The sequence below is a fragment of the Loktanella agnita genome (genome assembly GCF_046640325.1).
In the GTDB taxonomy this organism is placed as follows: domain Bacteria; phylum Pseudomonadota; class Alphaproteobacteria; order Rhodobacterales; family Rhodobacteraceae; genus Yoonia; species Yoonia agnita.
In genome coordinates, this window is sequence record NZ_JBJMBF010000014.1 from 1 (window position 1) to 57,671 (window position 57,671).

Annotated in this window: 48 protein-coding genes (1 of these 48 running past the window's edge); 19 read left to right on the top strand and 29 right to left on the bottom strand. The window is 58.4% G+C overall.

Translation table 11 applies throughout. The annotated features are described in order from the left end of the window. Positions 1-428: 428 nt before the first annotated feature. From ACJ5NV_RS15205 to ACJ5NV_RS15250, 10 genes are all read right to left on the bottom strand, one after another. Positions 429-1,778, bottom strand: a complete 1,350-nt coding sequence (locus ACJ5NV_RS15205; protein WP_411645052.1) for a cytochrome P450 — start codon at positions 1,776-1,778, stop codon at positions 429-431. Between the two features lies 1 nt (position 1,779). Continuing rightward, positions 1,780-3,471 carry a Dyp-type peroxidase gene (locus tag ACJ5NV_RS15210; protein WP_411645054.1) on the bottom strand — a complete coding sequence of 564 codons (1,692 nt, stop codon included), beginning with the start codon at positions 3,469-3,471 and terminating at the stop codon, positions 1,780-1,782. Next, positions 3,468-4,493 carry a hypothetical protein gene (locus ACJ5NV_RS15215; protein WP_411645055.1) on the bottom strand — a complete coding sequence of 342 codons (1,026 nt, stop codon included), beginning with the start codon at positions 4,491-4,493 and terminating at the stop codon, positions 3,468-3,470. Before ACJ5NV_RS15215 ends, ACJ5NV_RS15210 begins: the two co-directional genes overlap by 4 nt. Beyond that, on the bottom strand, positions 4,486-5,172 hold the full coding sequence (locus ACJ5NV_RS15220; protein WP_411645057.1) for a hypothetical protein: 687 nt from the start codon (positions 5,170-5,172) through the stop codon (positions 4,486-4,488). The genes ACJ5NV_RS15215 and ACJ5NV_RS15220 overlap by 8 nt, the downstream gene beginning before the upstream one ends. 163 nt (positions 5,173-5,335) lie before the next feature. Beyond that, positions 5,336-9,130, bottom strand: a complete 3,795-nt coding sequence (locus ACJ5NV_RS15225; protein WP_411645059.1) for an nSTAND1 domain-containing NTPase — start codon at positions 9,128-9,130, stop codon at positions 5,336-5,338. A 31-nt stretch (positions 9,131-9,161) separates the two neighbouring features. Continuing rightward, positions 9,162-10,205, bottom strand: a complete 1,044-nt coding sequence (locus ACJ5NV_RS15230) for an ABC transporter substrate-binding protein (RefSeq protein ID WP_411645061.1) — start codon at positions 10,203-10,205, stop codon at positions 9,162-9,164. Next, complete coding sequence (locus ACJ5NV_RS15235) at positions 10,205-12,124, bottom strand: SLC13 family permease (RefSeq protein ID WP_411645062.1); 1,920 nt, start codon at positions 12,122-12,124, stop codon at positions 10,205-10,207. The genes ACJ5NV_RS15230 and ACJ5NV_RS15235 overlap by 1 nt, the downstream gene beginning before the upstream one ends. Further along, positions 12,117-12,803, bottom strand: a complete 687-nt coding sequence (locus ACJ5NV_RS15240; RefSeq protein ID WP_411645064.1) for a class I SAM-dependent methyltransferase — start codon at positions 12,801-12,803, stop codon at positions 12,117-12,119. Before ACJ5NV_RS15240 ends, ACJ5NV_RS15235 begins: the two co-directional genes overlap by 8 nt. Further along, on the bottom strand, positions 12,800-13,717 hold the full coding sequence (locus ACJ5NV_RS15245; protein ID WP_411645066.1) for a hypothetical protein: 918 nt from the start codon (positions 13,715-13,717) through the stop codon (positions 12,800-12,802). Before ACJ5NV_RS15245 ends, ACJ5NV_RS15240 begins: the two co-directional genes overlap by 4 nt. Continuing rightward, the gene (locus ACJ5NV_RS15250) at positions 13,714-14,910 is read right to left on the bottom strand and encodes a type 2 periplasmic-binding domain-containing protein (RefSeq protein ID WP_411645067.1); all 1,197 of its coding nucleotides are present in this window, start codon (positions 14,908-14,910) and stop codon (positions 13,714-13,716) included. The genes ACJ5NV_RS15245 and ACJ5NV_RS15250 overlap by 4 nt, the downstream gene beginning before the upstream one ends. A 348-nt stretch (positions 14,911-15,258) precedes the next feature. Here ACJ5NV_RS15250 and ACJ5NV_RS15255 point away from each other — a divergent pair, with 348 nt between their 5' ends. Beyond that, complete coding sequence (locus tag ACJ5NV_RS15255) at positions 15,259-16,557, top strand: OmpP1/FadL family transporter (RefSeq protein ID WP_411645069.1); 1,299 nt, start codon at positions 15,259-15,261, stop codon at positions 16,555-16,557. 33 nt (positions 16,558-16,590) lie between these two features. Further along, on the top strand, positions 16,591-17,055 hold the full coding sequence (locus ACJ5NV_RS15260; RefSeq protein WP_411645071.1) for a DUF4231 domain-containing protein: 465 nt from the start codon (positions 16,591-16,593) through the stop codon (positions 17,053-17,055). Between the two features lie 9 nt (positions 17,056-17,064). Here ACJ5NV_RS15260 and ACJ5NV_RS15265 read toward each other — a convergent pair whose 3' ends face one another. Beyond that, on the bottom strand, positions 17,065-17,628 hold the full coding sequence (locus ACJ5NV_RS15265; RefSeq protein ID WP_411645073.1) for a hypothetical protein: 564 nt from the start codon (positions 17,626-17,628) through the stop codon (positions 17,065-17,067). Positions 17,629-17,808: 180 nt separating this feature from the next. On the opposite strand from ACJ5NV_RS15265, the gene ACJ5NV_RS15270 reads away from it, so the two are divergent. Continuing rightward, complete coding sequence (locus tag ACJ5NV_RS15270; protein ID WP_411645074.1) at positions 17,809-18,963, top strand: patatin-like phospholipase family protein; 1,155 nt, start codon at positions 17,809-17,811, stop codon at positions 18,961-18,963. Further along, a complete protein-coding gene (locus ACJ5NV_RS15275; RefSeq protein ID WP_411645076.1) occupies positions 18,960-20,483 on the top strand; it encodes a tetratricopeptide repeat-containing protein in 1,524 nt (507 codons plus the stop codon). Before ACJ5NV_RS15270 ends, ACJ5NV_RS15275 begins: the two co-directional genes overlap by 4 nt. A 182-nt stretch (positions 20,484-20,665) precedes the next feature. Here ACJ5NV_RS15275 and galE read toward each other — a convergent pair whose 3' ends face one another. The 4 genes from galE to gmd form a co-directional block, all read right to left on the bottom strand. Then, the gene (galE, locus tag ACJ5NV_RS15280) at positions 20,666-21,679 is read right to left on the bottom strand and encodes a UDP-glucose 4-epimerase GalE (RefSeq protein ID WP_411645077.1); all 1,014 of its coding nucleotides are present in this window, start codon (positions 21,677-21,679) and stop codon (positions 20,666-20,668) included. Further along, the gene (locus ACJ5NV_RS15285; protein ID WP_411645078.1) at positions 21,679-23,265 is read right to left on the bottom strand and encodes a M10 family metallopeptidase C-terminal domain-containing protein; all 1,587 of its coding nucleotides are present in this window, start codon (positions 23,263-23,265) and stop codon (positions 21,679-21,681) included. Before ACJ5NV_RS15285 ends, galE begins: the two co-directional genes overlap by 1 nt. 430 nt (positions 23,266-23,695) lie before the next feature. Next, the gene (locus ACJ5NV_RS15290) at positions 23,696-24,664 is read right to left on the bottom strand and encodes a GDP-L-fucose synthase family protein (protein ID WP_411645080.1); all 969 of its coding nucleotides are present in this window, start codon (positions 24,662-24,664) and stop codon (positions 23,696-23,698) included. A gap of 3 nt (positions 24,665-24,667) precedes the next feature. Continuing rightward, positions 24,668-25,789 carry a GDP-mannose 4,6-dehydratase gene (gene gmd, locus ACJ5NV_RS15295; protein ID WP_411645082.1) on the bottom strand — a complete coding sequence of 374 codons (1,122 nt, stop codon included), beginning with the start codon at positions 25,787-25,789 and terminating at the stop codon, positions 24,668-24,670. A 144-nt stretch (positions 25,790-25,933) separates the two neighbouring features. Here gmd and ACJ5NV_RS15300 point away from each other — a divergent pair, with 144 nt between their 5' ends. Next, positions 25,934-26,695: a DUF2793 domain-containing protein gene (locus ACJ5NV_RS15300; RefSeq protein WP_411645084.1), complete on the top strand. Its 762-nt coding sequence runs from the start codon at positions 25,934-25,936 to the stop codon at positions 26,693-26,695. Positions 26,696-27,008: 313 nt separating this feature from the next. Here ACJ5NV_RS15300 and tssH read toward each other — a convergent pair whose 3' ends face one another. The 11 genes from tssH to ACJ5NV_RS15355 form a co-directional block, all read right to left on the bottom strand. Further along, on the bottom strand, positions 27,009-29,747 hold the full coding sequence (gene tssH, locus ACJ5NV_RS15305) for a type VI secretion system ATPase TssH (RefSeq protein WP_411645085.1): 2,739 nt from the start codon (positions 29,745-29,747) through the stop codon (positions 27,009-27,011). Positions 29,748-29,788: 41 nt separating this feature from the next. Further along, positions 29,789-30,763: a type VI secretion system baseplate subunit TssG gene (gene tssG / locus ACJ5NV_RS15310; RefSeq protein ID WP_411645087.1), complete on the bottom strand. Its 975-nt coding sequence runs from the start codon at positions 30,761-30,763 to the stop codon at positions 29,789-29,791. Further along, positions 30,760-32,700: a type VI secretion system baseplate subunit TssF gene (gene tssF, locus ACJ5NV_RS15315; RefSeq protein ID WP_411645089.1), complete on the bottom strand. Its 1,941-nt coding sequence runs from the start codon at positions 32,698-32,700 to the stop codon at positions 30,760-30,762. Before tssF ends, tssG begins: the two co-directional genes overlap by 4 nt. After that, the gene (locus ACJ5NV_RS15320) at positions 32,697-33,287 is read right to left on the bottom strand and encodes a GPW/gp25 family protein (RefSeq protein ID WP_411645091.1); all 591 of its coding nucleotides are present in this window, start codon (positions 33,285-33,287) and stop codon (positions 32,697-32,699) included. The genes tssF and ACJ5NV_RS15320 overlap by 4 nt, the downstream gene beginning before the upstream one ends. A gap of 96 nt (positions 33,288-33,383) precedes the next feature. Next, positions 33,384-33,881, bottom strand: a complete 498-nt coding sequence (locus ACJ5NV_RS15325) for an Hcp family type VI secretion system effector (protein WP_411645092.1) — start codon at positions 33,879-33,881, stop codon at positions 33,384-33,386. A gap of 70 nt (positions 33,882-33,951) precedes the next feature. Then, complete coding sequence (gene tssC / locus ACJ5NV_RS15330) at positions 33,952-35,445, bottom strand: type VI secretion system contractile sheath large subunit (protein ID WP_411645094.1); 1,494 nt, start codon at positions 35,443-35,445, stop codon at positions 33,952-33,954. A 47-nt stretch (positions 35,446-35,492) separates the two neighbouring features. Further along, positions 35,493-36,017, bottom strand: a complete 525-nt coding sequence (gene tssB, locus ACJ5NV_RS15335) for a type VI secretion system contractile sheath small subunit (RefSeq protein ID WP_411645095.1) — start codon at positions 36,015-36,017, stop codon at positions 35,493-35,495. A 110-nt stretch (positions 36,018-36,127) separates the two neighbouring features. Then, positions 36,128-37,486, bottom strand: coding sequence for a type VI secretion system protein TssA (locus ACJ5NV_RS15340; RefSeq protein ID WP_411645097.1), 1,359 nt, complete (start codon positions 37,484-37,486; stop codon positions 36,128-36,130). A gap of 118 nt (positions 37,487-37,604) precedes the next feature. Then, positions 37,605-38,879, bottom strand: coding sequence for a type VI secretion system-associated FHA domain protein TagH (gene tagH, locus ACJ5NV_RS15345; protein ID WP_411645098.1), 1,275 nt, complete (start codon positions 38,877-38,879; stop codon positions 37,605-37,607). A 38-nt stretch (positions 38,880-38,917) separates the two neighbouring features. Then, positions 38,918-39,514, bottom strand: a complete 597-nt coding sequence (locus tag ACJ5NV_RS15350; protein WP_411645100.1) for a DUF6931 family protein — start codon at positions 39,512-39,514, stop codon at positions 38,918-38,920. Between the two features lie 144 nt (positions 39,515-39,658). Then, the gene (locus tag ACJ5NV_RS15355) at positions 39,659-40,519 is read right to left on the bottom strand and encodes an SDR family oxidoreductase (RefSeq protein WP_411645102.1); all 861 of its coding nucleotides are present in this window, start codon (positions 40,517-40,519) and stop codon (positions 39,659-39,661) included. Positions 40,520-41,090: 571 nt separating this feature from the next. Between ACJ5NV_RS15355 and otnK the strand changes: the two genes are divergently transcribed. From otnK to ACJ5NV_RS15390, 7 genes are all read left to right on the top strand, one after another. Beyond that, the gene (gene otnK, locus ACJ5NV_RS15360; protein ID WP_411645104.1) at positions 41,091-42,335 is read left to right on the top strand and encodes a 3-oxo-tetronate kinase; all 1,245 of its coding nucleotides are present in this window, start codon (positions 41,091-41,093) and stop codon (positions 42,333-42,335) included. Further along, entirely contained in the window at positions 42,332-42,976 is a 645-nt protein-coding gene (gene otnC, locus ACJ5NV_RS15365) for a 3-oxo-tetronate 4-phosphate decarboxylase (RefSeq protein WP_411645105.1), read from the top strand. Before otnK ends, otnC begins: the two co-directional genes overlap by 4 nt. After that, positions 42,976-43,731 (top strand): hydroxypyruvate isomerase family protein, encoded by a 756-nt coding sequence (locus ACJ5NV_RS15370; RefSeq protein ID WP_411645207.1) that lies wholly within the window; start codon positions 42,976-42,978, stop codon positions 43,729-43,731. The genes otnC and ACJ5NV_RS15370 overlap by 1 nt, the downstream gene beginning before the upstream one ends. 239 nt (positions 43,732-43,970) lie before the next feature. Further along, positions 43,971-44,873: an L-threonate dehydrogenase gene (gene ltnD / locus ACJ5NV_RS15375; protein WP_411645107.1), complete on the top strand. Its 903-nt coding sequence runs from the start codon at positions 43,971-43,973 to the stop codon at positions 44,871-44,873. A gap of 1 nt (position 44,874) precedes the next feature. Next, positions 44,875-45,726: a transketolase gene (locus ACJ5NV_RS15380; RefSeq protein ID WP_411645109.1), complete on the top strand. Its 852-nt coding sequence runs from the start codon at positions 44,875-44,877 to the stop codon at positions 45,724-45,726. After that, positions 45,723-46,763, top strand: a complete 1,041-nt coding sequence (locus ACJ5NV_RS15385; RefSeq protein WP_411645110.1) for a transketolase family protein — start codon at positions 45,723-45,725, stop codon at positions 46,761-46,763. Before ACJ5NV_RS15380 ends, ACJ5NV_RS15385 begins: the two co-directional genes overlap by 4 nt. Next, positions 46,760-47,515, top strand: a complete 756-nt coding sequence (locus tag ACJ5NV_RS15390; RefSeq protein ID WP_411645112.1) for an SDR family NAD(P)-dependent oxidoreductase — start codon at positions 46,760-46,762, stop codon at positions 47,513-47,515. The genes ACJ5NV_RS15385 and ACJ5NV_RS15390 overlap by 4 nt, the downstream gene beginning before the upstream one ends. Here ACJ5NV_RS15390 and ACJ5NV_RS15395 read toward each other — a convergent pair. Then, the gene (locus ACJ5NV_RS15395; RefSeq protein WP_411645114.1) at positions 47,505-48,176 is read right to left on the bottom strand and encodes a GntR family transcriptional regulator; all 672 of its coding nucleotides are present in this window, start codon (positions 48,174-48,176) and stop codon (positions 47,505-47,507) included. The two genes, ACJ5NV_RS15390 and ACJ5NV_RS15395, sit on opposite strands and share 11 nt — an antisense overlap. A gap of 221 nt (positions 48,177-48,397) precedes the next feature. Here ACJ5NV_RS15395 and ACJ5NV_RS15400 point away from each other — a divergent pair, with 221 nt between their 5' ends. The 4 genes from ACJ5NV_RS15400 to ACJ5NV_RS15415 all read left to right on the top strand — a co-directional run bounded on the left by ACJ5NV_RS15400 (position 48,398) and on the right by ACJ5NV_RS15415 (position 52,862). After that, a complete protein-coding gene (locus ACJ5NV_RS15400) occupies positions 48,398-49,411 on the top strand; it encodes a TRAP transporter substrate-binding protein (RefSeq protein ID WP_411645116.1) in 1,014 nt (337 codons plus the stop codon). Positions 49,412-49,509: 98 nt separating this feature from the next. Beyond that, complete coding sequence (locus ACJ5NV_RS15405) at positions 49,510-50,325, top strand: TRAP transporter small permease subunit (RefSeq protein WP_411645117.1); 816 nt, start codon at positions 49,510-49,512, stop codon at positions 50,323-50,325. After that, positions 50,325-51,920 carry a TRAP transporter large permease gene (locus ACJ5NV_RS15410; RefSeq protein ID WP_411645119.1) on the top strand — a complete coding sequence of 532 codons (1,596 nt, stop codon included), beginning with the start codon at positions 50,325-50,327 and terminating at the stop codon, positions 51,918-51,920. Before ACJ5NV_RS15405 ends, ACJ5NV_RS15410 begins: the two co-directional genes overlap by 1 nt. A gap of 24 nt (positions 51,921-51,944) precedes the next feature. After that, positions 51,945-52,862 carry a DMT family transporter gene (locus ACJ5NV_RS15415; RefSeq protein WP_411645120.1) on the top strand — a complete coding sequence of 306 codons (918 nt, stop codon included), beginning with the start codon at positions 51,945-51,947 and terminating at the stop codon, positions 52,860-52,862. A 12-nt stretch (positions 52,863-52,874) separates the two neighbouring features. Here ACJ5NV_RS15415 and denD read toward each other — a convergent pair whose 3' ends face one another. After that, on the bottom strand, positions 52,875-53,840 hold the full coding sequence (gene denD / locus ACJ5NV_RS15420; protein WP_411645122.1) for a D-erythronate dehydrogenase: 966 nt from the start codon (positions 53,838-53,840) through the stop codon (positions 52,875-52,877). Between the two features lie 18 nt (positions 53,841-53,858). Further along, a complete protein-coding gene (locus tag ACJ5NV_RS15425; RefSeq protein WP_411645124.1) occupies positions 53,859-54,902 on the bottom strand; it encodes an L-idonate 5-dehydrogenase in 1,044 nt (347 codons plus the stop codon). Between the two features lie 94 nt (positions 54,903-54,996). On the opposite strand from ACJ5NV_RS15425, the gene ACJ5NV_RS15430 reads away from it, so the two are divergent. The 3 genes in view from ACJ5NV_RS15430 to ACJ5NV_RS15440 are tightly spaced (at most 12 nt apart) and all read left to right on the top strand, a layout consistent with a single transcriptional unit that may run on beyond the window. Further along, on the top strand, positions 54,997-55,755 hold the full coding sequence (locus ACJ5NV_RS15430) for an SDR family oxidoreductase (protein ID WP_411645209.1): 759 nt from the start codon (positions 54,997-54,999) through the stop codon (positions 55,753-55,755). Between the two features lie 12 nt (positions 55,756-55,767). Next, positions 55,768-56,688 carry an NAD(P)-dependent oxidoreductase gene (locus ACJ5NV_RS15435; protein WP_411645125.1) on the top strand — a complete coding sequence of 307 codons (921 nt, stop codon included), beginning with the start codon at positions 55,768-55,770 and terminating at the stop codon, positions 56,686-56,688. Beyond that, positions 56,685-57,671, top strand: the 5' portion of a protein-coding gene (locus ACJ5NV_RS15440) for a mandelate racemase/muconate lactonizing enzyme family protein (protein ID WP_411645127.1). It continues 105 nt past the right edge of the window; the window shows 987 of its 1,092 coding nt (coding positions 1-987); the start codon lies at positions 56,685-56,687; its stop codon lies off the right edge, out of view. The genes ACJ5NV_RS15435 and ACJ5NV_RS15440 overlap by 4 nt, the downstream gene beginning before the upstream one ends.

A 57,671-nucleotide genomic window follows, 5' to 3' on the forward strand; every position in this document is an offset into this window, starting at 1 on the left:
ATATCTGCGCCAAGCATAGGGAATCACATCATACGTGATCTGGGAATCCTGAATCTGAAAACACGCGACACGCTCTAAGGCACACCAATCTCAACCGGCCTGCTCCGTAATGGTCCCGCTCAGCAGGCCCCAACCGCACCCAAATCAATAGAAAGAAACACAAATGGCTTCTATATCTGATCGCCTCAGATTAGTGGACAACGTCATTTGGCGGCCTCAAAGCGAAATGCCCACCTGAGGCGCATTGGGGTGTGATCATTCACGGGCTGAGCCAAACCTTCTGCGAAATCTGTGATCTCAGAATGCGGCAACTACTTTCGCGAGGCAGGGTAGGATCCTACACGAAATGAAATCGCTCTAACCCACGTTGCAAGCAATTGTCCCGCCACAACTGACGGAACACGTGAGAAATAATAAAGTTGCATGAACTACGTGTCGAAGACGCAATGAAAGTGCTGCGGAAATGGCGTGCCGCCGGTGTCGATTTGCCCCTTGTCACCCTCGGCCCGCCGCAGCCCCTTTTTCTGCAGTAAGGGCTTTAGGACTGCAGGGATCACGGCTTCGTTGATCGCTGCCCCATAACAGGTGTGCAGACCATAACCCCAGATGATGTAGTCCGAGAACAACCGGTCGGTGCGGAACGATTTAGGATTTGGGATCTCATAGCGGTCAAACATTGCCGACAGCGTGGCGGCGAAAACCATCTGGCCCTTGTCAATGCGGGTCTGGCGCAGTGTGCCTTTGCCAACCACCGTATTGCGCCGTGCGCGGCGATAGACGACCGGATTATGGGGGTTGAATCGCAAAGCCTCCCAGATGCAGTTGGCCATCGTGGCATCGTCCCCCTCGATTGCTGCGCGTTGCGTGCGGCGCAACATTTCGGGGCGGCGGAGCAATTCGTCCAAAGCCAAACAGCTGGCTTTTGATATGGTCGGGATCGCGCCGATCAAAATACCAAGCAAATTATTACGGATGCCCAGATCGCTCATGCCCGGTGTACCAGCGGCCTGCAATGCAAGACACCGGCTGAGGATCGTGGTTGCCCCATCAGGCGACGCTTTTTGTTTGGCCACAGCCCCATCGAGATACGCGCGCATCGCTGCCGCGTTGCGCATCGCTTTGGCGTCTAGGTCGGGGTCGGCTCCCAAATCACCAAAGAGGTACCAAAACAGCGTAGTGGTCCAGTCTTGCATCTCGGCCTCGGTGCCGCCCACACCAAAATATGTGGCGGTCATGTCCCACGGCACATGTAACGTCAGGTCCTGCGGCAGGTCGATCACCCCGCCCGAGGCTGCAACCCGCTCGGCGGCGACCTTTTGCGCGCGCGGTAGCACGATCTCAGGCACATCCGTCATACGCCCGGCCAACCGCATCGATGACGTGTCACGGGTGTAATCCCATCCCGGCTGCATGCCCAAAAAAAAGTTATCCCCGTCTGTAAGTTTGCGCATCCGCGGCTCATAGACGACTTCGAAATCTTCGTTACGGTTCAGCACGTCCAGCACATCGGCCCTCCGGGTCACCACCGCTGTGCCAGTATTGTCATAGGATTTTATCAGCTTGCGACCTAGCGATAGGTTGGGCCAGAAGCCGCGCATAAACTGAAAGATCATCACTTGCGTCGATGGTGCCGTCAAAAAACCGCGCAATCCTGCCTTGCCCTCACGTGACAAAACGCCCGTGCCTTTGATGAGCAGCCAGAACAGTGCCTGGAACCCTTCAACGAGCGTTATCAAAAAGTGCCAGATGGTGGAAAAGAAATCCTTTATTCGAGACATCTCAGGTCGGGTCCACAAGGCCCATGGCGAGCATCCGCAGCGCTACCATGGAGGGGATGAAAAAATACTCGCCGCCGCGGCACTCCACAAAGGTTTTCAGCTTGGACATGATATACGGCGGCTTGCCAGAACTGGGGTGAGAGGCAATCGTAAAGCGTTTGTGATGCGCGTGATCGCCCAGCAACGGGCATGTGTTGTTACCCTGATTGAAGTCCAGTCCGTATTGGATCCACTGCTGTTGGACGAACTCGAATTGGCGCTCGATGCTGGTGCCCATGATCAGCATGATAACGCCCTGCTCGGTTTCGTCGTCCTTGTGGTCGAAGTTCGGCGGCCCATAGGGCAGCCCGCGCCGTAGAATTCGCCGCCGTTTGTTCAGTGCCGAACTAGCATCGGCGTTGGTGGGCTGTTCACCCGTCTTGGCGTTGAAGCCCAAAGTGTTCAGCGGATCTAAATAGTCACGGGTATTCACCCGCCGCAGATGCGAGCCCACGGGGCACTTGAACCCGGCCATATCATCGCCATACCGAAAATCCGATGCCTCGGGCGAGCGTATGTACTCAAGCTGCGCCTTCCACGCGGGGATCGTTTTTAGCATGGCGCCGGTCTTTGGGTCACGCCAGCCCTTATCTTGCCCGAATTTAATCCAATCGGCGTGGTCGGGCACCAGCGTCAAAGGCACACCGTCCGACCATCGGCCGCACATCTTGGCCAGAAGCGTGTCGCGGGCTTCTTCGACTGGGATGTCCATCGCTTTGGCAAATTGCGCCGTCTCTTCGTTGATGACCTCATGAAAGGTGCCCACGTTCTCGTGCAGCTTGCGATAGGCCATGAAAGTGCCGTCATAAGTGAACTCTGGCGGTCTTGCGGCGGGCGGCAGCTCTTGGCTTTCGTCTGGGTGACCCAAGATGAATTCGCCCGTTTCAAGCGGCTGCCATTCGCGATTTACACGCTTGCCCCGGCCCAGAACGGCAGTCTTTTCCTTTTCTGGAGGAAGTTGACCCTCAAAGACAGGATCGCCGATACCATCCGAAAAGCCCAGATGCTCTTTGGGCGTGGGCAGTAGGGCGCCGTCGAAATCGTCAAAGATGGCAGAGGCTTCTTGATATGGCAGATCGCCGTTGCGGCCATTTTCGCGGATCAGATGAATTCCATCATTTGAATCGTCCGCAAGCGCCATCAGCCAGTTGGTGCGGGCCTCGAACTCGGGGTCCGGAACGTTGACCCTGTGCTCAGATATGGGCTGAGCATTAATCGACACCCAGATATGCACGTCCTTGGCGCCGTTAAGACCAACCTTACGGTTGCCTTGCCAAATAGGATCCCAATCCTTGTCCCAGTTCGGATCCTCGGCCTCGGTTTTCGTCGAGTCGCGGTCACCCAGCATACTCGCGCGTGCGCGCATCCCGCCAGAAAAGACCGTTGGCATACCCTGTAGCGTACGGATCGGCACCTCCAGCGAATAAAGCCCCATGAAAGTGAATCCTATATTCGTGGTGCAACGCGGCTTTTCTTCCTCCGTGCTCCAGCGGGCAGAGGTGGTCACCTTCTGGCGCACCGCCTCGACGAAGTCGCGCCCCGCTTGAGCCTTGCGGATACGGAAAAAGAAGTAACGTGCAAAGGGAAAGCTGAAGCGGCCATAGGCGCGCGTGACATTGCCTTGGATATCGCTCAGGTTCAGGATCTGGGTCATGACACAGCACCCCTTTCGCCAGGGTTGCGCAGGGAGCAGGTCACCGCTGGCGGTTGCGTCGGGGCGTTGCGGTTCGATGGTGCGTGGGTCTTCAGGAAGACACCGAAAGCGTCGTGCAAATCCGTGGCGCTCTTGCCTTGGGCCTCGATCGTAAAGTCCGCGAAGGCTTGCTGCACATAAAGGCCCTTTAGCACCGAGGGTAGGTCGTCATACTCACCCGGTGCGAGCGGCTTGTTGCCATTGACGATGACAAAACGATATGCGCCAAAGGCCGCCACTGCGGTAATTACAGCACCCAAGGCTGTTAGAGTAAGGGTATTATACCCCCAAAGTGTAAAATGCCCAAAGATACGCGCCGCCAATGCGGTCAGCGTGAAAAGCGCCGGGATCGCGATGGCTGCTGCCAGCGGGACCACCGGCAAGTTGTTAAACTTGGGCAGCTTCAGGTAGTAATCATGAAAGGGCATAGTGGTTTCAATATGGCAACGTTCAAGATAGCGGCCGAAGCTCTTTTCATCAGTGACATTGTCAGAAAAACCTACGCAATTGCAAAAGATCGCTTGAAGCTCAGCCTCCATTGTTTCCCAGAGCAGCGCCGCATAAGCTAATCGAACCTTCTTTTGCGCCTCTGGACTAAGCGTCTTGGGCAGCGGGTCGCCGTCCTTTTCAATGGCGTCAATATCGGCGGCGAAAACCAGATAGGAACAATTTAACTGGTCCATCGGGTTGGGGTTCACCGTGTCGATGCCCCGTGCCACGTCGATCAGCGGGTTCATCCAGTTCCGCCCGTTATAGACAACATCATTCAGCACGAACATGCGCACTAGATGGGTGCGCAGGTTGCGCGAAAACGGACTGTTATACTTCGCGTTAATGGTAGCAGGCGACTGGTGCGGCGGCGGCAGCTTGGCAAGTTCGATGCGCACGTTCTGTTCGTAAGAGGTGGGCGAATTGACGGGCGCTCCCTCGCGGATCGGGACGAGGAAGTTCAGAAACAGGTGACCGGTGTCAAGATCAGGCATCAGGTGTCTCTCCTTCGGCGCGTGTCTGGTCAAATTTTTGTTGCGCCCTGTTTACATAGGCCTCGCGGTTTACGTCGGCGCGCTCTGTGTCCAGGCTTGCGACGGGGCCGAAACCTGGCTCGCCTAGATCATTCTGTGTTTTTAGCAGGGCTGCGCGATAGGCTGTGGCGAAGACCTCTGGTCCCTCGGCATAAGCCTTCTCCAGCTCTAGCACTGCATCATAGACCCGCAGCCCGGCTTTTACATCGCGCTGCGCAGACCCTGGCGTGGCATTGTAGTAATAGTCTGTGTTGACTTGGTTGTGGGTGATGTATGTCTTGAAGCCTGTCACGGGGATCGACAGCGGGTATTTCGTGGCCGAATACCAGAACATGTTCAGCCCGTTGGGAATGCCGTCCGAGAACGCGTCGATATATTGGTCCCATGTGCCATTGAAGTTCGAGCAGAACAGCATGTAGTCGTTCTGTAGTTGAGGCTTGCCCTGGCCAAGATCTGGCCACTGGTCGCGCTTTATGATGACCCAGCGGGCAAAGTGGATAATTGATAGACCCAAAAGCCCCTTCAGTCGGGCGGGCAACCCCCGTGATGCCATGAAGATAAGTCTGTTGGCCCAGGTCCGGTACGGCTTGCTCGGTGTTATGACATTCATTGCATAAGCTTTGCCAGCGAGGTTCGACATGGTGACCTCCAAATTTTGCCCCCGGTTTCCCAGTAATATGCTGGCAGGGGTATTTCTCGTTATGCGTGCATGAAGCCGCATCGACTCGGCTTTTGTCAAAAGGTATTTCTGTTTTCTTGCATTAAGGCGCTGCCTCTGTTGCAAACATGGACGCCCAGACTGCTCAATCTGGCACCCCGTCACCCAGGATGGCCTGCGCGCGGCGCCACAGATTGTCTGACAGGCTCCGCAGCGTTCCGAGAATGCTGCGGAAATCGGCGTCATAGGAGAAGTCTGCGCAGCGCGCTTCCAGTGTGACGGCAGGCTCAGGCGGCAGGCTTTGCTGCCCTGTCAAAAGATCAGCGCATTGCATCAGGTCGTCTGGATCAAGCCGGTACTCGTAAAGCGCGTCGGCCAAGATGCCGAGCTTCTGCGTGCCGTCGCTGCTAAAGGCGATGTTGCGGACGGTGCCGGAAAAACCCACAACCCGCTGATGCAGCATGCCCGAGGTGCTGTCCCGCAGCTCGACCTCTGCGCCCTTGAGAATCGCGACCCAGCTGCGCGCGCCATCAAGCGGCAGTACATCCATTCCGTTACGCCAAGCATAGCTGTGCTGCCGTTCAACCAAGGGCGAGATGGCGATGCGGCGATCATCGCTGGCGCTGGCCAGCAGCTCGCCGTCAGGCGAAAAGGTCAAATCGTTCACTGGGGCGTTGTGACGGGTCAGGGTGCGGCGGCGGGTGGCCGCAAGGGGCGCGCCCTCAAGTTCCCATAGATGCACAGAGCCATCCCAAGTGCCTGCGGCCAACCGCAGCGTAGGGGTGGCCGTCACCGCCAGTGCGGCGACGGGCGCGCCGTGCTCCAACTTGGCCAACAGCGCGCCGGTGGCGACGTCCCACAACCGTACGGTGCCGTCCCAGCTGGCGCTGGCCAGGGCGGGCGCGGAATCAGCGCGGGGCACGACGGCCAGTGCCGATACGGCGGCATCATGGGTCAGGCGGAAGATTTGTGCGCCGCTGGGCACTTGCCAGAGCCGTATCTCGCCAGCCCAATCGCCGCTAGCCAAGTGATCACCCGTGAAGGTGAGGGTAGTGACGGCTTCGCGGTGCCCCTCCAGTGCGGCGATCAGTTCACCCGTGTCAGGGTCGCTCAGATGCACGGGCCCGTCCCAGCCCGCGCTGGCTAAAAGTTGCCCCCCATCGCTGAAAGCCAGTGCGGCCACCGGGCCACCCTGAGCAACGAGCTGTCGCCCCTCAGCGCTGCCTGAGATGGGCACTACCGTGACCTGTCCTTGGCCAGTGCCGAAGGCCAACTGGTCGCCCCCAGACGAGAGCGCGAGCACCGTGGCCTCCGCCGTGCTGGGGATCGCCAGACGCAGCGTCGGGTCGCGGGTGGCATCACCTGCGTCATAAAGGCTGAGGCCTGAGCCAATCGCCGCCGTCACCAGCAGCGGGCGCGTCGCTTCGGTGCCGATCAGCCGGGTGCCCACCCCAAGAGCACGCGGCGCAGGAACACCAGCGCAATCGGGCGCAGTCTCATCGGGCAGCGCCCAAAGCAGCATTTGCCGGTCATGTCCGACCGAGACCAGCCGCAGACTGTCACCGGCCAGGAAACGCGCCTGCGTGACAGGCCCTTGGTGGCCGGTCAGGAAACGCTCTTTTTGCAGTGCATTCACCGCGTTATTAAGGGCAAGCTGCGCACGGGGCAGAACTGGCCCATCGAAGGCTTGGTTGACGCAAACCGCACGCTGGGCCAATTCCACACTTTGCCGGGGGTCGGTTTGCAGCAAGCTATTGGCCTGCATAGCCATGTCTCGGGCCCAAGAGTCACGCTGCAGTGCTGTGACCTCGCTTTCCTCGATCAGCGCATAGCCAAGGAAAGTCGACAGCAGTAGCAGCACGCCCGCAACGGTGATGCGCCGCCGCCATAGCTGCCGCTTGCGTGACGCCTCGCTCGCCTTGATGAACGACCGGGCACGACGCACGCGCGCGTCATCGGAATCAAGGCCGCCCGACTGCCACAGATCCACCGCCTGAGCCAGCCGGACGCCGCGCCACAGATCGTCGGGGATCCGCCCGCCGTCGGCCCAGGCATTGGCTGCCGCTGTCAGTTGCTGGCGTAACAGGAAGGTCGCGCGCTCTTCATCGATCCATTGCCGTAACGACGTCCAATGCCGGAACAGCGCCTCATGTGCGACCTCGACCATCTCGGTGCCGTTTTCGATCCGGGGGATCAGCAGGCGCCGTCTGCGCAGGGTATCAAGCTGGTCGTGCACCGGACGCAGCAACTCTGAATCCCAAGCCGCGGGCTCGCGGGTATAGTGCCCATCTTCCCCCAGTCTTACCATCTGCAGAAAGGCGCGCCGTAATGCGTCTGCCTTGCCCAGCTTCTGCGCCCGGTTCAGCACCGCCTGCGCCTCGGTTGAGAGCGCGCCAACCACGCCACCCAGGCTTTGATAGGCTTCCACCGTCAAAGTGCCTTGTTCATGGCATTTTTGCCAGAGCAGCCACAGCATATAGGCAACGAGCGGCAGCGCATCAGGCGAGGCGGCGTCGTCGAGGATTTGGCGCACAAGCCCAGTCTCCAGCGTCACTGCGCCCAGTTGCGCGGGTGCTTCGATGGCCTTCTGAATGCCCGCCACCGAAAGCGGCCCCAGTGACATCGTCTCAAAGTCCATCTCCAGCTTGGCGTTAAGCTGCTGAAATGCGTCGAAGAAGTCCGAGCGCATCGTCACGAAGACCATCAGCGGGGTGTCCGGCACCTCAAGCGAGGCCTGTAATAGCCGCAGAAAGCGCAGCGCCTGCACACCGCCGTCCCGATCACTGTCGGCCAAAAGCTCTTCGAACTGGTCGATGACCAACAGCACGCGGGCGTCGGGGCGCGCGGTGGTCTCGCGCAACCGCTCGGCGGCGTCGATCAGCGGGGTCGCCGGGGGAGGCCGTCCGCTCGGCGTGCCGACCCCACAGATCTGGCGCAGATCCTCCAAGCTCCAATCAAGGAAAGAGCGTAACTGCGGGTCGGCATTGTCGCGTTTTTCCTCGCGCAGCGTCTCAAGCAAGGCCACCAACCGCAACAAGCCGCTGTCCGCCGCTGTCGGGCTCGGGGGCTCCGGCGTGGATTTATCGGTCTCTTTTGATGGTTTCTGTATGCCGTCTGGGACGGTTGGGCCTGCGTCCCCAGAAGGTGGCGCAGGCGTCCAGGCCTCCAGCGCGGCGCGCCAGGCCCTCACGGCGGTTGGTGCGTCCTCTTCGGTGTCCGCGCGCAGCCGCTTGGCCAGGGTCTGCGCCAAGGCGCCATAAGGGTCGTGGCCGGGTCGGAACGGGTCAACCACGATCCAGTGGTCATCCTGTTTGCGCAGGCGTGGCAACAGACCAGCGCGCGTGAAGGACGACTTGCCACTGCCCGAAGCGCCGAGCACCATGATCAACCCCGGCGCGCCCCGATCCAATAAGGCCAGACCTGCGCGGATCTCGGCCTCGCGCCCGAAGAAGACGGCGGCGTGCCGTTCTTCATAGGGCGACAGGCCGGGATAGGGGCACTCGCGCGGGTCCCAATCGCCCGACAGCCCCAACACGTCCATCCGATCCAGCCGGTGCCACAGCCGCTGGTAGCCCTCAGGCTTGTCACGGCGCAGGTCGATATATTGCTTCTCCTCTAGAATCGAGGGCAGCTGAATGGTCCCGGTATAACCCTCGCAGAACAGGGTGATGATGGTCTTGCCCTCCATTCGCGCGAGAGCGATCTCGGCAAAGCACCATTCCGATTGCAGGTAGGCATCGGTGCAGAGGGCGATGACCACGCGGCAGGCACGCAGCTTGCGATAAAGCGTGCGTTCCCAGCTGCGGCCAGCCTCGATGCCCTGCGTGGGGTCGAAATCAAGGAACACACAGCTGTGCTTGGCGTCTTGCTCAAGTTTGCGGCGCAATTCTTCGGCAGCGACGTTGTCTTTCGAACTGTGGCTGATGAAGATTGTGCTCATCTTGGTATCCGGATTACCGTAACTGCCATGTTCAACAGTCTTCGTAGAAGTTGTCGGTGGCGCGCGCGAAAGCTTCATAGAAATCGGGCACAGCTATGCCGCGGCGATCAAGCGCGGTCTTGCAGAGATGCACCAAGAACTGTTCGGGCAGACGTACCGCCAAGGCAGCAGGTGCCGCCCCGTCGATGATCGCCAGCGCCATACGCGCAGCGATCTCGCCCTGCTCGAATGGCGAAGAAGACACAGTCAGCATCGCCCCGTCCTGCCCATTGGTCCAGCCGAGGCCCAGCACCGGCACAGCGGCGTTGGCCTCGGTCCACTGCATGACCTGCGCGGCGGGCCGCACAAACGCCTCCCCGGGGGCAGCGCGCACTTGCTGATAGTTGGTCAGCAGCAAAATATCCGCCTCTTGTTCGGCGCGCGCAACCGCGGCCTGCCAAGCATTGAAGGTCTCGACCTGGACAGGGGGCAGCCAAACCAGCGGTGCCCAGTCAATGGTTTCAAAAAAGGGGATTTCGGCGGTGATCGAGGCCGATAGATCGCCAATGAACTGAACCTGCATGGGGCCATCCCGTGGGGGCAGGGTGGTGCCCATGGCCAGCAGGGTTTCGCGAATGGCAAGCAGCGGCTTGCGCTCCAAAATACCGGTGACGTTGGGATTGTTCCCATAGTAGACTTCCGGCTCGGCGTTGACGCCGCCATAGACCACTGCGATCTCAGTCTCGTCCCCGGCATAGTGCATACCCACCAGTTGCTGTGCCACATCGTCAAACAGGACCAGCACATCGGGTTGCGCCTCGTCGATAGCGCGATTGGCGAGGTTGGTGGCAGTGCGGCGAAAATCTGCGTCAGTGTGATTCTTGAGATCCATATAGTGATAGAGCACTGCCACATCACGTCGTGTCTCAAACTCCCGTTCAAGGCCCTCGTTGATTGCCACAACCCAGTCGTAATCGGTGTTATAGCTGTGAATGACCAGCACGCTCCCCATCTGGCTGCGCTGGATGTAGACCACCGTGAAGAAGGCCAGCAAAAAGGCCAGAACCGCCGCTATTCTAAGGCCTTGCCACACCATCAGATCAGATCCAGCCAGGACCAGAAGAACAGGCAAGCGTAAAGCGCGCCTATTCGTAGGGCGATGAGCAGCAAATTGGCCGCAACCATGCGGCGCGCGTCGCAAACCTGCTCAAGCCCGCAGGCCGCCATATCATTACGCAGTTTCAGAAAGTAAGAGCTTTGGTAGGGAAAGATGAAAGTGTCCGACATCGCCAGGATGATAAATCCCACGACCCACATGGACATGCCCTGATCGTCGGCCAATGGGAACAGTGCTGTCGCCATCAGCACGACTGTGACGCCGGTCGGCAGGGCCAGCCTGACGGTCAGGATTACGGCCGCAACCAGTATTAAAAACAGCGGCAGATCATCCTGCATATAGTCACCCAGCCAAGACAAATTGGCGATAACAAAGCTGTCGAGCCCCACAGAATACGCGATGGATACCCAGCCCACGATAGCACCGATATAGACAAGTACGGGCCAGTCGATCTGGCCGCGGAGGCTATCGCGGCCCAGCGAGCCCAACAGCATCAGTGTCACGAAAACGGCCAGCGCCACCCAAGGGAAATCCACCCGGTGCAGCGTCTCGGTGAGAATGCCCGCCGCCATGGCAAGTACGGCCAGTGCCACCACCCATTCGGCGGACTTGATCGGCCCTAGCATTCGTTGCTGTTCGCGTAGAATATGTTTGGGCACCGAAAAGCGCCGCGCGCCGCGAAAGATCACTGCCGAGACCAGCATGAAGGCCACAAGCATTAGCACACCATAGACCGAGGCCGCCCAGAACCACGACCCCCAATCAAAGGCGAATTTGGTCTGCGGGTCCAGCAGGCCATAGACGATCAAATTGGGCACCGAGGCAGTCAGGAAGATTGGCACCAGCAGCGCGGCGCCCGCAAGCAGGCTATAGATCAGCCGATTGGCATAGCGGTCCCTATCGCCTGCCTCTGAAATCCCGATCAACTCGATCAGCACGGGCGCAACAATGCTGACCCGTCCAACGACGGAAGGTATGATGGGTGACAGTAACGCACCCAGCCCAAAGAGGCTGGCGTTATAGCCGAGCTGCGTAGGTGGTGCTTTGACCAGCAGCCACAACGCCAGCCGGTAGGTCAGACCTGATGACATCATTACTGCGCCCAGCCCAAAGACACTCAGGCACATAAAAAAGCTCTCGGATCGAAAGCCCGACAGCGCTTCTTCCGGGGTAGCCACTTCCAGTAGGATAACCGCCAATGCAGCAAAAAGCGGCGGTACATATTCCGGCAGCGGGGTAAACAACCACATACAGACGCTGACGGCCAGGATGGCCAAAAAATCCGTCCCTTCAGGGCCGAGGTTCAGCGACGGGACCAGCAAATAGACAGCAATGGGCGCTGCGATCGCCAAGAGCCAGCCAAACGTGTCCCGCGCTGCGCCCTTTGCCGTTGGTTCGGACAGCGCATCGCGGTGGGGCTCGGCGATGCAATCCGTTTCGAAGCGCGCAGCATAAGCATTGAAAAAGGCCTCGCGCACGGGCGTGTGCTCTGCGGTCAGGTCGGCAAGTACCCGGGCTGGTAGGGCGATCAGATCAGCGTCCTGCACGGCGCGTGCAGTGTCAGAGTAGCGTGTCGCGCCCAACAGCGCCTCTGCGCCAATTGGGCCACTCGCCCGTTCGGCAGTGCGCCCCTTTTCTGGCGCACCGTCTTCTAGCCGCAGCGTGCCGCTCTGTAAAAGATAGACGGCGGCAGCCGGCTCGCCCGCGCTATAAAGCGTCTCGCCAGCGCTCAGGTGTCGCCGCGTGGCATGGGCCAGAAGGCTCGCCAAGCGTATCCCCGGCACTTGCCCGAGAATCGGGTCGTCTATCAGCATCTTTGAAGACACGTGTAGCGGCGCGTCCTGTCCCGGTTCTGGTCCCTGCGCCACGTCTTGCGCCTGTCCTACCACCCTAGCCATCGGCGCGCACCGTAATGCGGTAAAGCGGCCGCGTCACCGGCCCCACATGGGTTGGGAAGTGCCCGATCAGCGTGATCTCGGACGCCCCGCATGTCTCAAACAGCGTCAGCGCGTTTTCGGGCAGATGCGCGTCCCAAGTATAGCCCGGCGGCGGGGTCTCGGATCGCAATGCCAGTTCGACGAAGATCACCGGGATTTTCTCTAGCACCGTGCGCATCAGTTCCTGCACATGGGTTAGGCCGTGGGTCTCTATGATATGGTGCAACACACTGAAGAAGAAGGCTACGTCATAGGTGCCCGGCGCGATATCATCAACCAAGCTGTGGGTTAGCGCAGCCTGCTCGAAACGCACCTCGCCCGGTGTGAAGCACTGCATCATACGGCACAACGCGACGTTGCGCTCTAGGATGTCGATGCCGTGGCCCACCATGCCGCGATCTACGAAATAGAGTGTGTTGTACCCCAGCGAGCAGCCCACATCCAAAAGGCGCTTCCCTGTGATATCGGGACCTAAGGCGGCATGAACCGCCGCGCAGCGGTCGTCGCAGCGCCGAAGCGGCGGGATGCTCTGGCCGTGGGGGTAGTTGTAAAGCGGCTGGTAGACGTTTTTGCCCTGCCGTAGCAGCGCCTCCACCTGCGCGACCAACTCTGCCTGACTCTGTAGCCCTGACTCTGTCATATTGGGTGCGCCCGCTCAATCCCGGGCTCGGGCCCACTTTGCCCTTGCAGACGCGCGCCGACCAGACGGCGCCCCTCGCGCAGTTCGATCACGAGATCGGCATCGACCATGTTGACGCGCACATGATGGATGACGCTAGGCGCCAGCGCCTCGTCCCAAAAGGCTTGCATCTTGGCGGGCTCATAGCCCAACCGGCCCTGGCTGCTGGCGCGCAGCCGCGCCTCACGGGCAAAACGCCACTCTTTCAATAGTGGCAGCGGTACGTCCAGATAAACCAGCATATCAAGACGCCGCGCCAGCACGTCATATCCGGGCAGGCGTGATCCGATCATCGCCCCGTCGAAGACGCAGATGTCGGGGGGCTGCTCAAGTACTTCATCGGGCAGCGGAGCGTCACTGCCCAGATCATAGCGCGGTATGTGAAGTGGCGCCGCGCTCCGGTCGATCTCACTCAGAACCTGGGCGATGCGGTCCGTGTCATGGCTGCCTGGCAGGGTACGCCAAGGCAGACCGCGGTGCGCGCGTACTTCGGCGCTATAGTAAAAGTCGTCGATGGACAGGCTCAGGCATCGCGGCGTGGGCGCGACACTCGCCGGCAGCAGGTCGGCCAATAGGGCGCTTAGCGTCGTCTTGCCCGCGCCGGGCCCGCCTGCCAGGCCGATGACAAAGGGGCGCGCGCGGTCTTCGATGCGCGGTGTTAGATAGCGCATCAGCGGCAGGGCGAGTTCCGTCAGAAAGGCGGTATCAGGGGTCGCGATCCCAAGGTGTGTCATCCGCGCCTCGAACAGTGCCAAAAGGCGCGGGCACAGCGCGGCGCGTGCCCGGCGTTCGGCAGTATCGGGCGCGCCACCAAACAGCGCTAAGTCCATCTCCGAGGGCGCGGTCGGTCCACCCTGTGCCGCTGCCCGCATCATTGTCTTACCCCAGCGCCGCGTGCAGGTATGCAGTCGCGGTAAAGCTGCAGGCTGGTCTCAAAGAGCTGATCTGCTGCCTCAGCCGAGCAATAGCGCGCGATCACCTCTGGGTCATCGTAAAGCACATCCATGTAGAGCGCGCGGTTAAAATCCTGGAACCCCGCTGCGTCAAAGGCGCGTGTGAACAGCCACGCAAGATAGCGCCGCCGCTCCTCGGGCAGGCCATGCGGTACGAAGAACCCGCGATAGCGAAAGAAAGGTCCGCATTGCGTAACTGCGCCATTGTCGAAGGCAGCGGTATCGCCCAGCCGGTCGCGGAACTTGGCCGTGACATAGCGCTCGGGTAGCAGTGTGAAGATGGGCTTCAGAAGACCGCCTTCCAGCAGGCGGGCGATATCGCCGGGCTGTTCGATCAAAAGGTCCGAGCGGGCGGGGTCGTCCTCGGGCCGGAACAGCGAGAAATAGCGCTCTGGCCCACTCTCGAAGCCAACGATGCTTAGCGGAGCGGCGGCCTCGCCCTCGACCCCGGGGTCGACCTTAGCCGTCAGATCGTTGGCAGCAATGAAATGACCAATCAGGAAGTCTTCAAGACCTGGGGGGCCGCCCGCCTCGCCGAAGTTGGCGATGATCTGGGTAGGAGCGCCCGAGGTGCGGGCATAGGCGACGAACTCGGCCAGTGAGCTATAGCGGGCGTCATCGCTGCGAATATAGATCTGGCTGGGCGTAATCTGCGACAGGCTCAGCGGTACCAACGGTGCGCTGTCGCCCCCTGTTTCAGCCAGAAAGCTGGCATAGTTGTCGTTTAACTGGATGATATTGTAGCCGTTGGGCGGCAAGCTGTGGAAGAATTCCAGCGCGGCGCTCAGGTTGCCGTCGGACTTGAACAGAAGGTTCACCTCGATACCTAAAGGCTCGCCTTGTGGGTCTGTCAAACCGGCTATGGCCTGTGCGATTTGCTGGCTTAGCGGCAGGGCGCCCGACATTGCGCCGCGCGGGATCAGGATATTGATCGGCTGGTCTGGAAAATCTGCGGGGCGCGGCACTGGTGATGCATCGCACAGATAGGGCACGGTTTCGGCATCGGCGATAGCCGAGGTGGCGATGGCAGCGGTACAGCAAACAAAAAAACCCAGCGCCCCCGCGTGCTGGGCCCGACAAAGGAACGGCGAAAGGGTGCGCCTGAAGGCATTCAAAGCTGGTCTCATCCGCAGCGATCTGGGCAAACACATCCATCCAAGTTGCTAGTCCGGCCCGGTTTAATCAGTTTAAGCTTTTATATTTTCATAAGACTCTTGTAAAAATTGAAATAGGTCAAGTATATTCGTTCTTAGATTGTGCATCGGATGAGACGCGGTGCATACATTAAATAGTTCCCAAGTCAATTTCAGCGCCAACATAAGGGCTTGCATTTGCAGCATCAATTACAGCCCAAGATTGACAGGCTTCGTCATATCCGGGTTAGCTTGACTTAAGGTCATGTGAAAGAAAGGCGGGTTAGCACCGCCGTTAGCCTCTCAACTGCGGAAGGAAGGACACTGGACATGCCCAAACCTAACTACAGGCAGATTTTTCTGGGAGGGCTGACCGCCACCTTCATCCCAGCATCTGTCGCCGCCAACGGATATCAGAACCTGCATCAAAGCGCGACAGGCATGGGCACCGCCTATGCGGCCAATGGCGCTGCCATTGACGATGTGTCGGCGATCTTTTCCAACCCGGCCTCGCTTGCCCGGTTCGATGGTTGGCACGTTTCGGCTGGAGTGACGCTAATCCTTCCCACCGACAGCTTTGAGAATCTCACCGCCACCACGTCGTCTGGTACGCCAGTAACCGATGGCGATCCGGCGGTACCCACCCAGTTCCTAGATACAACGGTATCAGGCTACTGGTACATCTCGCGTAATATCAACGACCGGCTCTATGCAGGGCTGTCCTTTAACGCGCCTTGGGCCACAGCTTCGGACTATACTGATACGGCGGCCTCGCGCTATACCGCGACCACGACAGAGTTGACCGCTTACACACTCAGTCCGATGCTGGCCTACAAGATTAATGACAAGCTAAGTGTGGCGACGGCATTGAACGTCCAATATTATGCTTCGACCTTCGCTACGAACCTTCCTGCTAATCCGAATGCACCCGACCGCACCACCGATGCCTCGGCAGAGTTTACTGGAGACAAACTGGCCTTCGGCGCGTCGCTGGGGGTCGAGTATCAGGCCAACGACTGGCTACGGCTGGGTGCTTCTTACCGCAGCGCGATCGAACATGACTTTGACGGCGAAGTGCAGCTTTCAGGCCCTGCTGCGACGCTTGCCGGCTTCGGCGTCGCCACGACCGGCAGCGCCGATTACGCGATCTCGACACCCTGGATGCTGCAATTGGGTGCCCATGGCCAGGCGACCGACAAGCTAGAACTTTTTGGCTCAGCCACCCTGACCGGGTGGAGCGAATTCACGGACACAGTGATCACAACCTCGAACCTGGGCACGCTGACGGTGCGCAATGACTGGGACGACGCCTGGTATGTGGCCATCGGTGCGGGCTATAAGGTCACGCCGCGCACGAAGATCTTCAGCGGGGTGGCCTATGACCAGACACCGACCCCCACCGAGGTCCGCAACCCCCGTGCGCCTAATGCTGACCGGTATTACGTAGGACTGGGATTGTCGCATCAGTTCACACCGAGCAGCACCCTCAAGCTGGGCTATGCACACACCTTCTTTGACGATGCCCGCATTGCGCTGACGAACGATACGAACCCAAACCGCGGCGCGTTGAACGGCGACATCAAGATCGATGCCGATATCTTCATGGTGCAGTACATCCACACTTTTTAGGCATAGGCGGGTTGAGCACGGTCGGGAGAGCCTATGACGACGCGCGAAGACGAATACCTTGAGCAACGACTCAGCAATCAGATCAACTGGTACGATCGCAAAAGCGCCGCCGCTCAAGCCAGCTATAAGCGGTTGCGGCTCTTTGAAATCATCGCCGCCGCCACCATCCCCTTTCTGGCCGGGCTCACCGACAGGCACCCCGCAATCACCGTGGTAGTGGGCGCGCTGGGGGTGCTGGTGGCGGTGCTAGCCGGGATGATGGGGCTTTTCCGCTTCCAAGAAACCTGGACCGAATACCGCGCTGTGGCTGAGACCCTCAGTCAAGAAAAGTATCTCTACCTCGCCGGAACTGGACCCTATCATGACGACGAGGAGAGGTTCGAACGGCTCGTCGAACGGACCGAGGCCATTTTATCTTCCGAGACATCGGGCTGGGCGACAGCGATGCGTGCTGGGGTCAAACACGACGCTGCGGCGCGCGCCAAGGCGGCGTCCTAATGCGTACCCCTACATGTTGGCTGGGTCAATGATGTGCACCTGTGCGCCTGCTGCATCGCCGCGACGGGCGAAATCAGCGGTCCCCCCGGGGCCGTCGCCACCCTTGCCGTCCCATAGTAACAGCATATGCAGTGTCCCCTGCCCCGGGCTTTGGCTCGCCTTAAACGCGCGCGCGATCATGCGCGCGTTACAGTCGGCAAAAGGGCTCTTATACGGGTCAGTTGGTGTGGCGGGCACGACATGAGCGTATGCCAACAGCCGTTCAAAACGTGCGGGCCAGTTCAATTCGGGCTCGCCTTGAACAGATGTTTCAAGGAAGGCATCGACCGGCAGCGCCAGCACGATCTCCAATCGGGCGCCCAATTCCAGACAGGCCTCGGCAAAAAGAATATCACCACCCCGCGCACCGCCACAGATGCACAAGTCCCCCGATCTAACGCCCCATTTGCGCAAAATCGCGCTAATCGCATCTTGCGCCTGCAATACCTTATCAGCTGGAAAGCGCGGGGCTGTGCGGTCCGGCGCATCAGTCATATGGCCGCTAAACAGCACGGTCTTGGCAGGTTCAGTCATTGGCATAGCCTTCTTAGCGGGCAACGGGGCGCAAAATCATTGACAGCGAATTGTGCCACAGGATTGAATTGCACGCAAAGACACACGTATAGAGCGAAAAACCCCAAGGCATTCCCGTAAGCGCCGCACGTCACCTCACACGGCCCCGCCGCGCGCGGCCCAAATCGTAAGGAAAAGACGATGACACCAGAACTGGAAGCACACCTTTTCGGACCCGGCCCCAAACGCATTCTGGCGCTGGATGGCGGCGGGATCCGGGGCATCTTGACCTTGCAGATGCTCAAGCGGATCGAGGCAATGATACGGGTCCAGATGGGGCGCGACGATGCGGTGCTGTCCGATTACTTCGACCTGATTGGCGGCACATCGACGGGTGCGATCATCGCCTCGGCTCTGGCGCTCGGCTGGACGGTGGAGCGTGTCGACGAAGTCTACCGAGAGTTTGGCAGTGATATCTTCCGATCCAGCTTCTTCCGCCGCGGGCTGTTGCATCCAAAGTTTTCGGCCAAGGCTATTCGGGACGGACTCAAGAAGAATTTCGGCGATATCCAGTTGGGTGGACCCGAACTCAAAAGCGGTTTGGGGATCGTTGCAAAACGGCTCGATACCGGTAGCACCTGGATCCTGCATAACAACCCGCGCGGCAAATATTTCGGGCTTAAGCCCAGTGGCGGCACTCCCAACAGCGCATATCTGCTGCGCGACGTGGTGCGCGCCAGTGCAGCGGCGCCCACTTTTTTCGAACCAGAGTTGATCCGGGTGACAGACGATCTGCAAGGCGCCTTTGTCGATGGGGGCGTCAGCCCACATAACAACCCCGCGCTGGTGCTCATGATGCTGGCCACCATCCAGGGCTATGGGCTGGGCTGGGCCACCGGTAGCGACCAGCTTCTGATCGTGTCTCTGGGCACGGGCACGAAGGCCGCAACGCTTGACCCGGCCTCGGTGACACGGATGCCAGCGGCAGAGCTTGGCGTGCGCGGGCTGGCCACGCTGATGGCGGACGCAACCTTGCTGAACGAGCTTTTGTTGCAATGGATGTCGTCTAGCCCGACGGCGCGCCAGATCGACGGCGAGGTTGGCGACCTGGGCGGCGATGTGCTGGGCGGCGGACAAGGGCTGATTAGTTATCTGCGATATAACGTGGAATTAGACTCTGATTGGCTAAAGCAAACCTTAGGGCTGGACTATACGGCCACGCAACTCGACTCGATTGCGCAGATGGACAAGCCAAAAAATATCGACGATCTGGCGCGGATCGGCGAGGCGGCGGCCGAACAGATCGAAGACGCCCATTTCGACCCGATTTTCACACCAGGCACGAGGCACAGATGACTGGCGCGGATCTGCCCACCTGCTTTGTGGTGACAGGCTTTGGTCAGAAGACGGACTACCCCACAGGCCGCGTGCTGAACCTTGATCTGACCTTCTCTAAGTTGGTGCGCCCAGCCTGCGACGTAGCCGGTATCAATGCCTTCCGCGCCATCGACGCCAATGTCACGGGCAGCATCGACCTGATTATGTATAGATGGATCTTTGCTGCTGATTACGTAATCGCTGATCTATCCACCCTGAACGCCAATGTGTTTTATGAACTTGGCGTGCGCCACGCGCAGCGCCCCAACAGAACTTTGATTATCGCCGAAGAGATGCTGATGACCCGCGTCCCCTTCGATCTGAGTTCATTTGTGGTGCATCAGTATCGTCATGATGGCGATAAGATCACGCAGGCCGAGCAGGACCGCTTCGTGCCCTTTTTAGCGGATCTTCTACACAAGATGCAGGCCGGTGTGGCCCGCGAGCGTTCGCAAACGCCACCGGTACCCGATAGCCCGATCTATACCTTTCTCGAAGGTATGGTTCCGCCCGACTATCAGCCCAAGGCCGCGCTTGCTGCGCCTGTCTATGTACCGTTAGATGGGCGCGCTACGGCTATAGCTGGCGACGGGGCGACGATTTTCGATCTGATGAAGGCCGCAGAGACCGCCCGCAAAAAAAACGATTTCGATCTGATGATTTCGTACCTGACAAAGACGATTGAGATGGAAAGGGGCGGCGATGACAGCGCTAAGCCCGATCTCTTCTTGATGCAGCAGTTGGTGCTGGCGACCTATAAAGCGGGCGAGCAGCAGGATGACCCTGAGGCCGCGATAGATGCGTTGGTGCGAGCTGAAACGATGCTAGAGCAGCATTGCGCGCCTTGGCTTTCCACCGATCCTGAGACCTTGGGCCTGCTTGGGGCAATCAACAAGCGGATGTACGACCACACCGGCGAGCTGGACTATCTCGACCGCGCGCTCCACGCCTATGAGCGCGGATTTTTCATCAAGCAGGACTATTATAACGGCATCAATGCCGCGTTCATGTATACTCTACGAGCCGGAATCGTATCTGATCGGTTCGAGGCGATTGCCAGCTATGGTCAGGCCAACATGCTGCGGCGTCGCGTGATAACGATCTGCAAAGAGTTGCTGGGCGCGCTCGACGGCAGCGCTGGCCCCGAGGACCGTGAATGGGTCTATGCAACCTTGGCCGAGGCCGCGTATGGCTTGGGCGACATGAATGAGCAACGTAGGCTCGAACGCTGGCTCAATGCTGAAGCCTCAGAATTTGCTCGCTCCAGCTATTACCAGCAGAAAACGCGGCTAACTGAGGCGATAGAAACTTTTGGTAAAACCGATCTGCCGCTGGCGCGGCAAGGCCACCCTCAGGTCATAACAGACCCTGCCAATTCATATTCTATCAAAACAGAGGCCGCCGAACCTGACGGCGCGATCACTATCATCCCCAAAATCGAGCCGGGCCGGAAGGCACGCAGCGTCGAGATCAGCTACCGTATCGAATATAATGATTAACCCGCGATATTCCTATGGGTGCGCGCCATATTAATCCATTGTTATTGCTCAATATAATGCACCTGTCGTCAACGCGAAAAACACCGTGTCTCTGCGGGAAATACGGCTGAAGCTGTGCCATCCGATCTGCGCTCAGCCAGTAAAGATTGCTCATCTAGCCTTCACGGTACAGGAGTCTAAGGCTAGCTTTCATATCCGTCAGGGTTGGCAGATTGCCAGGCCCAGGTGCTTGCTGTCATATCATCCAGCGTGTGTGTCGCTGACCAGCTAAGCTCCGTCTGTGCACGGCTGGGGTCTGCCTGCATCGCCGCGATGTCACCTGCGCGCCGTCCGACTTGCCGGGTGGCTATTTTGCACTGGCTTGCTTTTTCAAAGGCCGTGACCATATCGCGGACGCTGTAGCTTTGGCCGGTGCCGATGTTGAACGGTCGCGCGCCGGTATGCGCTATGGTGTAATCCAGCGCTGCAACATGGGCGCGGGCCAGATCGACGACGTGGATATAGTCCCTCAGGCCGGTGCCGTCGGGCGTATCATAATCGTCGCCAAAAATGCTCAGCGCATCGCGTTTGCCCACCGCAACCTGCGCAATGAAGGGCATCAGGTTGTTGGGGATATCCTTTGGATCCTCGCCGATCCGCGCCGAATGATGGGCACCGACTGGGTTGAAATAGCGCAGCAGCACTGCCGCCGTGCCTGATGTCGCCTTGGCCCAGTTGGTCAGGATTTGTTCCGCCATCAATTTGGTTTGCCCGTAGACAGAGGTCGGCGCGGTGGGGTGGGCTTCGTCATAGGGCAGGTAGACGGGTTCGCCATAGACCGTGGCGGAAGAGGAAAAGATGATGCGTTTGCACCCCGCCCGGTCCATCGCATGTAGCAAGCTGAGGGTACCCGCGACGTTCACATCGTAATAGGCGAGCGGTTTTTCTTCACTCTCCCCAACAGCTTTTAGCCCGGCGAAATGGATCACTGCCTCTGGCCGGAAACCCTGCATGACTTGATCCAGCTTGGCGCTGTCGCGGATGTCGCCGGTATGATCATGCACCGTCCCGTTCGACAGGGCGCGGACGCGCGTCAATACTTCTGGTGTGGCGTTGCTGTAGTTGTCCAGCACGCAAACCTCATGCCCCTGCGCCATTAGTTCCAGCAATGTGTGGCTGCCGATATAGCCCGCCCCGCCTGTGACCAGAACGCGCATCAGAGAATGAAATCTGACGCGGTTAGCGTGGCACCCTGCGCGAAGATTTCCATTTCCGCAACCCCGTCGCCATTGCGATCTACAAGGATGGTAGTATCTCCGCCCGCCACGTCGAGCCGGAGCTGGCCCACATCCCCTGTAAAGCTCTGGACCATATCCAAAGTCTGATTGCCTGATGTGGTCGGGTCCGCATCAAGAGCCGAAAAGTCAATCTTGTCAGTGCCTTGATCGAAATCGGTGATGGTGTCGCTATTTTGCGCTATGCTTTCGCTGACAGCGATGAACACAAATGTATCCGCGCCTGCGCCACCAGTCATCGTATCCGCGCCCAGCCCGCCAGAGATCACATCACGCCCGCTGCCGCCGTCAATCTGATCATTGCCACGTCCGCCGTAGATCGCATCGTTGCCTCCATTTGCATCGATTGTATCATTGCCGCTGCCGCCATGGATCATATCCGCGCCCGTGCCGCCCTGTAGAGTGTCGAAACCAGAACCGCCATAAATGGTGTTTGTCCCACTGGTGGTTGTGATGGTGTCGCTGCCGGACCCGCCTGACAATGTGTCATCGTCTTGGTCGCCATTGATCGTATCGTTTCCGGTGCCGCCTTTGATCATGTCATCGCCAAAGCCACCATTCAGCAGATTGTCCGCAGCATTTCCGATCAGAATATCATCCCCTGCACCGCCAGTCGCGTTTTCGACTTCCGCACCGTTTGCGATGGTAAATCCCCCCGCAACGCCGTCAGCGGCAGAGATAAAACCGCCGCCGCCGATCTCATATTGCAAGGTGGCTTCGCGCAGGTCGATGACGGTATCCTTGTTGCCGTCATAGCGGATCGTATCAGTTCCGCCAGTGTCCCAGATCGCGACCCAAGCATCATCGGTATCGGTCAATATATATGTATCGTCCCCGTTGTTGTGGGTTGTGTTCGCGCCGTAGATTTCCTGTAGTATGGCAATATCCAGCGCCATCGGTGTGGCGGCGTTTCCATCGTTTTCCCAGTCTGACGCCTGATTTTGCGACCAGCCATCATTATAGGACATGACGGTATAGACGCTTTGGTTCAGTCCAAAATCGCCATAGTCGCCGAAGGGGAAATTTGAAAGCGACGGGTTCAATCCGTTAAGGATGCGCGACCCATCATGCGGGTGATCAAGCCCTAAACCGTGCAGCGCCTCGTGGATGATAGTAGAATAGCCAAGCCCGCCCGCTTCAAGGCCACCAGTGGTGTTCCAGCCGTATCCACCAGTGTTGAAAGCACCCATAAGGGCACCGCTATAGTCGCTTCGCGGTGGCTGGTAGAAATATCCTAACAGGCCGCGATCACCCAAATTGGCAGCGACGACCTGAAAATCAGCATTCCTGTCGTTAGTCTCTATAAATGTTAAATTGACATACTGCGATATTGTGGTGAGAGCCGCCATGAATTGCCGCTCTTCATCGTCGCTCCAGCCATATGACCTAACCTCGCCCGATATGGCATTGGCTCTTTCACCGTTCCGAACAAAGTAGACACTGATCTCTGAACCGGAAAGGCTGTTACCACTATCGAGCGTCGCGACGGGAGAATTTTGATCGGGCATGCTGGCTACCTTTACGCAGGACTCTTAACATGTCCTCTTTTCAGGAAAACTATGGCGGAATTTTGTGCATAGTTATTGGCTCAAGCCAAGATCGCGAAAACCTGACCGGAGCAATCCCGCCAATCAATGGCGAGCATAGAGATCCTCATACCGCAGGATATCGTATTCGCCAAGATAGCTGCCCGTCGACATTTGAACTAAGCAAGCTATCGGCGCAATCAATCGCTGTGGCTGCGCCAGACCACAGGCTAGTCGTCGATATCTGATCATTGCCCAGCGAAAGAGACAACGTTTAAATTGTTCGTATTCTAAAGATAACGGTCATCTTGGCCTGTCTTGTGCTCTTCTGAAACTACTTGGAATAGCTTTTACGTGACAGAGCTCGACACCACCGCAGAGAAGAACCGGGGTGATCATTATTAGCGCCCTGTCAGCTTGCCCGTAGCGTTGCGCCGTTTTCGATTTCTGTACGATACCAGTCATAGGTGGCAACAATGCCATCGCGCAGAGCGATTTTTGGTGACCAGCCCAGTCGCGTCAAGCGGCTGCTGTCCAAAAGCTTGCGATCTGTGCCGTCGGGTTTGGTTCTGTCACAGACAATCCGACCGCGAAATCCAACGATATCGGCGATGATATGCGCCAGATTGATGATTGAAATGTCATGCCCCGTGCCCACGTTGATATGGCTGCACATCGGTGGGGTTTGGGCCGTAAAGGACACTTTGTCAAAATCCAGCACAAAGCGCGCGGCCTCTGCCAAATCATCCACATGCAGGAATTCGCGCCTTGGCGTGCCGCTGCCCCAGATGACAACATAGTCAAAACCCGCCTGCGCGGCTTCATGAAATCGCCGGATCAACCCAGGCAGCACATGCGAATTGTCAGGGTGGAAATTGTCGCCCGGCCCATACAGGTTGCAGGGCATCAGGGAGCGGTAGTCGGTGCCGTATTGGCGGTTGTAGCTTTCGCAGAGCGTGATCCCGGCAATCTTGGCCACGGCATAGGGTGCGTTGCTCGGTTCTAGCGGACCGGTCAGCAGCGCCTCTTCCATGATGGGCTGTGATGCATCGCGGGGATAAATGCAGGACGAGCCCAGATTCAACAGGTGTTGCACCCCTGCCTGATGGGCGGCGTCGATCACATTGGTCGTGATTGTCAGGTTGTCGCGGATGAAACTGGCCGGAAAGCTTTCGTTCGCCATGATCCCACCCACCCGCGCGGCGGCGAGAATCACCGTGTCGGGTCGATGCCGCCGTAGAAAGGCGCGGACGGCTGGTTGATCTGTCAGGTCCAGCTCTTGCCGCGTGGCGGTGATCACATCATCGGTGCCCGCATGTTTCAATGCCCGCAGGATCGCGCTGCCGACCATACCTGTATGTCCTGCAACATAGATACACATCGGTCAGCCCTCCACCGGGACGGGCGTGTTTAGCCCGTGAGCATGCAGCAGCGCATGGCGCTGGGCTGTTTTCAAATCTTCGGTCATCATTTCGGCGCAAAGTTCTGGAGCAGTGACTGTTGGTGCCCAGCCAAGCCGCGCCCGCGCCTTAGCGGGATTACCGAGCAGGGTTTCCACCTCTGCCGGGCGAAAATAGCGCTGGTCGATCCGCATGATCACATCGCCCACCCGCACATGCGGGGCGCGGTCGCTGTTCACGGCGGTGACCTTTGCGATTTCATCCAGACCCACACCTGAGAATGCGATTTTCAACCCCAGCTCCGCCGTGGCCCAGCGGATGAAATCCCGCACCGAATATTGTACGCCCGTGGCAATCACGTAATCCTCTGGCTGATCCTGCTGCAACATCAGCCACTGGGCGCGGACATAATCGCGCGCGTGACCCCAATCGCGCAGCGCATCAATATTGCCCATGTAAAGGCAATCCTGCAGACCCATCGCGATATTGGCGAGGCCGCGCGTGATCTTGCGGGTGACAAAGGTTTCGCCTCGCCGCGGGCTTTCATGATTGAACAGAATGCCGTTGCAGGCAAAGATCCCGTAGGCTTCGCGGTAGTTCACACAGCTCCAATAGGCATGCAACTTGGCCACGCCATAAGGGCTGCGCGGGTGGAACGGGGTCGTTTCGCTTTGAGGTGTCTCGCGGACCAGACCATAAAGTTCCGATGTTGCGGCCTGGTAAAACCGGGTCATGTCTTGCAGTTTCAGAAAGCGGATCGCCTCAAGCAGGCGAAGGGTGCCAAGCGCGTCCACCTCTGCCGTATATTCGGGGGCTTCGAAACTGACGGCGACATGGGATTGCGCGCCAAGGTTATAGATTTCATCCGGCTGCACCTCTGCCAATATCCGGGTCAGGCCAAGGCTGTCAGTCAGATCGCCATAGTGCAGAATGAACCGGGCGTCATCGGCTTGCGGGTTTTCGTAGATGTGATCAATACGGTTGGTGTTGAACGATGACGCGCGGCGCTTGATCCCGTGCACCTCGTATCCTTTGGCCAGCAGCAGCTCAGCCAGATAAGATCCATCCTGACCGGTGATCCCGGTGATAAGTGCGCGCTTCCCCATGATGACCCTTTCAGACGTTGTTAACCAACACCTGTCTCAGAGGTCTTAATACTGCGTTAACCAGCGTACGGTTAGGGAAGACGCTGTTCAGGGCTGACGGCAATACTGCGCGGGATTTCATTTCTTGCGGAAGGCGTAATGTCCATGTCTGAACAGACCCCAAACCTGTCACTTCCCTTCATCATGCCAGCGCAGGCGCAAAAGCATGTGACCCATAACGAAGCGATCGAATTGCTCGACATGATCGTGCAGCTGACACTAGAGGCGAGCGGAGCTACGATACCGCCTGGCGCGCCTGCCGAAGGTCAAGCCTGGGCGCTGGGCAGCGGGGTCAGCGGGGCATGGGCCGGACAGGATGACATGATCGCCACCTGGCGTGGGGGCGGCTGGCTATTCGTCACGCCGCGTGATGGCTGGCTTGCCTGGGTGCGGGATGTGGCTGAAATGCAGGTCTTTACCGGTGGCGTTTGGGTTACGCAGGGTGAACCCGAATTGCAGAACCTGCCCAGCGTGGGGATCAATGCGAGTGCCGACAGCACCAATCGGTTGAGCGTGAACAGCGATGCGGTGCTGCTGAATAATGCGGGTGCTGGTCATCAGGTCAAAATCAATAAAGCGACGGCGGGCGATACGGCGTCACTGCTGTATCAGACAGGTTTTTCCGGCCGGGCCGAGATGGGGCTGGCAGGCAATGATGATTTCAGCATCAAGACCAGCGCTGATGGCGGATCATGGGTGACTGCGGTCACGGTGACTGCGGCAGAGGGGCATGTTCAGATCGGCGCGCTACTGAACCTCGCACCCGGCGGCGCACCCGGCACGCCGAATACGGGCGACGTGTATTTCGACAGCACAAGCGCAAAGCTGCGCTGCTATGATGGGACGCTCTGGCAGGACTTGTTTTAAGTGTCGGAGTGATTTTGGGATGCGTGCATATTCATGCAGTGCTCGGGTCGTGATTTGCGGAATAAGGCGGTGCCGGAACGGCGAAAGAGGCTGGCCTGTCACGTTGTTCACCCGCCTAAGAGATCCCGCCCATATTTTCCAAAAATGACCGCTGAAGTGACACAAGTGGGGTGGGTCAAGACCCACCTTACGCAGCCTTTTTGTTACAGATCACATTCGGCGATAGCAGTTCTTCGCCCCTGTGCCATCTGTCTGAACGTTTAGCATGGGGTGCTTCAGACGAATGCGGCCGTTTGCGAACTATTTCAATCACCTAAGTGGAGAATGTATAAGCGAACGCGCCCTCCGCGCAGGTCACTGTTACCTCGCTATATGCTTTCCCGGACACCATCCGGCTAAGCACTTGTCGCGATAGATCGGGCAGGATGGAATTGGTGATGATATTGTCGATCATCCGCCCCCCGCTATCGGGATCGCGGCATTGGTCGACGATGTGATCCAGCACATCATCGCCGTAAACCATCGTGGCGCCATGAGCCTCTTTCAGGCGCTTGGCGACTGATCCCAGTTTCAGTTTTGTGATCCCGGCCAGCACTTGTTTGCCCAGCGGGAAATAGGGGATGGTCACGATCCGGCCCATCAGCGCGGGGGGGAATACCTCCAGCAGAAACGGCTTCATCGCTGTGTTCAGTGCGTCCATGTCAGGGGTTTTCTCACCGGCTTCGCCCATTTCCATAATCACATCGGTGCCCACATTTGATGTCAGCAGGATCAGCGTGTTCTTGAAGTTGATCGGGCGGCCGTTGCCGTCTTCCATGATGCCTTTGTCGAAAACCTGAAAGAACAGCTCGTGAATATCGGGGTGGGCCTTTTCAACCTCGTCCAGCAGAACAACGGAATAGGGTTTGCGGCGCACTGCCTCGGTTAGTCGGCCCCCTTCGCCGTAGCCGACATAGCCGGGAGGCGCCCCTTTCAGCAGCGATACAGAATGGGCTTCCTGAAATTCGGACATATTGATGGTGATGATATTCTGCTCACCGCCATAAAGGCTTTCGGCCAGCGCCAGCGCGGTTTCAGTTTTCCCGACGCCGGAGGGGCCGCAGAGCATGAAGACGCCAATCGGTTTGTTGGGGTTTGACAGTCCGGCACGGCTGGTTTCGATCCGCTTGGCGATCATTTTCAGCCCGTGATCCTGACCGATGACGCGTTCGGACAGATGCGATGACAGGTTCAGGATCTGTTCAAGCTCGTCCACGACCATCCGCCCCGCCGGAATGCCCGTCCAGTCAGAGATGACCGATGCGACCGCCTGTTCGTCTACATGCGCATAGACCATGCGATCATCTGCATCGGTCGCGTCCAGTGTTGCCATCAGCGCCAACATTTCGCCGCGGATGGTGTCGGGGTCGCGCGGGGCTTCGCCCGCGTGCTCTGCCTCTGCTTCGGCGATGTCATCATCGTTGTGGGCGTCGCCGATATCTTCAGGCTCTGGCGCATCATCGCCGCCGGTCTCGGATTTTGCCAGTTCAGCACGCAGGGCGAGGATATCATCGACGATTTTCTTCTCGGCCCCGTATTTGGCCTCATAGCTTTCTAGCTCTGCGCGTTTCGCGACCAGCTCGCCCTCAGCCTCGGTCAGCCGTTCTTCATTTTCTTCGCCCAGGTCGCGCTGGGCGGTTTTGCTGGCGATTTCGGCCTCTAGCGCTGCAATTGCGGCTTGTAGATCGCCTATCCGGGCGGGGATGCTGGCTTGCGACACGGCCACGCGGGCGCAGGCTGTGTCCAGCAGCGACACGGCCTTATCCGGCAATTGCCGCGCGGGGATGTAGCGGGCAGAGAGGTTCACCGCAGCCACGATCGCCTCGTCCGAGATGCGCACCCCGTGATGCGCTTCCATCGGGCCAAGGATGCCGCGCAACATATAGGCGCAGCGGTCATTGTCCGGCTCATCCACATTGACCGGCTGAAAGCGGCGTGTCAGGGCAGGGTCTTTTTCGAAATAGGTCCGATATTCGGCAAAGGTCGTGGCCCCAATGGTGCGCAGCGTGCCTCGTGCCAGCGCAGGTTTCAACAGGTTGGCAGCATCGCCCGTCCCCTGCGCCCCGCCAGCGCCGATCAATGTATGTGCTTCATCAATGAACAGGATGATCGGGGTGGGGCTTGCCTGCACCTCATCAATCAATGATTTCAGACGCTGTTCGAATTCACCCTTCATTGATGCCCCGGCCTGCATCGCCTGAATATCCAGCATATGCAGGCGGGTGCCTTGCAGCTTGTGCGGCACGTCGCCATCCGCCAGACGCTGGGCAAAGCCTTCGACCACGGCAGTTTTACCCACCCCGGCCTCTCCGGTCAGGATCGGGTTGTTCTGGCGGCGGCGTAGCAGGATATCCACGATCTGGCGGATTTCGTCGTCGCGTCCTACCACGCGGTCCATCTTGCCGCTTTTGGCATCAGCGGTCATATCGACACTGAAACGGCCCAGCGCGGTGGCGGCACCCGGCCCGTCATCACCGTCAGCCTCTGCCGCGCCCCCGGATTGCAGGCCAGAGCCATCCATCGGGCGCATGTCTTCTTCGTCTGATTGCTGCCACAGCCTGCGGGATTCTTTGCCCAACTGGTCGGGCGAGATATCGTTGAAAATGCCCGAGGCGCGGGTGATCTCACGGTGCAGGTTGCGGTCGTTCAGCATCGCCAGCAGCGCATGGCCAGTGCGGATCTGGACCTCGCTGAAAAACAGGGTCGCATAGGTCCAGGCATGGTTGAGCGTATCGGAAAGCCCCTCGGAAATACCGGGGGTTTCGGTCACGTTTTTATCAAGCTTTTCAATCGCCGCGATCAGGTCTTTCAGCACCCGACCCCGGTCCAGCCCAAGCGCACGCAGGGCACAGGACACGTCGGAATTCTGATCAGAGACCACGTGAAACAGCCAATGGGCGGGGGTGATGTTGCGGTGCTTTTCGCTTCGCGCCTGACGCATCGCCTTGAGAAACGCATCATAGCCAAGCCGGTTCATCTTGCCGGCGTATTTTTCGATGTTGATCTCAGCCATCTTTGGCTCCCCTTGGAATGCTGTATTTCAAATACTGGTTGTCAGGCGACCTGGCCCAAAGTGTAAGTGGCTCCGGGCAGATAGGTGCCCGGCATCGGTGGCGGATCGGCAGGTAGCTTGGCGGTCCAGCCCAGCGCGGTGGATGTGCCCAGCACGGCGGGCGCGAATGCCTCTGCGGGCAGGGATAGCGCGACCGAAACCTCGCAAGTGCGGCCAAGATAGCCGTTCACGATATCCAGCATCCGCGTATGAGAGACGCCGCCGGGCAGAAAATCATTATACTCGTCCAAGGTTTTGGCGCGGACATTGATGATGATCCGTTCATTGACCGACTGCGCGCGTGACCCGACAAAGCAATCACGGCCCAGCGTACTGCCCTGCTGGCCCATCCGGTTCAGCGTGTCGGGTTCGAATGCAATCCAAGTGGTCGCATGTTCGTTGATGGTGATCGTGGCGTTCAGATCAAACCGCAGCATCTGTTGCAGGCGCACCGGGCTTTTGACCCGGCCAATGCCCAGCGCCGCCATGCTAAGACGGTTGATGTCCGACACCTCGCCGCGATCCTGCCAGGCGGGTGTTCCAATGCCAATCAGCGCCCCAAGATAGCGGGCGAACCGGTCGTCATCGGGGTGATCGAACTGGGTAATGGCCCGTGCATCCGACCATGCCCGAAAGAACAGCTGCTGAAACCGGGTCGCAAACAGGTCAGTGAATTTGACAAAGGCTAGATCACCACTTTGCGCCCAACGCAGGATTTCTTCTGTTGTATCAAGCGGCAGCGCGCCGTGGGGGCCGAAAAAGCCAATGATCTGGTTGCGCAGATCGGGGCGGCCTTGCTTGTCTTTGCGGATGTCGGACATATCCGATGTTGGAAAGGCCAGAAACGGGTCTTGGCCGATGCGTGCGATCTCTTCGGCAATGGTTGCGTTCTTGCCGATGCGGGGCTTGCCGTCAGAGTGACGTTCCAGCTTGCGTAGCAGCGCAAGAAAGCCGACAGGGCCTGCCTCTGTAGTCATATCAGTGGCCCCGATCCTGTGCGCGGCGGGAATGTCGCCACATCACCCCGGTCGGTTGAGGTGACGATTGTTTGGGTGAAGCTGTTCACAGCGGCATATTCAGCGATGAAGCGGTCCAGCGCTGCGCCCAGCAGGATAATACCAGAGCCTTCAAACGCGGCCTCATCCATTGTGATCCGTACTTCTAATCCGCGCGCAGGGTAATAGCCGTCGCCGCGTTGGATTGACCGCACGATGGGCCGGGTCGTGACGGTCCTGATGCCTTGCAGCTGTGCCTCTGTCACGACGTTCGACAGGTCCGCAAACAGCGACAGCAGCTCGCGCAGACTATCTGCGGCGGCGCTGCCATCATCGTCCCCTTCGAGGCTGAAATGGCTGAGCGACAGGTAGCTGATCAGCCGCCAGTAATTGTCACCCGATGTCGCGCGGTGCTGCGCATGGGGCTCTATTTCTGTCATTGACGCCCGGGGCGGGGTCGGACCTGCCACACAGGCCAGGCTGACGCTGATATCATCGCACATGTGAAAATCGTCGCGCGATTCCGCAATGGGCAGATATTCTGGCAGATGGCGGTTGGAGCATAAGGTCCGCACTTGCAGACGCTGCGCGCGCGCGCCGTCCTCCAGATCGGGCGGTTCATAGATCGAAATGAACGTCTCTGTCCCCGCATAACGCTGCTGCGCGCCAAAGCGGCGCTCTTTCTCGGTCGGGCGGCGGGGCTTTTGCCGACTGGTGAAGTAGAGCGCTGACCGTGGTTTCACCCCGCCCTTTGGCATCGCGTAAAGCGGGTTCACCTTCACCTTGTCCTGCACCCCGGCGTAATGGGCGCTGACAGAGGTGATACTGTAGATTTCGTAGTGGGTCAGCGGGCTGCTGTCAGGGGTCACCACAAATTCCGTGCGCTTGTCATCCAGCCGGATCTGGCTTGCGCTTTCCTCAAACAAGTTCACTGCGGGCGAACAGTTCAGCGCGAAATCCTTTTCGCTGGTCCGGGCGGCAAGGTTGCGGTCACCGCTGCCAAATTCCAGCATGAGCTGTACTTCGGGCTGATCGATCCGGGCCAGATGCTGTTGCAGCCCGGTCAGGCGAAAGCCAAGTACCTTGCGGGGAAAGACAAAAATCTCGCGCAGATGGGTGAAACCTTCAAAAACGCGCCCATCATGGGGAAACAGACTGGCCCCATTGTCAAAGCCGACCTGTTCGATTGATTTCGGATCAAGCCGGATGAAAACCGGATCGCCATGCTTGTCGAGATACCGCAGCGAGGCACGTTTAAGATCGCAGAATATCTGCTCATAAAGCGCGACGGCATCAGGCATGTCCCCGATCAGATGCACCGGCAGGCTGTCTGCTGCGATCTCTGACAGGGGGCCGCCGGGCTTGTCGCTGTGGGCAGACAGCGGGCGCATGATCGTCATCTGCAACCCGCCCTTGGTGCCGGGGGCGACCTCTGCCTCGCCTGCCGCCAGAAACGGGGCAGGACTGGGGTGATAGATGGCTTTTGCCACTTTCAACGGCCAGATCGTCAGCGGCTCACACAGGCTGAACCGGCAGGATACCCGCTGATCCGCATCGGTAAACCGTGCATCCAGATAGGACCCTGCATCGAAATGCAGCCCATTGACCAAATCTTTGTTTTCATAAGGCGGATTGGCCTGCGCCATCATCACGCTGGGGGTGGGGGCTAGGGCATCGGGGAAAATCTGGTTCAGCAATTCGGTGGAAAAGGTGCGGAACTCCTCATCCATCTTCAATTGCACGCGGGCCGCCATAAAGGCGGTGCCTTCCAGCAGGCCCGCAACCGCAGGATCAAGGTTTTCCTTGATCAGCCCGCCCAGACGGTCAGCAATGCCGGGGTAATCCTCTGCGAATTCGCGCGACCGCTCGTAAAGCAGGGCCAGTTCCTTGTTATAGGCGTCGCGAAAAGCCTTTTTCATGTCTGCAACCGTAGTCGGGTCATCTGGATTTTGCCCGCGCCCATATCGACCTCGGCCACGAAATCTAACGGGATGTCGACCGGGGTGGCCACCATTTCGGCAGAAACGTCAAAGCTCAGGCGCTGCGTGGCGTCCTGTTCTGCGCGGTTCAAGGCGATTTCAATCGTATCGGCGATCAGGCGGGGTTCATGCGCGATCAGCGTGTCGCGGATCAGCGCGGCGATCTGATTACCGGCATGGATAGAATCGCTCATATGGCTCATATCGCCGAAACCGAAATTGATCACGGATTTCGACACATATGGGGCATCTTCCAGCGGCACGACGGCATCAAGATTGATTGTGTTCATCAGGCTGGCAAGATCGGCAGTCAGATGCCTGCGCAGCGTGGCGTCATCGGTGCCAATCCGACGTTCCTGACTGCGGGCCGTCAGCGCGCGGGCACCGTCCTGATAGTGATGCTCTTCCTTGCGGGCATCACCCGTCGCGCGGGCGGCACGAAAGACATGCATCAGCGAAACCTGACGGCGGTCCTTTTGGTTGGACTTGCCGCTGGATGATCCGCGATCAGTAGAAGGACTTTTCATGGCACAATGTCAGGAAACAGAAGGGCTAAAAGGTCATTCGGGGCCGCAATGGGCCCCGAATAGTATAGTGTCATTATGTGATCAGCACGGGGCCGATCAGCTGCTCCACTCTGCGTTCTGGGCGATATCCCAGCCGGCCAGCGATTCAGCACCGGCAGCACCGGAGGCTTCTTGCAGGGTGTAGGCAACTTCAAACTTGCGGAAGTTCAGGGTCAGGTTTTCCTGAATCCGGTCCAGACCATCCTTGGAACCGCCAGTGGCGTAGGATGTGATCATGACGTTTTCCAGCTTGATGCGGAAGTATTCCACAGGTGCGGAACCACCGGATTTGCGCACGACCAGCTCACCCGTTTCGATGTGCTCGCCGGTTGTGCAGCGCTTGATCAGGTCGTTGGATGCCAGATCAACGTATTTGGTCAAAGAGATATCCTGCACGTTGACTTTACCGCCACCGCCACCGGCACCGATGTGGGTCGTGCCGGATTGGGACAGACCCCAGTTCCAGGCAAGAACGTCGATTTCGTCCATATGCGTGGAATCCTGGGATTCACCTTTGATATTGTTTGACAGCTTCAGAAAAATATCAACAGCCATTATATTGCTCCGGTTTGGCCGTCAGCATACTCGAACGCAGCTAACGATTGTGTTGTTTATGTGAGGGTCGTCATTTGCCGCTAGGCAGTTTGGACACCAGACTCATACCAATGTCCATTCCTTCCATCTGGAAGTGTGGTTTGAGAAAAAACTTGCCCATATAGTAGCCGGGATTCTCCTCGTCTTCGATGACCTGCACCGTTGCACCAGCCAAAGGCTTTTTGGCTTTTTCCTTTTCGGTGGCGCTTTCGGGATTGGCAGACACATACTTGTTAACCCAGGTCTGCAGGTCTTTCTCAAGCTGGATACGGTCGGGGCTTTGCCCGATTTTGTCCCGCACCATGCACTTCAGATAGTGGCTGAAGCGTGAGACCGCGAAGATGTATGGCAGGCGCGCCGACATGTTGTCAGAGGCCGTGGCCAGATCATCTACGTATTTCTTGGGACGATAGAGCGACTGCGCACCGATGAACGCAGCCTTGTCCGTGTGTTTACGGTGGATCAGACCGATCAGGCCTGCCTTGCTCAATTCGCCCTCGCGACGGTCGGTGATCGACACCTCCGTAGGGATTTTCATGTCTTTGGACCCATCGCCGGTATCGAAGGCATAGGTGGGCAGGCTCATCACCTCGCCGCCGGACTGCACGCCGCGAATGCGCACGGTCCAACCATGTTCCTTATGGGCGCGGTTGATGTTCACTGCCATCGCATGGGCCGCGTTCATCCAGGCATATTTCTGACCTTCGTGACCGTCGGTTTCTTCAATAAAGTTGAACTCTTCCACGACGGAACTGCCATCCTGCGTATAGGGTTCACGCGACAACACACGGGGCAGAGTCAGTGCCAGATAACGGGCGTTTTCACTATCGCGCAGGCTGTTCCAAGCGGCATAATCGGGGGTGTCGAAGATTTCGGACAGATCGTTCGGATTCGGCATTTCGTTCCAGCTGTCCATGCCCAGCAGGGTCGGGGCAGCAGAGGAAATGAATGGCGCATGCGATGCAGCGGCGATCTTGGCCATATCGCGCAGCAGACCAACATCGCCACTGGACTGGTCGAAATAATAGTCGCCGATCAGCGCGCCATAGGGCTTGCCGCCCATCGTGCCAAATTCCTGCTCGTAGATCTTGGTGAACAGCGGGCTCTTGTCCCATTTGGCGCCGGGATAGCGGCGCAGCTCTGTCTTTAGCTCGCTTTTGGACACGTTCATGACGTTCACACGCAGCGATGCATCCGTTTCCGAGTTGTTGACCGTATAAGCCAGACCACGCCAGCTGCTTTCCAGTTCCTGAAATTCCTGCGCGTGGATGATTTCATTGACCTGATCTGTCAGTTTCTTGTCGATCTTCGCCAGCATCGCGCCAATCGTATCAAGAATGTCTTCGGACACGACCGCCTGATCGCTCAGCGCCTCGCGGACCAGCGTCACGACGGCGTTGTTGACCTCTGTTTCGGCCTCATCGGTCCGCGGCTTGATCGTCTGCTTGAGAATATCGGAAAATTCGTCAAGCTCGCTCAGGCCTTCTTTGACCGGAGCCTCCTGTTGTTGGGCTTCTTCTGCCATGTCACTCTTCCCCTGTGTCGCGCGCAGCGGACTCTGCGCTACGCGAATTATTCGGTTGTATCGCCGTCTTCTTGGTCTTTGTTCGCTTCGGCCAGTGCGGCCATCAGTTCGGGATCTTCAAGCAGTGCCTTCAGATGATCCTGCGCTTTTGATTTGCCATTCATATAGCGGGACAGGTTGGCCAGCTGTTCGCGGGCTTCCAAAAGCTTGGCCAGCGCAGGCACCTGACGGGCCACTTTGGCTGGATCAAAATCAGCCATCTCGCTGAATTCAAGGTTCACGCCCAGTTTGGTCCCGCTATCGGGATCCAGCTTGTTTTCGACCGTAAAGGAAAGACCCGGGGAAACGCTTGCCATGTAGTCATCAAGCGTACCAGCGGTAACATCGGTGAAATTGCGCTGGGCCAGCGGTTCCTTTTCGACCTGCGAAGCATTGCCCGACAGATCGCTCAGCACGCCCATCACAAACGGCAGCTCTACCATCTTTTCGCTGTCATACGGATCAGCGTAGGAAATGTTCACACGTGGCGGGCGGTTTCTTTTGATGAAACCTGTGGCAGAATCTGAAGGCATCTATACTCTCCTTAACGTCGGCGATATGAAACGTTGATAGTTGTTTAAAGTCAACGGCGTTCACTAAGGCTTACGCGCCTGTTGACGGTTCTATTCTCATCCTAACCCATCTATTTTGTATCGCCTTTCGGTGGTAACAAATCAGCGACAATCGCCGCGAAATCTTTGTCGAGATATGTGCGCGCCTTAAACAACAGCACCGGGATCGGGCTGGCAGGTTCCTTGGCGCGGAAATAGTCTTCGACGGCGCTGATCATCGGGGCGACCTGCGACCGGTCTGATATTTGCGGGGGCGGGCCGGGGTCTGCGTCAGCACCCGCATTTGCGGTGCCTGCGCCCTCACCCGCCAGCATCTTCAACCGGTCCATATATAGTACGAACCCGCTATCCGACCCAAAGGTCATTTTGGTCTGGTTCGCGATCTCAGGCATCAGCGTCTCGATTGCCACGACCAACGGCTTACCTACTAACAGGCGGGCCTGCGTGATCAGCAGCAAGGCCGGGGACGCCGGTTCATTTGTGGCCAGATAGCTTTCAATTGTCGTCAGGGATTGCATCGCGGCGGCGCGGTTGGGCACGTCACCCGCACGCGGCGCGGGCGCAGCGGGGGGTGCCACAGGTGTTGCATGCGCGTCCCCGGCCAACGCATCGTCACCACCCGCTTCAGGTGTGACCGCCTCTTCCACAGGGGCGGTGCCGGGCTCTGCTGTCCAAGGGGGCAGATCGCTGCGACCGCTCTGGATCATGTTTTGAATATCGACGATTACAGTGATCGTGGTGTCCAGCGACGGTGTAAACGGATTGTCCATCCGCAGGCAGGCGGACTTGATCCGATGCAACGCTTCTGCCGCGCGGGTCAGGGCGGCATGGGCCGTCTCGACAGATTGCCGATTTCCGGGGGCGGCAAGCTCTGAAAGCATGCTGCCCGGTTGCAAACCCAGCTCCCCTTCACGCGGCTCGGCAGCGCCGTTGGCCACGGTAAAGCGGCGATAGGTTACCTCACCCGCGCCGGCCAGGTTCACATGTTGTAGTGGCAAACCCACCACGACGCTGCTGCCAAGCTCATCAATCGCGCCCCGGCGATCAGACGCATCCTTGGGGTGCACATCAGCGGGGAAAGTTTCCATCACAATGGCGATCCCCGTGACAGCATCCGCGAAATCCGGCAGACGGCCAGCCAAGGCCATCATCCGGGCGAGCAGTGACAGCAACCGCAGGTCGCGGCTGCGTTTCAGCAGTTCTGTGATCGTCTTCTTTTCCGCCGCATGGGGGATGGATTTCGGATCGAACAGGGTGCCGGGGGTGAATTCATCATCCGGAGCCTTGATACTGGGCACGAAATACCGCTCTGGCATGCGGGACTCGGCCTCAAAGTAGTAATCGACAAAGGCCGCGTCATCGGACGCTTCCAGATCGGGCCCGCAGGGGGCATCTTCCGAAATAGGCTCTGCCAGCCAATCAACACTCATAAAATCTCTTCCTGCATTTCAACGACTTAATCCAATCGGATTCTCATCTTCGCAATATGTGCTAAGGTGTCGTGACTGGGGCTGGGGGTCAAGCAAGGGATTCCTGACCCAAGGTCAGTTAGCGGCGAGCCGCCGCAACCGCAGCGGTATAGCTTTCGGCGAAGTGTTTCAGAAACACATCCAGCATCCCATTTTCATGGTCAGCGACCTTTGCGTCCCAACGCTTTACGAACTCATCCCAGGCTTTTCGGCGACCACCGGCAAGCAAGCCGCCGCCCGCCGCCTCTTCGATTGCTTCGGGCGCAAGGTCGGCCAGTAGTTTGATCAGTGCGGGCTGAAGCGCGGCAAACACGGCCATCTGGTGCAATTTCACATCCGTTAACGCCGCGCCGATACTTTCCCCGCCGCGCAGAAAACCATCGCGGGGCTGCACGAACATCACCTCCAGCGCCTGTGTCGCGTCGGGTAGGAATTTCAGCGGATTGTTATCGGATGCACCCATCATTGTGCGGTCGCCACTGCGGGTGAACTGCTTGGCCGCAGCGCGATCCTGCAAAAGGGCCATCAGCTCGGTCGCGGCGACGCGCATGGTCTGACCCAGGTCATGGGCCAGTGCGACCGGATCGGCGGTCGCATCTGATGTCGGCGGCGAAAGTCCTGCCCCGGCATAAAACGCATCAAGCACAGCCTGACTGTTATCAGTGGGCACCGGGGCCGAGGTGGGAGGTTGTGGTGCCGGGGCGGCTGATGGCGTGGGCGATAGCGCCGGGCGCGGCAGGTCGGGCATCGGTAACGGTGCCGGGTCCGCGGGAAAGGGCGAATCCGATCCACCGAATGGCGACGGGGCAGCGGGGATCGGGGCCGCCTCCGGCACAGGGGGCGCTGGGGGTGTCGGTGGGGCAGCGGGGTTCACGATGAATTCGCTTGCGAAATCGGCAAAGGCATCCGTGGACGGGCGTGGATTTGGGTTGATCGGCGCGCTGGGTGCAGCATCTACCGCCCATGGATCGGAGTCATCAAATGCAGGGGTGGGTGTAGGGAGCGGTGCGGCGTGCTGCGCAGGCGCAGCTGGTGATCCATCCCCTAGACGGACCCCAATAAAGTAATTCCCCACCTGAAACCGGTCGCCCTGTTTTAACTGGTAAGCCCCCTCTAACCGGTGCCGCTGCCCGTCCAGAAAAATGCCGTTCGTGGAAACATCCGTCAGGAAATAGGCCCCGTCACGAAAGCTGATATCGAAATGATGGCCCGAAATATGGCGCTGCGGATCGGGCAGGGTCCAATCCATCGATGACGACCGGCCCACGCTCATACCTGTCCCGGTCACGGTCGCCGATGTCGGGCCACCATCGGGAAGCTTATCATAATTTTCGATCTGCAATGTCAGGGTCATGACACGCGGTACCTGCTGGATGATGTGTTGTGGTCTGCTCAATAGACCTTGAACAGCGATTCCGCCATGTCAATGAACCGGGCCAGAAAAATCGGGCGGCGGGATAATTCCGCGCGGGCCAGACAGGACAGGATCGCCGTGTTGATGGCGCGGGGCGCGCGGCTTGGATGCACCGGTGCCGGGTCATTCGGGGCAAGAGAACCGCCAGACCATGCCACAGCCAGCGCCAGATGCACACCCGGTGACTTGGCCGACGCCCAAAGCGCCTCGCGCGCCACATGGTGACGCATGGCCGTATCGGGGCGACCAATCCAACCTGCGACCAATTCCATCATCTGTCGGTCAACCGCAGTGAGCGCATCCGGCATCACGCGCAGGCATTCATGCCCCCACCAGATCGCCAGCTTCGGCTGAATGGCAAAAGCAGTAAAGGTCACGGCCTCTTCCGGGGTGGTCGACTGGCGCAGGCGCATCAGATAGGGCAGCGCCTCGTCGCCCGCGCGGGGGCGTTGCTGGGTCACATCGGCCAGTTGCGGGATCGCCGCATAAAGATCGGCAAGCGTTTCATACCGCGTTGCCACCGCCGGAGGTCTGGTCTTCTCTTCGTCAAGCGGTGTCGCATCATTCGGTGACATGAAAGCACAGGTCCAATCACATGAAACGGCAAAACAAGCCGCCAAGAATAGGGGCAATTTTCCGCAGTTGCACCACTGGCGTCAAGCACGGTTTTGAATTCCTACATGACCGGCAGAAAGGAGCATCGCGGATCGCCCGTATGATCAGGCGCCGATCTCTTGTGCGAGCAACGCTTTGAGACCACTGCGGTAATCGGGATAAAGCAGTTCTACGCTAAGTTCCTCTTTGATCCGGTTGTTCCGGACTTTCTTGCTTTCAGCATAGAAACTGCGGGCCATCGGCGTCATTTCTGCCGTCGCGAAATCCTCGGCCGGGGGAACGGGCACGCCCAGCAATTCAGCGGCATAGGCGATCACATCCTCCGGCGGGGCAGGATCATCATCGCAGACATTATAGACCGCACCCGGATTGGGCCGCGCGATAGAGGCCGCGAGCACCCGCGCAATATCCGCCACATGGGTGCGGCTGAACAGCTGCCCGGGCTTGATGATCCGGCGGGCGGTGCCATTACGTACTTTGGAAAAGGGGCCGCGACCGGGACCGTAGATCCCCGCGAGGCGAAAAATATGCAACGGCAGAGCGGGGATCGCGGCCCAAGCGGCCTCTGCCTCCACCCGTGCAATCCCGCGTTTGGTGGCGGGGGTCAGGGGCGTTGCTTCATCAACCCAATCCCCGCCATGATCGCCATAAACACCGGTTGTGGACAGATAGCCGACCCATGCAAACTGCCCCGCACGCGCCGCAATCGCGTCGTGCAGTTGCGCCAATACTGGATCGCCTGCATCGTCGGGCGCGGCAGAGATCAGCAGATGGGTCGCCGCATCCAGCGCCGGCCCCATATCCGCCCCCGGCCAGATACGTGGCTCAATCCCTTCGGTCATCAGCCCCGGTGCCTTTTCCTCTGATCGAGTCGTGCCGATAACGCGCCAACCCTGCGGCAACAGGATGCGCGATAAGGCGCGGGCGCTATAGCCATGCCCGAAAGAAAGAAGTGTCTTGTCCATACCTCCTGTTGGCCTAGCCGCGCGAAAGAGGCAAGCGGTTCACGCGCAAAGAGGGCAGGATGCCTCCGGCGGGGATATTTAAGGCCAAAAGAAGAGGCGGAAGATCACCCCCCAACACCACTGCTGGTGACGAGGGGCTTCTTCTGGCGCGGTCATCGGCGTCCCCGCCTGTACCGCACCTTTAGCTTCCGTGAATGTGGTTAAAAGATCATTACTTCTTTTGGCTAAAAATATCCCCGCCGGAGGCAAGAAACTTTTTAGGCCTCGCGCCTGCCCGGCGTCCGCTACATAGCGTAATCCGACGCTTACCATCTGGCATCTTCTAAAGAGCAGGCCCTATTGAGTTCAGCGCCAGGATATCACGGTATGGTTCACCCTTCGAACCAACAGCAGTGATATCTTTGATCTATTTTGCCAGCACGCCATAACCGTTGCACATTATGAAATGGGGTCATACCCTTGCTATGCAAGACCAGCCACAGGACCCGACGATGACTGTATATCACCTAGTCAACGGCGACGCGACGATGATGCAGGCGCGGCGGTTTTACGCCTCGGCAGAGGATAAGTGATGCTATTGGGGTGCATCGGCGACGACTTTACCGGGTCCAGCGATTTGGCTAACACATTGGCGAAGCAAGGAATGCGCTGCGTGCAATATACCGGCGTGCCAGGTGGCCCAGCGGTGGCGCATGTGCAGGCGGGGGTCGTTGCGCTGAAAACACGCTCGATCCCGCCAGATGAGGCCATCACGCAATCTTTGGCCGCATTGGAATGGTTGCTGGCGCAGGGCTGCGCGCAGATATTTTTCAAGTATTGCTCGACATTTGATAGTACGGCGGATGGCAATATTGGGCCCGTCGCAGAGGCGTTGGCCGACGCGCTGCAAGCGCGATCAGTGATCGTTTGCCCGGCGTTCCCCGGCACGGGGCGATCAATTTATCAGGGGCATTTGTTCGTCAATGATGTGTTGCTAAACGAATCCGGAATGCAGAACCATCCGCTGACCCCGATGACGGACCCGGACATACGCCGTGTGCTGGCGGCGCAGTCAACCGGGCAGGTGGGCCATGTCGACGCGGCGACGGTGCTATCAGGGGCATCGGCGATCCGCGCGCAGTTGGAGGCCGAAGGCGCCGCTGGCAAACGCCTCATCGTCGTGGATGCGTTGCAAGACAGCGATCTGATAGAAATCGGGGCGGCGGCCAAGGGGTTGAAGTTGGTCACGGGCGGATCAGGGGTGGCCCTGGGGTTGCCCGCGAATTTCGGGATTGATGCGCAAAATCGGGCGGAATGGTCGGGCGAAGATGGTTCATACGTGATCCTGTCAGGCTCTTGTTCGCATGCGACGCGGGGTCAGATCGCCCATCACCTCAGGACGCATGCAGGCATGGAGATCACCGCCGAGATGCTGTTTAAGGGCGGTGCCACACCGCAAGATGTGGCAGATTGGGCGCTGAAAACAGAAGGTTTGCCCTTGGTTTATAGTTCAGCAGCACCAGACGTCGTGGCCACGGCACAGCGCACCTACGGTCGGAAAGAAAGTGCGCAAGCATTTGAGAAATTCTTTGCGGATGTGGCGCGGATTTGCACGGCGTCGGGTGTGCGTAAATTGCTGACCGCAGGCGGCGAAACCTCGGGCGCCGTTGTCGAAGGGCTGGGTCTCTTACAGCTGGAAATCGGGCCAGAGATCGATCCCGGCGTGCCAGCGTTGCGGGCTGGCGACGGATTGGTATTGGCGCTGAAGTCCGGTAACTTTGGCAGCGTTGATTACTTTGAAAAAGCGGCGCGTGTGCTTTCAGGCGCAGCCCGATGACTGCAGCACTGCGCGAACAGATCTGCATGCTGGCCAAGTCGATGTTTGACCGCGGCTTGACGGGCGGCAGCACGGGAAACATTTCGGCGCGCACGGGCGATGGGGGGCTGTTGGTCTCTCCTACCGGGACAAGTTTTGGGCGGCTTGATCCGGCGCGATTGTCGCATTTTGATGCCAATGGCGTGCTGATCGGCGGTGATGCCCCCACCAAGGAAATGCCGCTACATACTGCGTTTTATGACACCCGCAGCACGGCGGGCGCGGTAGTACATCTGCATGCCTGCCACTCGGTCGCGTTATCCATGATGCCAGAGGTTGATGCCGACAATTTCCTCCCGCCCATGACGCCTTATGCGATCATGAAGCTCGGACGGGTGAAGCTGTTGCCGTATTATCGCCCCGGCGATCCAGCGATGGGAAAGGCCGTGCGCGGCTTGGCGGGCAAACGCTCTGCCGTTATGTTGGCCAATCACGGGCCGGTGGTCGCTGGCAAGGATGTCGAGGCCGCGTGCAATGCCATCGAAGAGCTTGAGGATACGGCGCGACTGGCGATGATGATGCGTGGCATACCGGCGCGGGTGCTGGATGATGCGCAGGTCGCAGATTTGGTGTCGCATTTTGATATTGAATGGGACGACTGATGCAATTCTCTGCCAATCTGGGGTTTCTATGGGCTGAACTGGCGCTGCCGGATGCGATCCGTGCGGCAAGGGCCGCGGGGTTTGATGCGGTTGAATGCCACTGGCCATATGAATGTGACCCGCGCTCTGTACGGGCAGCGCTGGATGACACAGGGCTTGAGATGCTTGGCCTGAATACGCTGCGTGGCGATGTCGGTGAAAACGGTTTGTCTGCCCTTCCGCATCGACGCGACGCGGCCCGCGCTGCAATTGCGCAAGCAGTTGATTACGCGACGCAAATCAGGGCGGCGAACATTCATGTCATGGCCGGATTTGCCAGTGGCGATGCTGCGCATCATACCTTTGTTGATAATCTGATATTCGCCTGCGATTTGGCGGCGGATGCGGAAATTTCGATTCTGATCGAACCACTAAATCGCTATGATGCGCCGGGGTATTTTCTACAAACGACCGAACAGGCCATCGCGATCATCGCCGAGGTTGCGGCGCCAAATATCAAGCTGATGTTTGATTGCTATCATGTGCAACTGATGGAAGGCGACCTGAGCAACAAGCTGGCGCAGCTCTATGACCACATCGGGCATATTCAGTTTGCAAGTGTGCCGGATCGCGCAGCGCCTGATCATGGCGAAGTCAATTTCGACCATATCTTTGGTGTGATTAACCGGCTCGGATACGCAAGGCCACTCGGCGCCGAATACAAACCCCAAGGCCCGACAGAGCCGACATTGGATTGGTTACGAAAGGCGCGGTAGGCCCGCCTGCATTACAGACGCAATTTATCGGGGCACAAATTCGTAGTCGCCCCACTGCGACAGCAAGAAATATCTGATAGCTTTCGCGCGCCTGCTCAGCGGCGGAGTAATGTTTGTCAGGGGTGTACCTGCATTTGAATGCCCTTCTATCGCGGCACAATCTGCGCGCTGAGCAAGACGCTTGCGTAATTGAACATTTGGTATACCATTTTGGAACTAGCACAAAGGGGGGAGTGCAAATGCCGAATGGAGCAGTTGCAATTTTTGGGCTTGGCGCGATGGGGCGGGGCATGGCGACATCGCTGATGCAGGCCGGATTGGTCACGCATGGCTTTGATATCAACGCTGATGCCGTCGCCAAATTCCGGGACAGTGGCGGTGCGGCAGGCACAATCGCAGAGGTCGCGGCAACGCTGGATGCCGTTGTGATTGTGGTCGTAAACGCGGCGCAGACGCGCGCCGTTCTGTTTGGGGAAGACGGCATCGCGGACAAACTGGCACCAGGCACCGTTGTGATTGCCTGTGCCACCGTCGCGCCGGATGTTGCACAGGATTTGGCGCAGCAATGCGAAGAGCGCGGGTTGCACTATCTTGATGCCCCTGTCTCTGGCGGTACATTGCGGGCGGGGGACGGCACGCTGTCGGTTCTTGCATCCGGCAGTGCCGCTGCTTTCACCAAGGCGCGGCCTGCATTGGACGCAATGGCGTCTCAAGTGTTCGAACTGGGCGCAGAGATCGGCGCAGGGTCGTCGATGAAGGCGATCAACCAGATGCTCGTCGGCATCCAGATTGCCGCCATGGGTGAGGCGTTGACCTTTGGCATGACGCAGGGCGTCAAACCGGAAATGTTTTTTGATGTGATCCGCCAATGTGCCGGCACCAGTTGGGCGTTGGAAAGCCGCGCACCTCATGTGATTGCGGGCGATTACACGCCGCTGAGTACGATTGATATCTGGCTCAAGGATCTTGGTATCGTGCTGGACATCGCCAAGGATGCAAAGTTTGGCGCGCCGCTGACGGCGGCGGCTTTGCAGCAATACCTTGCCGCGTCAGGCTCTGGTCTGGGCCACGAAGACGACGCAGCAGTGGCAAAGGTCTATGCGCGAAACGCTGGGCTGACCTTGCCCGGCGCGCAGGCATAACATGGCAGGGCAGGCATTGGACAAGCGATCGAACGTTTCGCTGGCGCGCAGGGCGTGGGCGATCCGGCGCAACGCGCTGTTGATGGGCGAAGTGCAGGGGCAAGGCTATATCGGGCAGGCCCTTGGCGTGGCTGACGTGCTGGCCGTGTCCTATTTTCACGCGCTGACCTATCGCGCTGATGATCCAGAATGGGAAGGACGCGACAGGTTTTACCTGTCCATTGGCCACTATGCGATCGCGCTTTATGCTACGATGATCGAGGCCGGTATCCTGCCCGAAGGTGAAATCGGGACCTACGGGATGGATGACAGCCGGATGCCGATGTCGGGCATGGCCGCCTATACGCCCGGAATGGAAATCACTGGCGGCTCGCTCGGGCATGGGTTGGGGATTGCGGTGGGTGCGGCGCTGGGACTGAAGCGCAAGAAGAACCCCGCATTCATCTACAATTTGCTGTCTGACGGCGAGCTGGGCGAAGGGTCAACATGGGAGGCGGTGATGTCTGCTGTGCAATGGAAGCTCGACAATCTTATTGCTGTTGTCGATTTCAATAATCAGCAGGCGGACGGGCCAACCACGCAGGCGCTGGCGCAAGTGCCCGAAGCCGCCAAGTGGGAAGCATTCGGCTGGTTCACGCAATCCGTCGATGGCAACGACATGGATGCAGTGGTTGCCGCCTTTGACGCAGCCCGCGCCCACGATGGGGCGCAGCCACGCGTCATCATCTGCAACACTCAGATGTGTAAGGGTATCCCGTTTCTGGAGGACCGTGAGATCACGCATTTTGTGCGTGTCGAACCGCAGGAATGGGCCAAGGCGCTTAATATTCTAGACGAAGGGAAACCGGCATGAGCGATCAGCATCTTTCCCGCCGCCAATCGAAATACACCGCTCGCACAGCGCCCAAGGGCGAAAAACTCGCGACCTCTGCAATGATCGCGTCTTTGGACAGCGAAGGGCGCGACACGATTGCCGCTCCATTCGGTCACGCGCTGGTCGATTTGGCCAAGGACCGTGCCGATATTGTTGGGCTGACGGCGGATTTGTCAAAATACACAGACCTGCATGTATTCGCCAAGGCCTACCCGGATCGGTTCTACCAGATGGGCATGGCAGAGGCGGTGATGATCAGCGCCGCAGCCGGTCTCGCACGTGAAGGATTCACGCCGTTTGCCACGACCTATGCTGTCTTTGCGTCCCGCCGGGCCTATGATTTCATCATCATGGCGATTGCAGAAGAAAACCTGCCGGTGAAAATCGTCTGCGCGCTGCCTGGCCTGACGACAGGCTACGGACCCAGCCACCAAGCCACCGAAGACATCGCGATCATGCGCGGGATGCCCAATCTGACGATTGTTGATCCCTGCGATGCGGTCGAGATTGATCAGGCAACACGCGCCATCGCGGATCACCCTGGCCCCGTCTACATGCGGCTGCTGCGTGGCCAGGTGCCAAATGTGCTGGGCGAATACGGCTACCGGTTCAAACTTGGCAAGGCTCAAATGTTGCGCGACGGTCGTGATGTTTTATTTGTGTCATCCGGCCTGATGACGATGCGCACATTAGATGCGGCCAAGCGGCTACAACAAGACGGCATCGACTGCGGCGTACTGCATGCCCCCACGATCAAGCCATTGGATATTGAAACCATTGTAGCAGAGGCACGCAAAGGCGGGCGTTTGGTGGTGACGGCGGAAAATCATTCTGTCGTTGGCGGCTTGGGCGAGGCGGTGGGCGCCGCCCTGATGCGGGCGGGCGCGCATGTGCCATTCCGCCAAATCGGTCTGCCGGATGCATTTCTGGACGCGGGCGCACTACCGACGTTACACGATCAATATGGGATATCGGTGGATGCGGTCGCAGCGGCTGTGAAAGAATGGCTGGAATGAAGCTTTTGGACGGTCGCACAGCGATCATCACCGGGGCCGCCAGCGCGCGGGGGCTGGGTAAAGCGACTGCTTTGTTGTTTGCACTGCATGGGGCGCGGGTGGCGATCCTTGATCTGGACGCAACTGCGGTGCAGACTGCGGCAGATGATTTGCCGGGGCCGGGCCATATGGCGTTACCCTGCGATGTGACCGACAAGACCGCGTGCGAAACAGCCGTTTCGGACATCCTTGGGCAGTTCGGGCAGGTGCATATCCTCGTGAATAATGCAGGCATCACCCAACCTCTGAAACTGATGGACATCTCGCCAATGCATTATGATGCAGTGCTTGATGTGAACCTGCGTGGCACACTTTACATGAGCCAGACACTGATACCGCATTTGCGCGCTGGCGAGAGGGGCAGCATCGTGAATATGTCGTCTGTTTCCGCGCAACGGGGTGGCGGAATTTTTGGCGGCCCGCATTACGCAGCAGCGAAGGCAGGCATTCTGGGACTGACCAAGGCGATGGCCCGCGAATTGGCGCCGGACGGGGTGCGGGTCAATGCGATCTGCCCGGGGTTCATTGACACAGATATCACAGCAGGCAAGTTGACAGACGAAATGCGTGCGCAGGTAATTGCAGACATCCCGATGGGGCGTGCGGGCACCGCACCGGACGTGGCAGGCTACTGCCTGTTCCTTGCATCGGATCTGTCCGCTTATGTCACCGGGTCAGAGATTGACGTGAACGGCGGATCGCTTATCCACTAGGGGACGTTGGGGGCTGTGCTTCTGCTTCTATGACGCGGACAATATCAACACATAGATTGCCAAGATGATTGTTGATCGCGGCGCGTGTACGGGCCACATCACGCGTGCGAAGTGCCGCGACGATTTCAGAATGGTGATCAATGACCCGCGCGCGATTGCGCTGCTGCATCGCTGACATATACCGCGCGCGCCAAAGCCGTGCGAGATATTCACTATGGACCTGCGCCAGCGATTCATTGTGCGACGCCTTGGCAATCGCGCGGTGAAAATTCATGTCGATTTCAAACATGTCGATGGGGTCGGCTGTATCGAATCGCTTGTCCATATCGGCAACAATACGCGACAGCGCATCAATCTCTTGATCGCTTGCCCGCTGGCAGGCCAGCTCGCCTGACAGCTGTTCGCTCGCGACTAGAACCTCTACATCATCCTGGATTTGCTTGACGGTTTTTACCGCCACAATCGGGCTGCGGGCGGGGCGCAATTCTACAAGACCTTCAGTGGCCAGCATTCGGATTGCTTCGCGCAAGGGGGTACGGCTGACGCCCAGTTCTGCGGCATTGTCGCGTTCCTTGATGGCTGCGCCGGGGGGCAATTTACCAAGCAAGATATTGCGCCGAAGCTGGTCGGCTATCTGCGCGCCGAGGATTTCTTCTTTCATATGCAGCGCCCTTCGCCGAGGTCATCGGGTGTGAAACGCCCGACGTATACGGATACTCACACCACCGGACCTTTCAGCTTGGTATACCGAAAATCATTGCGCGTCGAGATGACACTCGCTAACCTTTTTTCATAGATGGTATACCATCTTTGTTCGCGCCAGTGGAGGGGTGTGGATTTTGAAATGGCGGAGTTGGAGCCGCCTTGGGAGGAGAAAAAAAGATGAAATTGAAATACCTATTAAAGTCGGCTGCCGCTGCGAGTGTGCTGGCTGCTCCCGCTTTCGCGGAAACCACCCTTCGTATTCAGACGCACTACGCGACAGAGCATCCGACAGGGCAAATGATCGCAAAATTCATCGAAGACGTTGACGTGATGTCCGGCGGCGAAATCCAGATAGAAATGTTCTATTCGTCATCTGTTGTGGCGACGACCGAAACATTTGATGCGGCGATCAATGGCATTCTGGATTGCGACGCAACAGGTGGTGCCTACCAGACAGGTAAGAACCCAGCGTTCCAGTTTGTCGGCGACATCATGGGCGGCTATGACACACCTTGGCAGCAGTATAGCTGGCTGTATTACGGCGACGGCTACGCCGCAGCCCAAGAGCTGTATAATGCGCAGGGCATGCAGCTGATTGGCTGGTCGATCTACGGTCAGGAATCGCTTTCGTCGTCCTCGCCGATTGCGGGTTTCGCTGACCTTGAAGGTTGGAAATTCCGCTCTCCGCCCGGCATGGAAACCGAGATATTTGAAGAACTGGGGGCATCACCCATCGTGATGGACTTTACCGAGATTTTCACCGCGCTTGAAACCGGTATCATCGACGGTGCCGATGCATCCGGTCTGGCCAATAACGTGGGCCTTGGGCTTTATGATATCGTCAACCACGCGACTTACCCGGGCTTTCACTCCATGCCCTCTGACCATCTGGCCTGTAACCAAGCCGTATGGGAAGGGCTGACCGAACAAGAGCGTCGTATCATCGACACAGCTTGGCAAAAGCTGTCTTTTCAGATCGCTCTGGCCAATGAAAAGCTGAACGCCGAAGCTGCGGCCAAGCTGACCGAAAGTGGCGTCACACTATATGACTGGTCACCAGAGGATCGCGCCGAATTCCGTCGCGCGGCACAGGTTGCGTGGGCCGACTGGGGGACGCGTAGCCCAGAAGCTGCCGCGCTGCTTGAAAGCCACAGAACCTACCTTACTCAGTTGGGCCTGATCACGGAGTAATCCGCTGACGTAGCCAAGAACGACAGCAAGGCGGGTCCCGACCGGACCCGCCTTCTTTGACCGGCGACATAATCCGTCAAGGTCATTTCGGGAGGGATATGATGCAGGCCAACTCGCTATTTCTGGGGCGATTGAGATCACCGATCAAAACCGCCATGATCGCCTTTACAGCGCTTACGCTGGTACTCTATGCCTATTTGGTCTTCCAGCGAATTTTCATCGAGGACGCCTATGGCATGTTCGAGATGATCCGCCCCGCAGGCCGCCCGATGGTACAGGTGATGTTGATCAGCCTGTCGGCATCGCTTTTCTTTGCCTCGCTCTTTCTTGCTGACACCAAAGGCGGGATTGAAATACCGCCCGACGGTTTTTTCGATCTCTTTTCTGTCGTGCTTGGTCGTTTAGCCATGATCATGACCGCCTTCATCGTGCTCGTCATGTTTTACGAAGTAATTTCGCGCTACGTTTTCTCGAGACCGACACTCTGGGCGAACGAGTTATCCCTGTGGATCGCCAGTTTCGTGTTCCTGCTTGCAGGGCTCTATGCGATGCAGCAGCGCAGCCATATCCGCATCTACATCATCTATGATCTGATGCCCTTTTGGATGAAAAAGACCGCAGACGTCATTTCAGTGCTGCTGATCATCGGTTTCACCTTTGCGCTGGTCTGGGGCGGCTACAATGATGCCGAAAACCGCTTTTTGCGGATGGAGACATTCGGGACGGCGTGGGATCCGCCGATCCCCGGTATCGTCAAGCCAGCGCTTTTAATCATCATCGTGCTGGTCTGCATTCAGGCCGTGTCAAACCTGATCGCGGATTGGAACAAAATGCCGGAGTCCCATACGCCGGCTGATGAAATCGACGAGACGGACATCGCAAACATCCGCCGCACACTTGAGGAACCTAAATAATGGTAGATATGGGGACATTGTCGCTGATTGTCTTGCTGGGCATGTTCGCCCTGCTTGCGATCGGTATGCCGCTTGGGTTTGCCTCGGCGTTTCTGGCGGTGGTAACGCTGTCGCTGAAATTCCCGCCTGATCTGTTGTGGGGGGATTTTGGTCGCGGGCCGATGTCGGTGCTGGGGCAAGCGGTCTACCGACAGATGACGAATTACGTCCTCATCTCGGTGCCACTTTTTATCTTTATGGCGGCGATGCTGGAACGTTCTGGGATCGCGCGGGATATGTATTCTTCGCTCAACGTCTGGATGAGCCGCACACGCGGCGGCATCGCCGTTGCGACGTCTATCATGGCCGTGATCATGGCCGCCATGTCGGGCATCATCGGGGGCGAAGTCGTGCTATTGGGCCTGATCGCACTGCCGCAGATGCTGCGGCTTGGCTACGACCGTAATCTAGCCATCGGCACGATCTGCGCGTCAGGCTCGCTTGGTACGATGATCCCCCCGTCAATCGTTTTGATCTTTTACGGGCTGGTGACAGAGACGTCGATCAAAGCGCTGTTCACCGCGTCGTTCTTGCCGGGCTTTATGCTGGCCACGTTCTTTATCCTTTATATCGTGATCCGCACGCGGATGAACCCCACGCTTGCGCCGCTGCCCGATCCTGTTCCGGGTGAACCAGAGGGCGCGGAAAAGGGACTGATGTTCCTTGGCTTTGTGTCCCGCTTTGGGATGTGGATCACAGGCGTGCTGCTGGCACGGGCGCTGTTCTTTACGGTGATGGGCGAAAACGAGGTGTTGGAAAACGTCGATCCGATTTTCCTTGGCATGGTTGCGGATATTCCGTGGATTATTGGGGCCTTTGTGATTTTCGCCCTGGCCGCCTTTGTTTTGGTCGGGCGCGAGCGTACCGCACGGGGCTGGGAAATGGGCAAGGGTCTGATCGCGCCTGTCGTGGTGATCGGCGTTGTGCTCGGCTCTATTTACGGCGGCATCACCGGCATCACCGAAGCCGCTGGCATGGGCGTTGTCGCGGTATTCACCATCGGTGTGATCCGCCGTGAAATGACGTTTGACATTGTCTGGGACAGTCTGATCCGCACGTTGAAATCCACCGGTACAATCATCTGGGTCACTATCGGTGCCGCAGCGTTGGCGGCAGCCTACACGCTGGTGGGCGGGCCGACTTACGTGGCCAACCTGATCGTTGGTGCGGATATGCCAACGATGGGGATTATTCTGATAATGATGTTCGTGTTCCTGATTATGGGCATGTTCATGGATTGGGTCGGTATCGTACTGCTGATCATGCCTGTGTTTCTGCCCATCGTGGTGCGCCTGCCCCCCGAAGAAATCGGCTTTCTAGGCAGCATTGATGCACGCTACATCCCGATCTGGTTCGGTGTGGTGTTTTGTATGAATATGCAGGTCAGCTTTCTGTCGCCCCCCTTTGGCCCGGCGGCGTTCTATCTGAAATCCGTCGCCCCGCCAGAGATATCGCTGACCGATATCTTCCGTGGTTTTCTGCCGTTCATCGCATTACAACTGCTGGCCTTGTCGGTGCTGTTGATCTGGCCGCCGATCATCACATTATTCTTGTAGCGACCAGAACCTGCGTGTGACCGGATGAAGCCAGCAGTCGCCCCTCGCGAAGACCGCACGGCATTGGGTCTGCTCGCAATGGCGGGCGCGGTGACGTTTTTCACGTTGATCGACACCTCGGCCAAGTGGTTGGTGCTGGCGGATCATACCGCAATTCAAGTGGCTTTCGCGCGCTATGCGGGGCACCTTATCGTGTCGCTGGTCGTGTTCCTGCCGCGCGAGGGGCTGGGCGCGCTGCGCTCTAACGCGCCGCGTTTTCAGATCATGCGCTCTTCTTTCTTGTTTCTGAGTACCGCATTGAATTTCACCGCGTTGAAGTATTTGCCGATCACAGTCACGACGACGATCATGTTCGCGGGACCAATTGTTGTGACGCTGCTTGCGATCCCGGTACTCGGCGAACGTGTCGGCATACATCGTATCATCGCAGTCTGCATGGGGTTCCTTGGTGTTGTTGTGGTGATGCAGCCGTGGGGTGCCGCGTTTCATCCGGCGATGTTTCTTAACATCGCAGCGCTCTGCCTTGCGGCTTGTTATTTCGTAATGACGCGGCTTTTGGCAGGCATCGAAAGCAATGCGACAAGCCAGCTATGGTCGTCAGGCTTGGCGACCATCTGCCTGACGCCCTTTGTATTGACAAGCTGGACGTGGCCAGAGGGTGTCGATTGGGTGTTTTTCCTGCTCATCGGTGTATTTGGTGCCAGCGGGCATATTCTGGTGACGGCGGCACACCGTTTGGCGGATGCATCGATCCTTGCGCCTGTTGTCTATATCCAGATCTTTCTGGCCGCGCTGTCGGGTGTCGTGTTTTTCGCAACTTGGCCCACCGTTTGGACGTTTGGCGGTGGCCTGATTATCATCGCTGCGGGCATCTATATCTGGCATCGTGAACGCAGGGTCAGATCGCGGCCAGCAACGATGGCAAAGATCACGCCAAAGTAGCCTGCGCACAGATCACAATGCCGGTTTATCATCCTCTAAATAATAGCGGATGTTGTCTTCGAAACTGTCATCGGCCGTCAGGCCCAGCGATATCGCGCGGTCTGCATGAATGTCGAACTTCCATCCCGACACGATGCGTTTGATGTCATTCTGTGCGTCCCAACGGATCAGCTTGGCCAGGTCATCGCCTGCAACCGCTGTCATTGCGTCGATCATCTGCGCGATAGACCACATGCGGCCTGGCATCTGAAGCACGCGGTTCATGCCCAGATCAGCCGCATCAAGCTGCGCACCTTTGATCAGGTTCTCAATACATTTGCGCGGGCTCAGGTAGTAATGCAGAAAATCCGGCGCGACGGGGCATACGGCCTCTGCACCGTTGAGCGGCTCGCGAAAGATCGACGACATAAAGCTCGACGCGGCGCGGTTCGGTTTTCCGGGCCGTACGGAAATCGTCGGCAAGCGAAAGGCGCGGCCATCCACAAAGCCCTTGCGTGAATAGTCATTGATCAAAATCTCACCGACAGCTTTCTGGCCGCCATATGATGTTTGCGGATTGGGATAGGAATGCTCACCCAGCGGGTCCGGGATTTCACCGCCATAGATCGCGATGGATGACGTAAAGACGACGATAGGCTTCGTGCCAAGGGCACGGCAACGCTCCAGCACATGATAGGTGCCGAACATGTTGATGTTCATACCGGCGTCAAAGTCTTCTTCGGCGTGGGCGGACACGATGGCGGCCAGCAGGTAGATGACGTCAATGTCCGCCGTCACAGCTTGCGCGACAGAGCTGGCATCGGCGATGTCACAAATGGCCGTATCGACGGGGAACGCTGCATCAACGGTGGCAGGGCTGTTGATGTCCGCCAGCGTCATCCGCGTGATGGGTTGCCCGCGCAGCGTGCCTGTGGCGGCCAGTTTCATCGCCAGTTTCTGGCCAACAACGCCACCGCCACCAATAATCAGAATATTCATGAAATTTCCTTTCTGCCGTTAAGCCTCTTTGCCAAACACCAGTTGCACTTTCATCGCTTGGGATTTGTCATTGGCCATAGCAAAGGCGGCGTCAAAATCAGCCAATGGAAAGCTGTGCGACAGCAGTGGTGAGACGTCGATAAGCTCTTGTTGCATCATCTGCACCGCCAATGGAAACGCCTCATGAAAGCGAAATGATCCTTTCAGCGCTAATTCCTTGCCCGTGATTTGCATCATCGGCAGGGACATATCCCCCGACAGCCCCAGCTGCACCACCTGCGCGCGGGGCCGTAATGCAGCAATACCGGCGCTCAGCGCCGCGGCAGCGCCAGAGCATTCAAACAACACATCCAGCGTCCCTTTACCGGTTGCGTAGGGGGCCAGCGCATCGGGCAAATCTGCGGTGTTCAGGGTGACATTCGCGCCCACGGCCTTTGCGACCTTTAGCGCGGGGGCCATGATATCGGTGGCGATAATCTCTGCCGCGCCAGCACGACGCGCGGCAAGGATTACAAGCGCACCAATCGGCCCGCAGCCCGTGACCAGCACCCGTTTGCCGACCAAGTCACCCGCCCGTGTCATCGCATGCAGCGCCACGGCAAGGGGCTCTGCCATCGCGGCATGGGCGGCGGGAATACCTGTCGCTGACACACATTGGCTGGCATCCGCGACCAGCGTGTCGCGAAATGCGCCCTGAATATGGGGAAACGGCATCGCAGAGCCATAAAACCGCATATTCAGACAGTGGTTCGGCAGACCGCGCAGACATTCAACGCATGCGCGGCAGGGGCGCGACGGCGACACCGCGCATAACGTGCCCACAGCCAGATCGGTGACATCATTGCCAATCTCAACGACCTCTCCGGCAACTTCATGGCCCAGAATCATCGGCTCTTTCAGCGTAATCGCGCCAAACCCGCCGTGATTGAAATAGTGCAAATCAGACCCGCAGATGCCGCCACGTTTCATTGCGATGCGCACTTGGGTTGGGCCAAGCGCATCGTCGGGCACATCGCCAAGCCGCAGATCACCGGCCGCGTGAACAAAGAGGGCTTGGGGCATGACGGTCCTTGCATCGCTGTTCAAATGGTATACCATTTTTATCAGGCGGTAAGTCGCGGGCTTTGTCAATGCCCGCACCGCAGCGGAGGACATGATGAAGCTTTTCGACCTGACAGGTAAAACCGCGCTGATCACCGGATCATCAATGGGCATCGGCTCTGCGCTTGCCCGCGGGTTGGCCGATGCCGGGGCGCGGGTGGTGCTGAACGCGCGGGACGCAGCGCGGCTTAATAAGGCAGCAGACACGTTACGCCAGACGGGTGCTCAGGTCGACACGCTGCCATTTGACGTCACGGATGCAAAGGCAGTGCGCACAGCGGTCGATGACTACGAGGCCACCCGCCCCATCGACATCCTGATCAACAACGCAGGCATGCAACATCGCGGCCCGCTTGAGGAATTCGAGGTCGAAGCCTTTGACCGCTTGATGCGCACCAACGTCAATTCCGCATTCTATGTGGGGCAGGCTGTGGGGCGGCATATGATCGGGCGGGGGGCAGGGCGGATCATCAACATCGCCTCGGTACAGACGGCGCTCGCGCGGCCCGGCATTGCGCCCTACACCGCATCAAAAGGCGCAATCGCCAATCTGACCAAGGGGATGGCGACCGATTGGGCCAAACATGGGCTGAACTGTAACGCCATTGCGCCGGGTTATTTCGACACGCCGCTAAACGCCGCACTCGTGGCCGACGATACATTTTCAACGTGGCTGGAAAAGCGCACCCCCGCCGGGCGCTGGGGCAAGGTCGAAGAACTGGTCGGCGCTGCAATATTTCTATCTGCCCCTGCATCCAGTTTCGTGAACGGGCAGACCATATTCGTTGATGGCGGGATCACCGCCAGTCTTTGAGGGAGGACAGATATGAGCGAGACGAAAATCGGGTTTATCGGGGTGGGGTATATGGGCCATGGCATGGCCAAAAACCTGCTGCAAAAAGGGTATCCGCTGACAATCAAGGGCAACCGCAACCGCACCCCCATCGAAAGCCTGACCGGCATGGGCGCGACCGAGGCGACGACCGCCAAGGAAATGGCGCAAACCTGTGACGTGATCCATCTGTGCCTGTCCAATTCACCGCAGGTCGAGGCCGTGTTTCACGGACCAGACGGGATTTTGGCAGGCGCGCGCGAAGGATTGATCGTGATTGACACCACAACGGCCGACCCGACATCGACGGCCGTGCTGGCCGCCGAACTGGCCGAAAAGGGCGGCACCTTCGTTGACGCGCCACTGGGCCGCACCCCGAAAGAGGCAGAAGCGGGGACACTGGACGCTATGATCGGCTGCGATGATGCAACCTATGAAAAGATTGCACCGATCATTGAATGCTGGGCCGGTAATATCACCCATGTCGGGCCGACCGGCAGCGGTCACAAGATGAAACTGCTGATGAATTTCATCTCAATGGGGTATGCGTCGCTTTACGCCGAGGCGACAGTGCTTGGCGCAGCGGTGGGGGTGCCTCCAACCAAAGTGCGCGAGGTGATCGGCTCTAGCCGGCTGACGAACGGTTTTTTTGAAACCTTCATGACCTATGCTGTGGACCGGGAAGAGGTTCACAAATTCACCATCGCAAACGCCGCAAAGGATCTGCGCTACGTCAATGCGATGGCCGACAGTGCAGGGCTGGTGACGGTGATGGCGGCAGCAGCAAAACAGTATTTCGCCCATGTTGACGCATCAGGCAATGGCGGTGACTTTGTTCCCACAATCACCGACCACGTCGCGCGGTTGAACGGCCTGGACATGGAGGTCGAAGCCGCAAAAGGGCGTGATCAGTGACACGGATCAGCGATATCCAGATCCGGCATTTCAATGTGCCGCTGGATGAGGTTCTCGTCGATGCCAAACACGGGGCACACACGCATTTTGAACTGATCACCGCGACCATCACGACAGACGATGGGGTGTCTGGGACCGGCTACACCTACACCGGCGGCAAGGGTGGCCACGCGATCAGGGCGATGCTGATCCATGATCTTGTACCGTTTCTGATCGGGCAAGAAGCCGAGGATATCAGCGCCCTTTACGACGCGATGCAATGGCATGTGCACTATGTGGCGCGCGGCGGCATCGCGTCTTTTGCGATTTCGGCGTTGGATATCGCACTTTGGGATATCAAGGGCCAGCGCAGCCGCATCCCGCTTTGGCGAATGGCAGGCGGGGCCGGGCAAACCTGTCGTGCCTATTGCGGCGGGATTGACCTGAACTTCCCGCTGCCCAAACTGCTGACAGCGATCGAAAGCTATCTAAACCGCGGCTTTGATGCTGTGAAAATCAAGATCGGGCAGCCGACGCTTGACGCCGACATTGAACGCATTGCCGCCGTGCGCGATCTGATCGGGCCACAGCGCACATTCATGGTAGACGCCAATTACGCGATGAGCGTCCAGCAGGCGATCAGCGCGGCGCAGGCGATGAAACCCTTCGACATCTATTGGTTCGAAGAACCGACAATTCCTGATGATTACCTGGGATATGCTGAAATTGCCGGGGCTGGAATTCCGCTTGCGATGGGTGAAAACCTGCATACTGAATATGAATTTGGATATGCGTTTGCGCAGTCAAAACTGGCGCATATTCAGCCCGATGCCTCTAACTGCGGCGGCATTACCGGCTGGATGCGTGTGGCGCAGATGGCGCGGGACAATGACCTGCCTGTCAGCTCGCATGGGATGCAGGAACTTCACGTCAGTCTTGTCTCAGGACAGCCCAATCCCGGCTGGCTCGAGGTGCATGCATTTCCGATCGACCGCTACACGATG

Bases quoted from the DNA above. Each gene is read 5' to 3' on its own strand.
- ACJ5NV_RS15240 (WP_411645064.1), bottom strand. From the start codon at position 12,803: ATGACAGAGTCAGGGCTACAGAGTCAGGCAGAGTTGGTCGCGCAGGTG.
- ACJ5NV_RS15255 (WP_411645069.1), top strand. From the start codon at position 15,259: ATGCCCAAACCTAACTACAGGCAGATTTTTCTGGGAGGGCTGACCGCC.
- ACJ5NV_RS15270 (WP_411645074.1), top strand. From the start codon at position 17,809: ATGACACCAGAACTGGAAGCACACCTTTTCGGACCCGGCCCCAAACGC.
- gmd (WP_411645082.1), bottom strand. From the start codon at position 25,789: ATGGGGAAGCGCGCACTTATCACCGGGATCACCGGTCAGGATGGATCT.
- tssH (WP_411645085.1), bottom strand. From the start codon at position 29,747: ATGGCTGAGATCAACATCGAAAAATACGCCGGCAAGATGAACCGGCTT.
- ACJ5NV_RS15355 (WP_411645102.1), bottom strand. From the start codon at position 40,519: ATGGACAAGACACTTCTTTCTTTCGGGCATGGCTATAGCGCCCGCGCC.
- ACJ5NV_RS15390 (WP_411645112.1), top strand. From the start codon at position 46,760: ATGAAGCTTTTGGACGGTCGCACAGCGATCATCACCGGGGCCGCCAGC.
- ACJ5NV_RS15290 (WP_411645080.1), bottom strand. From the start codon at position 24,664: ATGTGTATCTATGTTGCAGGACATACAGGTATGGTCGGCAGCGCGATC.
- ACJ5NV_RS15210 (WP_411645054.1), bottom strand. From the start codon at position 3,471: ATGACCCAGATCCTGAACCTGAGCGATATCCAAGGCAATGTCACGCGC.
- ACJ5NV_RS15415 (WP_411645120.1), top strand. From the start codon at position 51,945: ATGAAGCCAGCAGTCGCCCCTCGCGAAGACCGCACGGCATTGGGTCTG.
- ACJ5NV_RS15215 (WP_411645055.1), bottom strand. From the start codon at position 4,493: ATGCCTGATCTTGACACCGGTCACCTGTTTCTGAACTTCCTCGTCCCG.
- tssC (WP_411645094.1), bottom strand. From the start codon at position 35,445: ATGGCAGAAGAAGCCCAACAACAGGAGGCTCCGGTCAAAGAAGGCCTG.
- ACJ5NV_RS15275 (WP_411645076.1), top strand. From the start codon at position 18,960: ATGACTGGCGCGGATCTGCCCACCTGCTTTGTGGTGACAGGCTTTGGT.
- ACJ5NV_RS15380 (WP_411645109.1), top strand. From the start codon at position 44,875: ATGGCAGGGCAGGCATTGGACAAGCGATCGAACGTTTCGCTGGCGCGC.
- tssB (WP_411645095.1), bottom strand. From the start codon at position 36,017: ATGCCTTCAGATTCTGCCACAGGTTTCATCAAAAGAAACCGCCCGCCA.
- ACJ5NV_RS15430 (WP_411645209.1), top strand. From the start codon at position 54,997: ATGAAGCTTTTCGACCTGACAGGTAAAACCGCGCTGATCACCGGATCA.
- ltnD (WP_411645107.1), top strand. From the start codon at position 43,971: ATGCCGAATGGAGCAGTTGCAATTTTTGGGCTTGGCGCGATGGGGCGG.
- denD (WP_411645122.1), bottom strand. From the start codon at position 53,840: ATGAATATTCTGATTATTGGTGGCGGTGGCGTTGTTGGCCAGAAACTG.
- galE (WP_411645077.1), bottom strand. From the start codon at position 21,679: ATGCGCGTTCTGGTCACAGGCGGGGCGGGCTATATCGGCAGCCACACA.
- ACJ5NV_RS15230 (WP_411645061.1), bottom strand. From the start codon at position 10,205: ATGGTGTGGCAAGGCCTTAGAATAGCGGCGGTTCTGGCCTTTTTGCTG.
- ACJ5NV_RS15235 (WP_411645062.1), bottom strand. From the start codon at position 12,124: ATGGCTAGGGTGGTAGGACAGGCGCAAGACGTGGCGCAGGGACCAGAA.
- ACJ5NV_RS15285 (WP_411645078.1), bottom strand. From the start codon at position 23,265: ATGCCCGATCAAAATTCTCCCGTCGCGACGCTCGATAGTGGTAACAGC.
- ACJ5NV_RS15300 (WP_411645084.1), top strand. From the start codon at position 25,934: ATGTCTGAACAGACCCCAAACCTGTCACTTCCCTTCATCATGCCAGCG.
- tssF (WP_411645089.1), bottom strand. From the start codon at position 32,700: ATGAAAAAGGCTTTTCGCGACGCCTATAACAAGGAACTGGCCCTGCTT.
- ACJ5NV_RS15350 (WP_411645100.1), bottom strand. From the start codon at position 39,514: ATGTCACCGAATGATGCGACACCGCTTGACGAAGAGAAGACCAGACCT.
- ACJ5NV_RS15405 (WP_411645117.1), top strand. From the start codon at position 49,510: ATGATGCAGGCCAACTCGCTATTTCTGGGGCGATTGAGATCACCGATC.
- ACJ5NV_RS15205 (WP_411645052.1), bottom strand. From the start codon at position 1,778: ATGTCTCGAATAAAGGATTTCTTTTCCACCATCTGGCACTTTTTGATA.
- ACJ5NV_RS15410 (WP_411645119.1), top strand. From the start codon at position 50,325: ATGGTAGATATGGGGACATTGTCGCTGATTGTCTTGCTGGGCATGTTC.
- otnC (WP_411645105.1), top strand. From the start codon at position 42,332: ATGACTGCAGCACTGCGCGAACAGATCTGCATGCTGGCCAAGTCGATG.
- ACJ5NV_RS15260 (WP_411645071.1), top strand. From the start codon at position 16,591: ATGACGACGCGCGAAGACGAATACCTTGAGCAACGACTCAGCAATCAG.
- otnK (WP_411645104.1), top strand. From the start codon at position 41,091: ATGCTATTGGGGTGCATCGGCGACGACTTTACCGGGTCCAGCGATTTG.
- ACJ5NV_RS15225 (WP_411645059.1), bottom strand. From the start codon at position 9,130: ATGAGCACAATCTTCATCAGCCACAGTTCGAAAGACAACGTCGCTGCC.
- ACJ5NV_RS15325 (WP_411645092.1), bottom strand. From the start codon at position 33,881: ATGGCTGTTGATATTTTTCTGAAGCTGTCAAACAATATCAAAGGTGAA.
- ACJ5NV_RS15245 (WP_411645066.1), bottom strand. From the start codon at position 13,717: ATGATGCGGGCAGCGGCACAGGGTGGACCGACCGCGCCCTCGGAGATG.
- ACJ5NV_RS15370 (WP_411645207.1), top strand. From the start codon at position 42,976: ATGCAATTCTCTGCCAATCTGGGGTTTCTATGGGCTGAACTGGCGCTG.
- tssG (WP_411645087.1), bottom strand. From the start codon at position 30,763: ATGACTACAGAGGCAGGCCCTGTCGGCTTTCTTGCGCTGCTACGCAAG.
- ACJ5NV_RS15425 (WP_411645124.1), bottom strand. From the start codon at position 54,902: ATGCCCCAAGCCCTCTTTGTTCACGCGGCCGGTGATCTGCGGCTTGGC.
- ACJ5NV_RS15395 (WP_411645114.1), bottom strand. From the start codon at position 48,176: ATGAAAGAAGAAATCCTCGGCGCGCAGATAGCCGACCAGCTTCGGCGC.
- tagH (WP_411645098.1), bottom strand. From the start codon at position 38,879: ATGACCCTGACATTGCAGATCGAAAATTATGATAAGCTTCCCGATGGT.
- ACJ5NV_RS15385 (WP_411645110.1), top strand. From the start codon at position 45,723: ATGAGCGATCAGCATCTTTCCCGCCGCCAATCGAAATACACCGCTCGC.
- ACJ5NV_RS15265 (WP_411645073.1), bottom strand. From the start codon at position 17,628: ATGACTGAACCTGCCAAGACCGTGCTGTTTAGCGGCCATATGACTGAT.
- ACJ5NV_RS15340 (WP_411645097.1), bottom strand. From the start codon at position 37,486: ATGAGTGTTGATTGGCTGGCAGAGCCTATTTCGGAAGATGCCCCCTGC.
- ACJ5NV_RS15320 (WP_411645091.1), bottom strand. From the start codon at position 33,287: ATGAAAAGTCCTTCTACTGATCGCGGATCATCCAGCGGCAAGTCCAAC.
- ACJ5NV_RS15400 (WP_411645116.1), top strand. From the start codon at position 48,398: ATGAAATTGAAATACCTATTAAAGTCGGCTGCCGCTGCGAGTGTGCTG.
- ACJ5NV_RS15435 (WP_411645125.1), top strand. From the start codon at position 55,768: ATGAGCGAGACGAAAATCGGGTTTATCGGGGTGGGGTATATGGGCCAT.
- ACJ5NV_RS15220 (WP_411645057.1), bottom strand. From the start codon at position 5,172: ATGTCGAACCTCGCTGGCAAAGCTTATGCAATGAATGTCATAACACCG.